This is a genomic window from Melioribacter sulfuriphilus (assembly GCF_052656625.1).
The window spans coordinates 57,672-115,342 of sequence record NZ_JBQXXK010000002.1; the positions used below are offsets into that span (position 1 = coordinate 57,672).

Consider the following 57,671-nt stretch of genomic DNA (forward strand, 5'->3'; position numbering starts at 1 on the left):
GATGGAAAAAGGTGGCTCGATGGCAATTGTATTTACTGCCATAAGCATTCTATTTATTACGTTTATTACATTTTTCATAGTCGCCGGAGTTTATTTCCTTGTGTGCAAATTACTTCTTAAAGGTGATGGTACCTTCAAGGATACAATGTCAGCATACGGACTTCCGTATTATATAATAGTGATTCAAATTATTGTGATGGTAATTATTGCACTGGTAACAAACAAATATATTACCTCCACAAGTGTTGCAGCAATTATGAATATTGATAAATCAAAATTTCTTTATTTCCTTTTATCGAGAGTGGACATCTTTTCGATCTGGTTTTATTCAGTAGTCAGCATAGCGCTGGCAAAGATGTTCAATTCGGAAAAGACCGGCAAATATTTTGCAACGATATTCGGTTTGTGGATCGGTGTAGGTTTTATATTCTGGTGGCTGGCAGCTAATATCCCATTCCTCGCATTCCTGCAGCAATAATTTTCATCGAGGCTGTATTAACAAGTACAGCCTCACTTTTTTACAATATACTCTGTGGATCGATATCTATAGATAAAATAACATTTTTATGGTGGGATAAGCGGTTAAATTCTGTAAGCGAATCGAATAAAGCAGTTCTAATTTTCTTGCCAGCCGGATCCTGACTTCTAAAACTTCTGACCAATATCTGATACCGGTAAAAACCCTTTATCTTAAAAATAATCGCTTCGTTCGGCGGAGAAATCTCGATAATATTTTTGTATCTCATCAGATATTTATGAAAGTCGTTTGCCGCCGCATGCGCTTTCTTTTCGTTTTCATCCTTAATCTCAACAAGGGCTATTCTTGTAAACGGAGGATATTCGCCTTTGCGCCGAAGTTTAAGTTCTTCATTATAAAATCCGAAATAATCATTTTCGATTACCTTCTGGAAAATAAAATTTTTCGAATTTTGTGTTTGAATTATAACTTCGCCTTTTTTATCGCTTCTACCGGCTCTGCCTGAAACCTGTGTCAAAAGTTGAAATGTCCTTTCGTCCGCACGAAAATCGGGTATCCATAAAGACGTTTCAGCCGATACAACTCCAACAAGTGTAACATTTGAAAAGTCGAGTCCCTTAGAAACCATTTGGGTTCCCACCAGAATATCGATTCTGCCATTGCGGAAATCATTCAAAATTTCGGAGAGGGCTCCTTTTTTCGAAATCGAATCGGAGTCGACCCTTTCGATTTTTGCATTCGGAAAATAAAAAGCCAGCTCGTCTTCAACACGCTGTGTGCCGGTACCAAAAAATTTCAACGCCACTGAACCACAAACCGGGCAAGATTTAGGCACGGGCATTGAATTGCCACAATAATGACACTGCAAAATATTCTTGCTAATATGGTGTACCATCGAAACCGAACAATCGGTACATGTAATAACATTTCCGCAATCGTCGCAATAAACCTGAGTGGCAAATCCCCTTCGGTTTTGAAGGATTATTACATTTTCCTTCTTTTCAAGTCGCCTTCCAATCTCATCCAGCAATATTTCTGAAAATATTCCTTCCAGTTTTTTCTTTTTCCTTTCAATAGTTACGTCTACTAACTTAATATCGGGCAATTTTGCATTGTCAATTCTTTCGGGTAGTTCAATTAATCGATATTTGCCGGTTTGAGCATTGTACATACTTTCGACTGAAGGGGTAGCCGAGCCGAGCACTACCGGAGAATCGATAAATTTACCATACATAACCGCAGCGTCCCGTGCATTATATTTAGGAATCATGTCTGATTGTTTGTAACTCTGGTCGTGTTCTTCGTCGACTACAATTAAACCGATATTTTTTAATGGAACAAAGAGAGCCGACCGTGGGCCGATAATTATATTATATTTCCCCGATAGAATTCCCCGCCATGTGTCATATCTTTCGCCAAGCGACATTCTGCTGTGAAAAACAGCAATTTTGTCTTTGAATTTATTGTAGAAACGTGTGGTTATTTGTGGCGTCAAGGAGATTTCCGGTACAAGAATAATTACATTTTTACCGCTTTTCACCACATCCTCCGCCGCTTCAATATAAACCTGAGTTTTGCCGCTGCCAGTAACTCCGTGAAGTAAAAAGACTTCGAATTTACCCTTAGAATTCTTAATCGTCTCTACTGCCTTCTGCTGATCAGCGCTCAATACTATTTGTTTCATCTCTTCGGCATAATTTTCTTTAAATGTTCTCTCAACTTCCTTTTCATAGATTTCTACAATTCCTTTGGAGGCAAGACTATTCAATGCTGATGAAGAAGAGCCTGTTTTTTTGAGAATTTCTGCAGCAGGTTTATCTTTTAGAGAAGAAAGAAGTTCGAGAAGAATTACCATTTGCTTTGGCGCTGTTCTTTCGATTTCTGGCATTAAATCGTAGATAGTATCTCTCGGTAGAGCAAGTTTTACATACCTCACTTTCTTTACTCTAACTTTTGCGTCCTCAATTTCATTTAAGATTGTAATTGCTCCTCTGTTTTCGAGTTCTCTCAAAACCGAATAGACGTTTTTATTCTTTATGATTTTTTGAAGATAAGAAATATTAATCAATTCCTTTTCTGAGAGAACTGCAAGAATTTTTGCGCGAAGAGAGTTCTTATTTTTTTCTTCGGATAGTAGAGAGCTGCAAATTTCCACGTCGGACACTATCTTTCGTTTCGATTCCACATCAGTGCCATAAGGCACAATTGTTTTTAAAGCTTCGCCGAGCGAGCAAAGATAGTAATCCGACATCCAGGCATAAAATTCGAGCATCCGGGAATCGAAAATTGGCTGACTGTCGAGTATATCTTTAACGACTTTTATCTTCGAGCTGTCGGTTATTCCCGCAGAATTTTCATCGAGTGAATCGTTCAATCCAATTACAAAACCGGTTAGTACTCGTCTGCCAAAAGGCACAACGACCCTCACCCCGACTTCTATATCTTTTTTCAAATTTGCAGGGACTGAATAAGTAAAACTATTTCTAAAAGGCAAAGGAAAAACTATTTGTACGTACATAGAACCAAAGTTTATTATGATAATACAAAATAAAAAAAAGACGGATTAAAAAGGATAAACCACTGCAGATAAAAAGCCACTTGTTGAATGTCGGCATCGGATAAAAATCATTTTCTCAATATTTATGTACGATCTGATAATTTTTATCAATAGTAATAAAATCAGGCAATAAAATGAATTGCAGGATTAAAAAACTAATGGCAAGATTTTTGATAATACTTAGTGTTTATTTTTCAATAAAGGAGAAATTATCATGGTAATTACAGACGAATGCATCAGTTGTGCAGCCTGTATTGATGAATGTGAAAACAATGCGATTTACAATGCAGGCGAAGAATATACAGTAAACGGAGAGACTAAAGCTCCCCTTTCCGAAGATCATACATTTATTGCTCCGGAATTGTGCAACAATTGTAAATCATGCGTTGAAGTTTGCGCAGTAGACGCTATTGTTGAAGGTTAATAGATATCAAATACTACCTCCTAAACAAAAAACCCGATTTTTCAATCGGGTTTTTTATTTATAAACGTGTAATTATGTGGATTAGTTAGCTGTTTCGAGATAAGGTTGGATTTTTGACATCAAATGGTATTTAGGGACGGCACCTATAACAGCATCGACCATTTTTCCATTTTTGAAAATTCCGAGTGTTGGAATACTCATAATTCCGTATTGAGAAGCCACACCATAATTTTCGTCGGTATTTACTTTAACAACCTTCAACTTACCGTTCAACTCATTTGCTATTTCCTCCACTACTGGCGCAACCATTCTGCAAGGTCCACACCACGGCGCCCAGAAATCAACCAGCACGGGCAAATCCGATTGCAATACTTCTGTATGAAAATTGAAGTCTGTGCCTTCAACAATATTTTTCATAGATATAACTCCATTTTTTATTTAGTTCGAAAAATTAGATGTTTGAATCACTCGAAGGATTCAGAATTTCGATAATTTTTTGGTGAAGTAATGGATTAGATGCTACAATGCTATTCCCTTTCATCGGGTCATTTCCATAGAAGTCGGATATTTTTCCGCCGGCACCCTTTATTACAGGAATTAACGCCGCAAGATCCCATTTACTCATCATCGGATCAATCATAATATCCGCATAGCCCTGGGCCAGCAGAGAATAACCGTAACAATCACCCCACGTACGGTATAGCTTAACCATCCTGGTTAATTTTTCAAATCCTGCTGCGTTCCTATATTTAGCAACATTATTGTGGTCGGTGGTCAATAAAATTGCTTCGGATATCGTATCGTTCAATTTCATTTTTATAGTTTTACCGTTGCATTCAGCGCTGAGATTATCACCAATAATTAATTCGTTCAGGATTGGATGATTGATAGCACCCAAAATTGGTTCCCCATTTTTCAATAGAGCTATCAATGTACCGAAAAGCGGAACTCCGCAAATAAAACTTTTAGTGCCGTCAATTGGATCTAATATCCATATATATTCAGCATTAGAATTAAATTCACCGAATTCTTCACCAAGGATGCCATGATCAGGAAATTCTTTCATAATAAGTTGTCGCATTTTTTCTTCACACTTTTTGTCTGCAATTGTTACGGGCGTTTCATCTTCTTTAGACTCAATTTTAATATCCGTTTTGTAATACTGTTTGATAATAGTAGCGGTTTCGTCGGCTAAAAGTTTCACAAATTTTTTTAGAAAAGAAAATCCTTCCATTTTATATCCTGTTTTTTTGTATCAAGAAAGTTATAAACTTGTTATTTTACGAGTTAAAATTTAATGAATTTATGCCCATCTACAAATACAACGATAAATCATTACATAAAGCGGCGGAACTGATTAAAAATGGTGAACTGGTCGCTTTCCCTACAGAAACAGTTTATGGACTTGGAGCCGATGGACTAAATCCAATAGCTGTTGCGAAAATTTTCGAAAAGAAAAACAGACCGTCATTTAATCCTCTCATACTCCATATAGCAGATAAAACCTCGTTAAAAAATTACGTTTACTATGACGAACCGATTATCGACAAATTAATTGATAAATTCTGGCCTGGACCACTAACGCTTGTTCTGCCTAAAAAAAAATCGGTGCCTGATATAGTCACTTCAGGAAACGATACAGTTGCAATCAGAATGCCTAATAATGAAATAGCGCTGAAACTGATACGACTGAGCCAGCGCCCAATAGCAGCTCCAAGTGCCAACAGGTTCGGGCATTTAAGTCCCACCGACGCCGAACACGTTAAAAAATCACTCGGAGATGACCTGTTCATACTCGACGGAGGGAAATGTGCCATCGGTCTTGAATCAACTATTATTGGTTACAAAAACGGAGCATTCTTACTTCTCAGACCCGGTGGAATACCAGTAGATGATATTGAAGAAATTACAGGACATCTTACCATCAACGATAAGAACGATTCGGCACCGGAATCGCCAGGTCAATTGCCTTTTCATTACTCACCCGAAATACCGCTTTTCATAATAAACAAATCTCTTTTATCCGATAAAGTTTTTCTTGATTCGCTTAAAAATAAAAAAGTCGGTTTGCTTCTGTTTAAAGACGATGAAATTGCAACTAAATTAATGTTATCAAATTACTCTAAAAAAATATTGAGTGCCTCTGGCAATATGGCAGAAGCTGCAGCAAATTTTTTTAAATTTCTCCATGACTTCGAAATAGAAAGAGTTGATCTTATACTGGCAGAGGCAGTCGAACCCGAAGGACTGGGACTGGCAATTATGGATAGACTAAAACGAGCAGCTAAACGTTATAAATCATAGATTTATTTTTACAACTTAATTTATTATATTTTATCAGACATTTGGCTATCCTAATGCATAAAAAAAAGTCATCGGAAGTGTCCATTCTTAATTACATCAGCGACGCAGATTTAATGCTGCATACAATCAATTCAGTTCAGGAGTCAATCACAATTACTGATTTAGAAGATCGTTTAGTTTTTGTGAACAAAGCTTTTACAAGGATTTACGGGTACGAGCCGGAAGAAGTTATAGGGAAGAGGACAGATTTCCTTCGTTCGAATAAAAATGACCCGGAACTGATTAATGCAATTCATCCCTACACACTTCAGGGAGGCTGGCGCGGAAGAATTGTCAATAAACGAAAAGATGGCTCTGAGTTTACGATTGAATTGAGTACCTCAATCGTCAAGGACGAAAATGGTAATCCTGTAGCTTATGTTGGTATTGCACGTGATTTGACTCAATTAATTGAGACTGAGGAGAAACTAAGAGACGCTGAAAGTAAATTCAGGGAACTCTTCCTGGAACTTCAAGATGTAGTTTACGAAAGCACAATCGACGGCAAATTCGTAGACTTAAATCCCGCAGGCTTTGAATTTTTCGGAATTAATTCATACGATATGCTCCATAAAATTGATATTCTTAAAGATATCTACATTGACCCTAATGAAAGATATGTATTCCAGAAAAAATTGGAAAAGTACGGATTTGTAAAAGATTTCAAACTACGAATTAGAAAACTTGATGGTAGAATTGCAACAGTTCTGGAGACATCAACTGCGGTCAAAGACAAAGAGGGAAAAATTATTGGTTATCGTGGAATACTTCGCGATATTACAGCATCTAAGGAGCAGGAAGCCAAACTAAAAGATATGGTATTACAACTTGAAGCCGTTAATAAACAATTAAAAAAATCAGAAGAAGAATTAAGAAATCAGATTACCACAAAAGATAAATTCTTTTCAATTATTGCTCACGATCTTCGAAGCCCATTTAGTGCGCTGCTCAGTTTCTCGGAATTTCTACGAGACGACATTAATGACTTAACGCGTGACGAGATTGTTATGTTTGCCGACAAAATAAACGAAGCGGCTCGAAACGTTTTTGCTCTTCTTGAAAATCTTTTACAATGGTCACGTATTCAAACCGGCAAAATCCAATTCGAACCACATGATTTTAAGCTACGGGAAAGAGCCGAACGGGTAATAACACTTTTATCAAATAATGCCGAGAATAAAGATCTCTTCATCATCAACGAAATTCCGAACGATGCAATTGTATTTGCCGACGAGGATATGATATCGTCGGTGCTTCAGAATCTTATATCAAACGCAATTAAATTCACTCGCCCTGGCGGAAAAATTACACTAAAAGCTGAAAAAGAAGATAGCTTCTATAAAGTTTCCGTAATCGATACAGGCGTTGGCATCAAAGAAGAAGACCTTCCAAAATTGTTCCGTGTTGATATTCAACACACCACATACGGTACAAACGAAGAAAAAGGGAGCGGGCTCGGTTTAGTTATATGCAAAGAGATGATCGAAAAAAACGGAGGTAAGATATCCGTCGAAAGCCGCGTGGGCGAAGGGACTACATTTACTTTCACATTACCCGCAACCAAGCAAGTTTAATTATGCAGAATAAATTTTGCCGACAATAACTCAATTCATAAATTTATATCGAACTATTTACAAAGAGAGAAACAAATGCAGAAAGAACTAATTTTAGAAAAGATTGATCAGGCGGCAAAAATTTTAAATGAAAAAAATATCGATATGTGGATGACTTACGTAAGAGAGACCGGCAACATGAAAGATCCAATGCTCGATATGATGGTCGGTACAAATGCCACCTGGCAGTCGGCATTTATCATTACAAAAAACGGCGACACCCATGCTATTATTGGTTCTCTTGAATTGGAAAATATGAAGAGCGTCGGTACGTATAAAAATATTCATCCCTATTTAAAAACCATTAAAGAAAAGTTCCTCGAAGTAATAGAATCGATAAAACCGAACAAGATAGCCTTAAATTATTCTGTTAATTCGAGTCTCGCTGACGGATTGACACACGGATTGTATCTTGATTTATTGGAACAATTCAAAGGGACGGACTATCCAGATAAATTCGTTTCTTCGGAAGATATTGTTGCAGCCTTACGCGGCAGGAAGTCGCCGTCGGAAATAAAATTGATTAAGCAAGCAATCTCCGAAACTCTTAAAATATTCGACGAAGTAACGAAATTTCTTAAACCCGGAATTACCGAAAAGCAAGTAGCAAAATTCGTACAGCAGCTTGTTAAAGAAAGAGGCTTCGATTTAGCATGGGACAGCGAATATTGCCCTTCTGTATTTACAGGTCCCGATACAGCTGGCGCTCACTCCGGTCCAACCGAAAGAGTTATTGAGCCCGGGCATATTATCAACATGGACTTCGGAATTAAAATTGACGGATTCTGTTCCGACCTTCAGCGTACGTGGTATGTTCTCAGACCTGGTGAAGATGCTCCACCAGACGAAGTAGTCAAAGGATTTAATGTAATTGTTGAGTCAATAACAAAAGCAGCTAAAGAATTAAAACCAGGGAAAGAAGGCTGGGAAATAGACCAGATTGCAAGAAATTATATCCAGATCAACGGATACGACGAATTCCCGCATGGACTTGGACATCAAGTAGGCAGAGCAGTTCACGACGGCGGTGCTTTACTTGGACCAAAATGGGAAAGATACGGAAACTTGCCAATGCTAAAAGTTGAAGAGGGTAATGTATTCACCATCGAGCCGAGATTAACCGTAGATAAATTTGGCATTGCCACTGTGGAAGAGATGGTATTAGTAAATTCTGAAGGATGTGAATTTTTGTCCGAACGCCAGAAAGAATTGTTGATAATAAGAAGCTAATAAGCTGCAAGGTACTCGTCTAATTTATTAAGACAGGAAATATATTTGATATCACTATATCCAGTTAAATTCTTAATATCTTTGCCGGCAAGTGCCTGCCCACCAACAATGATTTCCTGCTCGGGGAAATCGGCCTTAATCATTGAAATTAATTTTATCAGCCTCGGTATATTCATGTAAAAATTGACCGAAATACCGACAACGTCTGGCTTTTTGGTTTCAATTAGACCGATAATTTCGTTCAGTGGTGTTGACGAACCCAGGAATGTCGATTTCCATCCATTTATTTCGAAATACCCTGCAACCATTTTAGCTCCGAGTTCATGGTATTCTTTATCGATACACGCGATAATAACGCTCTTGTCTTTCTTGTTTTTACATTTCGACACTTCAATCGACCAATCGATCAGAGCTTCTGTAATTTTCGTAGCAATATGCTCGTCAGCTATTGAACATCTCTCTCTTTCCCACATCTGACCAATTCGATACATCGATCTTTGAAACAATCCAAGATAAATTTCTTTAATACTTTCACCTTCTGCAAGCAACTCTTCAACTATGCTTTTGCAAGTGTCTTTATCGCCCTCGAGTAAGGAGTTTAAATAATGAAAATAAATACCTTCAGTAATCATAGCACCATCATTGTTAGAATAACCATTAAACGACGTCGATGCTAAAAAAATTCAAAATGTGATTAACAATTTTTATCGCGGCTATTAATTAGAAATGCAAGTCTATAAGAAGTGTAAGCAAAAAAAGGTGCCGAAAAGACGTCCACTGTATAATGCACGTGCTGAATTAATACACAAACTGCTACAAGAATAGTAACCACAAAAAAGATTCTCTTTAATTTTTTATCTGTGGTAACCAGGAAAAAGAGGAACATCGTAGCTGTATGTCCCGAGAAAAAAAGATCTTTTAAGAATGTCCTCCCATCACCGAAGAATGCGACGAATGGATCCTTCAAGGGAATAATCGTATGAATTGCTTCCAGTGGCAGCAGATAAATGGAAATGAGGCGGAAAAGTGCCACAAAACTGTAGGATTGAATTGCAAGTAAAAAAATTTCTGGATGAAAACTCAGCCAGATAAGCATCACAAGCACTGAAATGTAGAGCAGGATGAATGTAATCCAGGTAACGTTTATCGGTGTAAATAATGTCAATATCGGATCGTAAATTTCAGCTCCGCGTCTCATTTCGTTATAAACGAGAAATTTTGCCAAACTTAAAAGAACAGTAATCAATATTGCCATCGAAAGAAAAAACCTGTTTCTAAAGCTTTTGTCGAGTAGCTTGGGTTGCCAGATGTTTTTTAATTCTCTCGATATCGACAATATTACCTCTCAAATATGCAGAGGCAAAAATAAGAAAAATTTCCCATATACCGATTACAATTTTCTCGCCGATACGAGCGGTTTCTTGAAAACAGTCTTATGTCCACCCTCGTCTATTATCTCGATTAATAAGATATATATTCCAGCTCGCAGTGGTTTTAAATTATCATCGAAACCGTCATAAACTATTATTGTTTCAGCACCGACGGGACGGCTTTCCTCGAGAGTTTTAACAGGTCTGCCTTTACTATCAAAAATGCGAATTCTTACCAATCCAATATTATTTTTCTGTTTGATCGTAATAGTAGTAAAATCTTCAAATCCGTCGTTATCCGGCGAGAATGGATTTGGATAAATTGTTATTGCTTCTTCGGTTGTGACTCCTGATGTATAAATTGAATTTCTACTACCGGGGGTTGCTCCACTGACATCCACCGAAGTGCTCCAATTTTTAGCATCGTTCGAAGAAATGGAAGGATTAATTCGTTCAATCGATTTATTTTTTGTGCTATTTATCAAAGGATTATGCCATCCAGGACTGTAAAACAGAGAGTCGATAGAATTACCATAGAAATCGACAATTTTGATTTCAGCGCCGCTGTTTGGCAAACTGAAAGATTTATCGACGAAAAGTTTTGCATCAGTATTATAGTAATCAGTTAAAGCAGAATCATTCCCTATCAGAAAATATTGGTGTGGTGAAATTAACGTAAGTTCATTAACGATGCGAAGATTATTATGCCCTCCGATTGATAAACCACCAACCTGAAGTGTATCATCTGAGTTATTATAAAGTTCAATGAACTCGGAATTAATTTCATCCGGCTCGTACATTATTTCGTTGATCACAATTTGTTGGTCACTTATATGTGGCAAATTAGATACTGAATTTTCACTAGAAGGCGTAGAACCCAATGGCGAAAGTGATAATGTCCAGTTAACAGAATCGCAAGCATTTAAATTCGGTGCTATCTTTTCGAGCGAAACACCCTTTTTATAGCCCCATCCAGACTTATAAAAAAGACTGTCTATTTGATTGTTGTATGAATCACAAATAACAATACCGTCTTCAGAATTATTTAACAACGGAAATTCCGACAGAAGAATTGCATCTCTGGAGTATTCATTTTTACCGGCTGCTCTGACAACTTTATATTGAAAAGGCGCAATGTATTGATCTTCATTAATTATAATCTTTTTGGCTGGTTCGGAAATTACATCCGATAAACTCCACCCTCTTAAATTAATTTCATCTTCAGTTGTGTTGAATATCTCGATCCATTCAGGTTCGTTCTCACTCGGATTATACATAATTTCGTTAACTACAATTGTGCCTTTTTTATATCCCAATTTTAATTTCGCACTTAGTTCATTATCAGTAGTGTCTTCGTCGTGTAAATAAATTATTTTTACAAGCAACTCAGAATTTTCTTTGGCGGGATATTTTTCATTTGTACAAACCGTCACAGTATCAAAAGGCGGCAATAAATTATAAACGAGCCTTTCAAGCAAATGTTGCACCCCGTTCTTCAGAGTAAATATTTCAATAATAAAATTGTTAGCACTCTCAGTTCCTTGATTAATTATATCGCAACAAATCCCCACAATATCATCAGACAATATATTGTCAGCTGCGAAGCTTATATCGGTAACAGCCAGGTCGTACCTGTGTAAAATGATGCTGTTTTTTCGACCTGGCGTAGAACCAGTTGAATCCTGCGAGTACTCCCAATTAAGCGTATCATTGCCAGATAAATAGATCGACATTCGTTCATACGAAACGCCCGCTTTTTTGCTGCTATATGGACGATAGTAGACTGAATCAATGGTGACATCTCTTTTATCTTTAATTACAACGGCGTCGCTATCGTTATTCAGTACTGGCAAGTTTGCAATTACAACTTGAATATCGGAATCATAATAATTGAAGAAGGTAGAGTCGGAAGCAATTACCAGATAGTCGTGCGCCTTAATTAATGAACTGTCTATTTTAGTTACTGTAGCATTAGTTAACCTGTCACTTATAGTAAATTCATTTAGATAAATTGGACCTTCTGAATTATTATATAATTCAATCCACTCGGGCATTTCATCGCGAGGATAAAACATAATTTCGTTGACCAGTAGAGAAGCCGGTAAATATCCTGGAATTATTTCCATGCATCGTTTATTGTTCGTTGTATCCTCGTCATTTTCCGACTTGAATAATATTTCCAGATTTACTGGACTCGAAATTCGAAATAAGGAATCGTAGCTCGCAATACTTTCCGATTCTATGGTCAGCGTTTCATTTTTTATTTCTTCTTTTAGACCATTCGACACCATATAAATTATCAGATTGCCGGTGAGTGGATGTATTCCTCTATTTTTAAAAGAAATGGACAAACTGATTTTTTCTCCTATGACAGGTTTGTCTGGAAAGTAATAAACACTGTCTATTATCACATCGTAGTTTTTCAGTGCATTAGAATTCTTTTTACCTGGGGTTGAACCACTTACCGAAAGCGATTCCAACCAATTCGACGAATCAGCACCGTTTCTATCAACATTTATTCTTTCAATCGATTTTCCGTTTTTACCTCCCCATTCAGAATGATAATAAACCGAATCAATTGTTCTTCCGAGTGAATCGTTAAGCACAAGCATTTCGCCGGTGTTCTTCAAGTTATAAAAGTCAATTAAAACTATTCTTAATTCTGGATAAATTTCCATTATCGATGAATCGTTACTGACGAGAAAATAATTTCCTGAATTGATAAAATAATCCTTCTCTGACAAGTTGAAATGCTTACTGCCTACAATCATTTTCATTTTTTTCAGATTAATTTTTTCTGATGAATTGTTATAAATCTCAATCCATTCAGGTACTGGCGGATCTGGGGCATACATAATTTCGTTAATTACAAGGTCGTTCCTGCCGATTAATTTATCAACGTAGTCGATGAAAAAGAAAAAAGTGTCATTATCGTTAAATTGATCTTTGTCGTTTGATGCAATGCAATAATATTTTTTCCTTCCGACTTTACTTTCTTCAATTCCAAAAGTGCAATATCTTGATTCATCGGTCTGTACAAATTCTTGAGTACAGAAATCAAGCATTTCATTTTCTTCGTCAAATATTTTTACGAAACACTTCTCTATCGTCGACAATCCGATGTTTTTAATTCGAACTTCTATTTCTGTAATTTCATTAATTAGCTGAAAAGGGTTTTTCAGAATAACAGTGTCGATTTCAACATCGTACATTTTAGTCGATAACGAATTAACCCTTCCCGGTGTACCGCGTGCCTTGCTCGTTGTTGCCCTCCAGTTGGTCAACTGATTTGTCGGTGTATCGACGCTTATTCTTTCAAGCGATTTTCCGTAAACTCCCCCAGATTCATTAGTATAAGTTACACTATCGATAACATTTTGATATTTGTCTCTGATAATGACATCATCGCCGCCATTATTCAAACTTGGGAGGTTTGTAGTCAAGAGATTGAATTCATGTTTATAATATCTTGTTAAAGACGAATCCCCTGTGATTACGATATACGACTCAGGATAAAGATAGCGATCGGCTTCGGTCAATAGTGCTGAAGATTTATTATCAGCAACATACCATCCCTTTATATTCAGGGTATCTTTGCTTCTATTAAAGATTTCTATCCATTCTGGCTCTTCGTCAGCAGGTGCATACATGATCTCATTGATTACAATATCGTTATAGTTTGCTTCCGGTTTGAATATTTTTATTTCGATATCAGCACTGTCATTTGAATTTATTTCATCTTTGTCACTTATAAGAAATGCAATTATTTTGTATATCCCCACTAAAGAAAACTCGTGGTAGAAATTAATATTTAATGTATCGCCCGGAAGAAGATTTGAGTAAGTATTGTCAAATATTTCAATTGTATCCGTGCCGTTTACTAATGAGAGTACTTTTACATTAAAATCATTCGACGCATTAATGCCATAATTGAAAATCTCTATTGAAAAACCAATACTTTTATTTATCAATTGTACTGTATCCGTTACAGAAAAGTGCACAATGGCAAGATCGTAATTCACAGGAGAGACAGAATTTTTTCTGCCAGGCGTGCCACCTGCCACCAATGAATTTTTCCATTCGAGATTTTCGTCGGCGTTTACCAATTCATCAGAATATCCGGCTTGATTATCTGCAGTATAAATATGACTGTCAATTACGTTTCCGTTTTTGTCTACAATAGAAACCTCTCTATCCGCAGAATTTGACATACCCGAACTACCAAAGGCATTGTCGTCGATTGTCATTACGATAACAGTATCCGGGATCAGATTCATGTACACGCCATTAACAAAATCATAATCACCTTCGAGAATGATGGCATAGCTACGTGGAGGAAGTAGACTTCCATTTTTTAACGGCAATAAATAATCCGCCGAGGATGTGTGATATTTTATTCCGAATTCGGTTAAATCAATTGAATCACTAAATGATTTATTGAACAACTCAATGAATTCTCCGTTGCTTTCTGAAGAACTGAACATTATTTCATTCAGTATCAGATTCTGAGCCATAATATTAGTAACAACGGGAAAAAGAAATGCGAATAAAATTTTCCATTGTTTCATTGCCCTGCTACTTGCTAATGCCCTGCCTGAAAAATAAACAATCCTCAATTTATTTTCATAACAAAACGATAAATAATTATATTGCAAGTAGTCATTATTTACAGGAACAAAAATATGAAAGGACTACTTCGGATTACCGTTTTATTTTATTTAATCTTTATTTCCACATTTAATAGTTTTTCACAAACCGACTCCACATTTTACAGAATCTACAAATTGGGCATCGAAGATAATCGTGTTATGGAGCATCAACATTATCTTTGCAATGTATTCGGAGGCAGAATAACAGGCTCCCACGCATACACAAACGCTGCATTGTGGGCACTGGATAAATTCAAAGAATGGGGACTCGAAGCCTATCTTGACGAAGTTGGAGAAGTATCTGTAGGATTCAACAGGGGTCCATGGTTCGGAAAAATGGTTGAACCCTTCAATAAAAATCTTACGTTTGGAACACCGTCGTATACAGCTTCAACACGAGGTGCTCAAGAAGGATATGCAATTTATTTATCCGATTCAATTATCATCAACAACTCAAATCTGAAAGAGATAGCCGAAGGGAAGTGGATATTGATTGACGGCGTGAATAATGGCTGGGCGCGCGATAAAGATTCTATTTCGATAATAACAAAAATTCTGACGAAGGCCGGCGCATTAGGAACAATACAAAAGTCGCCTTCACCACTGAGACTCCTTGAATCCCGCTGTGTCAATTCCTGGGAAAATCTACCTACTCTGCCCGACATCAAATTACTCGCCGAAGAATATGACGAAATATTTAATTTAATAAAAGAAAACAAATCTGTTAAACTTCAGTTCGACATAAGAAATCATTTTTATCGTGGGCCAATAAAATATCATAACGTTATTGGGATATTAAAAGGCACAGAAAAACCCGACGAATATGTAATCTTAGGAGCGCATCTCGATTCCTACGACGGTGCAACCGGTGCAATCGACAATGGCTCGGGTGTAGCAAGAATGATGGAAGCAATCAGATTATTGAGTGCTTCAGGTGCAAAGCCAAAACGTTCTATTATGATTCAATTATATGCAGCTGAGGAAAGAGGACTTGTTGGATCTCAGTCATGGATTAGCAGGAATAAATCCATTCACAATAAAATTTCTATAATGTTCAACAACGACGGCGGCACAAATCCTCTGGTTGCATTAGGATTGCCCGAATCGATAATAAAACAGGTAGAAGGTGTATTAAGTCCCATAAAACAACTTCAACTTGAATATCCATTTGAAATAGACACAATACCGAAATTCAGACGCGCTGGTAGAGGAGGCACAGACAGTCATTCATTTGTTATGAATAACATTCCTGCACCGTGGCTTATTCTCAAAGGACCTCACATTTACGGACGAACATGGCACTCAATTTTCGATACTTATAACGAAGTAATTCCATCGGCTCAAAAGCACTCGTCTTTAATTATTGCCCTCGCCGCCTATCAAATAGCAAATATGGATTCTTTAATTTCTCGCCAGGATGCATTTTTGCCTGACGGATTATACGCTGAATTAATTACCAACAAAGGAAGAATTTTAATAAACCTCGACTATAAACGAGTCCCTTTAACAGTTACTAATTTTGTGGGTCTGGCAGAAGGCACAATCAAAAATTCCGAATTGCCCGACGGTGTCCCATATTTTAATGGTTCTATATGGCATCGCGTTGTACCAGGTCATGTTATACAGGCAGGCAAACCTGTTACCGGAGCAGAAGGTCCCGGTTATGAATTCCCTAATGAAATTAGTTCTGAACTCCACCACAACAAAGCTGGTATGGTTGGTATGGCTAATGCCGGTCCTCATACAAACGGCAGCCAGTTTTATATAACACTCGCAGATAGATCATATCTCGACGGCAATTACACTTTATTCGGCGAAGTAGTTGAAGGTTTGAATGTTGTCTTCAAAATCACAGAAGGAGACACCATCAAACGCATCGAAATTATCAGAATTGGAGAAGAAGCCAAAAATTTCAGACCAACTACAGAATCCTTTCTCGAACTTGTCGATCAGGCACGAAAAAGAGTACAGGAGGAAAAGAAATTAAAAAAGAAACTTGAAGAAGAAAAAATCAATAAATTATTTCAGGGGATAGAAAGATATAAGGATGGTTCAGGACATTTGATAATTCAACAGGGAAGCAACGATAATATCAGTGCTCCGTCAAAAATAAAGGTAAAGTATTCAGGGTATCATCTTATTAACGAAACAAAATTTTTTTCTGATGCGCACGGACTTCCAGAAAATACTACTCGTGCAGAAGAATTTGATTTCGTACCAGGGAAAACGAACATTAATTCAGGACTTAAAAAATATATTCCGCAGATGAAAAAAGGAGAAAAGAGAATTATAATTTTACCTTCAGATCTGGCATACGGCATTTATGGATATTACGGGAAAAACATTGTTAATGGTAAAAAATTTGTAATTCCGCCTGAATCAACTTTGGTTTACGAAATTGAAGTCATCGAAAGGGAATAAAAAAAGCTGCCTCGATTGAGGCAGCCTGTAAATTTATTTCAAATAATTATCAACAGCTCGAGCAACTCTTCTACCTTGATTAAACGCTCGCACGACAAGTGAGGCACCCGAAACAGAATCTCCTGCTGCGAAAAATTTATTTTCGCTTGTCATTAAATTTTTATCTACAACCAGATTTCCGCGTTCGTCTGTTTTAATATTCAAATCATTTACCAGCTTACCGTGTTCAACGTGGAGGAATCCCATAGCAAGCAAAACAAGGTCGGCATCGAGTTCAAGAATTTCGCCCGGGATTTCCTCGAAAGAAGACCTGCCATACTTATCCGGCTCGCTCCATTTTAATTTGCTGAATTTGATTTTATTAACTCTTCCGTCTTTACCTAAAAATTCTTTTGCCGAAAGCGACCAGAGCCGTTCACAGCCTTCTTCGTGAGACGTGGAGGTATAAAGAATTCTTGGCCATGTTGGCCATGCATTATAGAGCGTCCTTTCTTTTGGAGGTTGAGGAAGAATTTCCACTTGTGTAATTGATTTTGCGCCCTGACGACGTGCCGTGCCAACACAATCAGAACCAGTATCGCCACCACCAATAACCACTACATTTTTATCTTTGGCAGTTATCAGTTTTTCCTCAGGTATATTATCACCTGCATTAATTTTATTCTGCAATGTCAAATATTCCATTGCAAAATGGATTCCTTTTAAATCTCTCCCGGGAATATTAAGGTCACGTGGTACTGTTGAACCCGCAGCAATAATTATTGCATCGAAAGTTCTCTTCAGATAATAAGCCGAAATATCAATCCCGACGTTTACTTCGGTTTCGAATACAACCCCTTCAGCTTTCATCTGCTCAATGCGTCTATCAATTACCCATTTCTCGAGCTTAAAGTCGGGAATTCCGTATCTCAGTAGTCCACCAATTCTATCGCTCTTTTCAAATACAATTACATTATGACCCGCGCGCACCAATTGCTGAGCCGCTGTAAGTCCTGCCGGTCCAGACCCGATGATGGCAACTTTTTTCCCAGTTTTATAAGGCGGTAGTTGAGGTTGTATCCAGCCTTCCTTCCAGCCCTTTTCGACTATTTCAAGCTCAATATGCTTTATGGTTACCGGTTCAATATTAATCGATAATGTACATGCCTTTTCGCAAGGAGCAGGACATACCCTGCCTGTAAATTCTGGGAAATTGATAGTCGAATGGAGTAAGTCCAATGCTTTTTTCCAGTGGCCTTTGTAAACCATGTCGTTCCAATCCGGAATACGATTATTTACCGGGCAACCGTAAGAGTGACAATATGGAATTCCGCAATCCATACAGCGTGCTGCCTGTTTAGTAATTTTATCATCAGGCAATAGGATTTCGAATTCTTTGAAATTTTTTATTCTCTCCTCAGGAGGTAATTTCTGAGGATTTTCTCTATCGTATTCCAGGAATCCTGTTGCTTTAGCCATCGTAGACCTCCTCGGTTGCTGCAACCGTTTCAACGTCTGCGTGTTCGCTCAATTTCATTCTTTCGAGTACTTTTCTATACTCAATTGGAATTACTTTAACAAAAAGTGGAAGACTCGATTCCCATCTTTCCAGTATCATTTTAGCCCTTGGACTGTTAGTAAAATAATAATGCTTTTCAATCAATGACCTCAGAAATACTATATCGTTTTTATCCCATACACTTTCCAGATCGACCATATCGAGATTACATTTGGTATCGAAGAGCTGGGTTTCGTCATAAACAAACGCAATACCTCCGCTCATACCGGCTGCAAAGTTTTTACCTGTCGAACCGATGCAAACAACTGTACCGCCTGTCATGTATTCACAACCGTGATCTCCAATACCTTCGACCACAGCAGTAGCGCCACTATTTCTAATTGCAAATCGTTCCCCGGCTTTACCGTTGATAAAGACTTCCCCGCCAGTTGCTCCATAGAGCGCAACATTTCCACAAATGACATTATCGTGAGGTGCAAATCCTGCATTCTCTGGTGGAACAACGATAATCCTTCCGCCTGCCATTCCTTTTCCTATATAATCGTTTACGTCGCCTTCGAGTCTGAATGTTATACCCGGAGATAAAAACGCACCGAAGCTCTGTCCTGCAGAACCTTTGAAATTAATTTTTATAGTATCTTCAGGTAATCCTTTTGCACCATGTTTTTTAACTACATAGCCGCTCAATCTGGCACCAACTGTTCGGTGTATATTTCTAATGGGCAGTTCCAATTCAACTGGTTTTTTATCTTCAATTGCCGATTTCAATTTATCAATAAACTCTTCGTCATAAACTTCAACTTGATTGGGCATATTCACCATACAGCACTTACCGCCTGTGTCAACCATCGAATTGAATAGAGGACTCAGGTCAAATTTTTGGGCTTTCCACAAATCTGGCGGAGGATTGAATTCGAGCAATTCTGAATGTCCTACCATTTCGTCGACGGTTCTGAATCCCAGTTCAGCCATGACTTCTCTGAAATCCTGAGCAAGGAATCTAAAGAATCGCTCGATATACTCGGGCTTACCTGAAAATCGAGCTCTTAGAACGGGATCCTGAGTAGCTACGCCAACCGAGCAGGTATTTAAATGGCACTTTCTCAGCATTACACAACCGATAGTAATCAACACAGAAGTTGCAAATCCGTATTCTTCTGCGCCCAGCAGTGTTGCAATAGCGAGATCTCTACCGGTTTTTAATTGACCGTCAACCTGAACTATTATTTTATCCCTGAGTTTATTATGAATTAGCGTCTGATGGGTTTCTGCCAGACCAATTTCCCACGGAATCCCTGTATGTTTAATTGAAGTCAAAGGTGAAGCGCCTGTGCCACCTTCGTAACCTGAAATTAGAACAATATCTGCCTTGGCTTTGGCAACGCCGGAAGCTACAGTTCCGACACCGGATTCCGAAACAAGTTTAACAGATACTTTTGCATCCGGATTGATACATTTTAAATCATATATCAATTGGGCTAAGTCCTCAATCGAATAGATATCGTGATGTGGGGGAGGAGAAATTAGAGTAACGCCAGGAGTTGTGTGGCGAACCCTGGCTATTTCTGGAGTAACTTTATGACCCGGCAATTGCCCTCCTTCGCCAGGTTTAGCACCCTGTGCGATTTTAATCTGTAATTCTTCGGCGCTTAGTAAATATTCGGGCGTAACGCCGAATCTTCCCGAAGCTACCTGTTTAACTTTTGAACGAGCCGTATCGCCGTTTGCATCGACTTTATTCCTGGCCATATCTTCGCCACCTTCACCCGAATTACTTCTGGCTCCTATACGATTAACCGCTATGGCAATTGTTTCGTGTGCTTCTTTACTGATAGAACCGAAGGACATTGCCGATACAACAAATCTTTTTATAATACTTTCGACAGGTTCAACTTCGTCTATCGGAATAGGATTTCTCTTTTTAAATCGCAACATTTTTCTAATTGCAACCGGGCTGTTTTCGCCTTCGTTGACAATTTTAGTAAACTCTTTGAACACTTCGTAGTCATTCGTTCTCGTTGCTAGCTGAAGTTTTGAAATTGTATCGTGATTCCAGAAATGTTTTTCGCCGTTAAGCCGAATCGAATATTCGCCTCCGGCCGAAAGGAGATTTTCAGGCATCCCTTTTTCTGGGAAGCCTGCGCTGTGTCTCATTAATGCTTCTTTTTGTATATCCTCAAGGTCTATACCACCAAGACGGTTGATAGTACCTGTAAAATATTTATCCACCAATTTTTGACTTAAGCCAATTGCCTCGAATGTCTGAGCCGCAAAGTAACTGTGGAGTGTAGATATTCCCAGACGACTCATTGTCTTAAGCAAACCTTTCTTAACAGCTATAATGTACGAGTCGATTGCCACTTCGGGCTTCAGTTTTTGTTCAAGGAAATTGTTCTCGGCAAGATACCGGACTGTATTTAATGCGAGATATGGACAGATGGCATCGACTCCGTAGCTAATCAAAAGTGCATAATTCATCACTTCTCTTACTTCGCCCGATTCGACAATAATACTGGTTTTAGTTCTTAAGCCGTTTTTAATCAAATAATGGTGTAAACCTGACGCAGCAAGAAGCGAGGGAATGGGGACTCTTTTTTCATCCACATTTTTATCGGTTAAAACAATAACCGTAGTGCCATTTTTAATATTTTCTGCAGCTGTTTCGAATATTTTGTTCAATGCATTCTCGAGAGCTTTATCGCCTCCGTCTTTATCGAAGAGGATGTCGAGATAACTTACTTTTATGCTTGGATGATTTGCATGCTCAATTTTCTTTAAATCATCTGGGGTCAGGACGGGATGAGAAAATTTAAATCCTCTGAAATTTTCCGGACTTTCCTCAAGGAGGTTGCCTTCTCCGCCGACGAAACTTTCGAGCGACATTACAAGCTCTTCCCTCAGCGGGTCGATAGCAGGATTTGTAACCTGAGCAAATCTTTGTTTGAAATAATAGAATAACAAGTTCGGTCTATTCGACAAAACAGCCAGAGGCGTATCGTTGCCCATTGAACCAACAGGTTCCTGGCTGCGTGAAGCCATTGGAGATATTATTAACTTCAATTCCTCTTCGGTGTAGCCGAATACGTGTTGCTTTCTTATAAGTGATTCTTCACTTTCAACTTCAGGAACGCTTGCTGGTGTAAAAAGTCCTCTTAAAGTAATTATATTGTCTTTAATCCATCTTCTGTACGGTTTTTGTCTCGAAATTTTTGCTTTAATTTCTTTATCGGGGACAACTCTGTTTTGCTTAAAGTCTGCCAGCAGCATTTTGCCGGGAGATAGCCTGCTTCTTTTAATTATTTTTTCGGGTGGAAATTCTATAACACCGCTTTCGGATGCCAGTACAACCATTCCATCATTTGTGACTGAATAACGCGCCGGCCGCAATCCATTTCTGTCCAGTATACCGCCAAGGAATCTCGAATCTGTAAATACAATTGCAGCAGGTCCGTCCCACGGTTCCATAATAGCCGAGTGAAAATCATAAAATGCTCTTTTATCCTCGCTCATCTGGATTTTTGGACCGTAGGCTTCGGGAACCATCATCATCATTGCGTGAGGTATCGATCGACCGCCCATTACGAGCAATTCAAGAACGTTATCGAAGATTGCCGAGTCACTTCCACTTTCAACTATGATCGGTTTTATTTTTTCAATATCGTCACCGAACAACTCGGACTTGAGAGTAAATTCTCTGGCTTTCATACGATTAATGTTGCCGCTCAATGTATTAATTTCGCCGTTATGAGCGATAAATCTAAACGGCTGAGCCAGATTCCAGGTCGGTTGTGTATTAGTACTGTATCTCTGATGAACTACCCCGAATTTCGACTTAAATCTTTCGTCCGACAAATCCGGGTAAAAGAGAGGCAATTGATTTGCAGTCAAAAGTCCTTTATAGACAATCCTGTTCGAAGAAAAACTTGCAACATAAAATTGAGACGTATCTTCGGGTAATGCTTCAATTTCTTTTTCTACCTGCCTTCTAATAACGTAAAGTTTCCTTTCGAATGCAAAGTGACTTATCTTTCCACGATGGACGAAAATCTGAGCAATACGTGGCTCTGTCGATTTTGCCAGTTCGCCAATAACTCCATCTTCAACCGGCACATCACGCCAGCCAAGAATATCGCATCCTTCCTCGAGAACATATTTCTCGAAAATCTTTTTGCATTTTTCAGCTAAAGCCTGATCTGTTGGTAAGAAGACCATACCGACAGCATAACTTTCATAGTTGGGCAGTTTAATTCCTATTGAAGAAGTTTCATCGCGGAAAAATTGATCGGGAATGTCAATCATAATACCTGCGCCGTCGCCAGTTGATTTATCGCCGCCAAGAGCACCGCGGTGTTCCAGATTAACCAGTATTTTAATCGCCTCTTCCACAACTTTATGCGTCGGAATTCCATCCAACTTCGCTAAAAAACCAACACCGCAACTGTCACTTTCGAATTTCGGATCGTATAAAGCGTTCTTTCTCAATCGTCCGTCTGCTCTATATAAATGATTATTCCCCATCTGTCTCTCCTTTATGTCTCTCTAACTTATTGGTAATTATTTTTTTAGAAAGGTTATATTTCTATTAAAAAATGTAGACTACGGCATTAACGCCGTAACATGCGTATGCTGCAAATAGCAGTAATAAAAAACAACGAGATGATTTCGTCTGCGTACCGGATTTTATCTCTGCCGTTTTGATTTAATTTGTTAAGTCTCTTTTTCATTTTAAATCTCTTTAAAAAAACTATAGTACACAGAACCGGGTAGGTTCTCTAAAGATTACGGCAGCTTTTGGCTTGCTTTTATAATTCTACGCAAATGTAATGAATGGAAATGGGAATTTCAATCCTTTTTTAAAAATTTCTGGTTCGATCCCTAAATTATTAAGTTCCATGTATATTTCTACATTATCTTAAGAAAGCTACATTGCAGTTTGAGCATAATAATAAAAAAAGAGAAGTAAAAAACATAAAATCGTGATTAATAAAAACATTGCTATATTTCAGAGTGAAAAATAAAGAAACTCTCTAATGACAGAGCCGGAAATAAATATCGGAATACTGACCGCAAAAGAAATTCGTTTCGACCTTTACGGAGAATTCAAAAGTAATTTTGACACAAGGAAATGCAGCGGAGATTATAGAGCCCTCATCGAAGGGGAAAAAATAGTGGTTTACAAAGGCAACAACAAAGTTGGCCAATCCAGAGAAATAATTTTCACTCCTAATGACATTGATATCGAATCGTTTGTTCTTTACGATGTAGTTATAGGAAAGAATTTCCACTGGCAAAAAAAAGAAAAGCAGCGCTTCCGTGGTACACTTCGATTGTTTATAGAAGATGGTAGTATCACTGCTGTCAATATTATTCCACTGGAGGAATATCTTACAAGTGTCATCGCCTCCGAAATGAACGCCAATAGCTCTCCCGAATTACTCAAGGCGCATGCGGTCATTTCGCGTAGCTGGATTTTATTCCAGTTAGAAAAGAAAAAAGATACCACTCACCACGTCAACGAATTGATTTCAGACGAAGAAATCATAAGATGGTACGACTCAACCAACCACAATAACTACGATTTTTGTTCAGACGACCATTGCCAGCGTTATCAGGGAATTACCAGAATTATCAACGAAAACGTCTATAGCGCCGTAGAAAGCACCAGAGGAATTGTATTGATGTACGACGACAAAGTGTGCGACACGCGTTATTCAAAATGTTGCGGTGGAATCACTGAGTCGTTCGAAAACGTGTGGGAACCGATAAGAGTTCGATATCTTGTATCAGTCACAGATTACAAATTCGAAATTGATGGGATCGAATACGATCTTACAAAAGAACAAAATGCGGAAAAGTGGATTAACATTTCGCCCCACGCTTTCTGCAATACGACTGATCCCAAAATACTTCAACAGATATTGAACGATTACGACAGGAAAACTGATTTTTTTAGATGGCGTGTTGAATATTCTCAGGACAAACTTTCTTCAATTATAAAAGAAAAAAGTGGAATCGACTTTGGCCATATAATTGATCTGGAACCAGTCAAGCGAGGATATTCCGGAAGAATTATTAAGTTGAAAATAAGAGGTACAAAAAAAACATTGACCGTCGGCAAAGAACTCGAAATAAGAAAATGGCTTTCACCGACTCATCTTTACAGTTCAGCATTTTCTGTCTATAAAGAAAACATTAAAGATAACATACCGGATAAATTTATTCTTAAAGGAGCAGGGTGGGGACATGGCGTGGGCTTATGCCAAATTGGCGCCGCCTCGATGTCGAATATCGGATACCAATTTGACGAAATCCTTTTGCATTATTTTAAGGGAGCTAAAATCAAAAAGATTTATTGATGAAAATACTTAAAACTTGCTTTTCAAATAGCTGGGGTGGACTCGAAATTTACTCATTGACTACAATTCTAAAACTTAATGAAAGAGGACTGAACACAACCCTTTTATCGCTCACCGAAGCACCAATCACCCAGGAAGCTAAGGCCTGTCATATTAATACTGAAACAATTGATAATGCAGCTTACTTAAATCCAGCTGGCATTAAAAAAATAGTCGCTTTACTCAAAAAAGAAAAGTTCGACCTAATTCACTGTGCAACTTCAAAAGATTTATGGTTGATTGTACCGGCACTGAAACTTGCGAAATTAAACACTCCCCTTTTAATGACAAAACATATGGGTTCGTATATAGTAAAAAAAGATATCCTCCATCGACTCATCTATAGACGAGTCAACATTGCTATTGCGATCAGCAATGTGATAGCAAAGAATCTGCTCGACACCACTCCATTAAGACCAGAAAAGATAAGATTACTCCACAACGGAATCGATACGAAATCTTTCGACCCCGCAAAGCACGACAGGAATAAAGTACGTTCTGAATTCGGAATAGATGACGATGAATTATTAATTGGCATGACAGCGCGTTTTAGCCCTGGCAAAGGGCATGAAGAATTTATTACAGCTGCAAAAATATTATGTAATGATTATAATAATCTCAAATTCATCATAGTTGGAAAAGCCAGTCGCGGCGAAGATGAATACGAAAATAAAATAAGAGAAGCAGCACATCAGGCGGGCATAATCGACAGAATAATTTTTACCGGATTCAGAAAAGATATTTCGGATATCCTCGCTGCAATGGATATTTTTGTATTTCCCTCTCATGCAGAGGCATTCGGTATTGCACTCATCGAAGCATTCAGTATGGCTAAACCAAATGTTTGTTCTGCTTCGGACGGCGTTCTCGATATTGCGATCGACTGTCAAACTTCATTACTCTTTAATAAACAGTCAGCCGAAGACCTTGCTACAAAATTGAAGAGATTAATTGACGACAGAGAATTGAGAGAAAAACTAGGCAAAAATGCACGGCTTAGAGCTGTGGAACATTTTGATATTGAAATTTTTACAGACAAGTTGATTTCAATTTATAAGGAAGCATTGAACGAAAAATGACTTTTCTTAATCCCGCAATATTGATTGGACTACTGGCTGCTGGAATACCAGTTATAATTCATTTTCTCAATTTAAAAAAACTGAAAAAAGTTGAATTCAGTACGCTAACTTTTTTGAAAGAACTTCAGAAAAGCAAAATTAGAAAAATCAAGTTCCGTCAATGGTTGCTGTTATTAATTAGAGTAATGATAATAATTTTTTTAGTCTTGGCATTTGCTCGTCCTACAATAAAGGGAACTGTAGCCGAATCGGGAACGACTTCGGCGATTTTTATATTCGACGATTCGTATAGTATGTCTCTTGTAACACCGCAGGGTTCACTCTTTAATATTTCCAAAAAATTCTCTAAGGAAATTTCTTCGTCATTTTCGTCGAAAGACCGAATTGCTGTAATGAAAGCTTCTGAGCATACCAATAGAATTAATTTCGTGCCGCCTTCCGAAGCGCTGAAATTAGTCGACGGACTGAATGTTTCTGTTAAATCAGTTAAACTCAACGACGCTCTGTCTGACGCTATTAATAAACTGAAAAGTGAAACTTCGGTAAATAAAGAAATATTCGTCTTTTCGGATTTTCAGAAGTCGGCCTTTAAACTTCCTGATAAATCACCCGACGAAAAAATTAAGATATATGCAATTACTCTCGGTGCAAAAAATTCAAATAATCTGTCAGTTGACACTATTTATACCGAAAATCAAATTTTCGAATTGAACAAATCCGTAAGTTTTCTTGCTGTAATTAAAAATCATTCAGAATCTCAAGCTGTTAACAGAATTGCTTCTTTATACATAAACGGAAGGAGAACAGCTCAAAAAGGTTTTTCAATTGCCCCGAAAGGAAGAACAATCCTTAATTTCGAGACGGTATTAATTGATACGGGAATAATAAACGTGCAGGTATCGCTTGAAGACGACGATATTCTTTTTGACAACTACAGATACCTCGCTATTTACGTTCCAGGTAAAATTAGAGTTCTGATTTTGTCCGAAAAAAAAGAAGACGGATATTACCTTAATGCCGCATTGTCGACATCTCTAACGAACAAAAATCAAACGGTAATTTTAGAGGAAATGCCGTACGCTGCTCTAACTTCCATCGACTTAAAGAAGTATAACACGATAATTTCAATCGGTGCACCCGAAGCGTCTCAATACGGATTATTCTCCGATTATGTTTATAAAGGCGGGAACCTTGTCCTTTTCCCTTCATCTTTTGAAAAGCTCGAGAACCACGAAAAGTTTTGTAATTCTCTGGGTATCAGAGGCAAAGGATTTCAAAAGATTTCTAATTCGATTCATTATACAGGTAATTTAAATTACGACCATCCGCTTATTACCGACTTGTTCGAAAACAAAAAAAATGTAGAGATCGAATCGCCAGAATTTTACAGGTATTTTAGATTGAACGGATTTTATGAAGGAGAGGTAATTATTGCAATGGATGACGGCTCGCCCTTCGTTGCTGAAATAAAAAAAGGCGCAGGGAAGATTTTTTTATTTAACATCGCACCAGTGACTAATTGGAGCAATTTCCCACTCAAATCGATTTTTGCACCGTTAATTAATAGAATCTCAAGATTTAAGTCTAACTTCAACACCGAGAAAGAATTTAGAACTGGCGAAAGAATCATCATCGATTTAGCAGGAATTGCCTCGCCCATCATAAAAGTAGATAAACCAGACAATACTGTAGCTTACTTGAATAGAAACGAAAGTCCCAATCAAAATATTATATCGTATACGGATACCGATCTGCCGGGTTTATATCAATTTTATGCTGATACTCGATTGATAAAATACGCAGTCGTCAATACCGATCCATTTGAATCGATACCTGATTACTATACCGACGAGGAATTAAAGGCTGGAGCAGGTTTTATTACAATAAACTCAACTTCATTCAAAAAGGAAAATATAATTCAACTAAGATACGGCAGCGAGCTATGGAAATATTTTGTTATTTTAGTAATATTACTGGCAACAATCGAAACATTTTTGTCGAAAAGTAATAAAAGAGAAGTAATTGATCTGGAGAAAGGAAGCTAAAAAGCATTTATGATTGAACTTAAGAATACGCCGCGTGAAAGAGCAATTCTAATCGCACTGCCAATTGGGGGTTATTCAAAAGATCAAGTTGAAGAGCATCTGGATGAACTGGAATTGCTTGCCTCGACGGCGGGAGCTGAAACGGTTTTTAAAATCCTCCAGGACAGAATTAAACCCGACCCGGCATATTTCATCGGTAGAGGGAAAGCAGAAGAGATCGCACAATTAATTGAGTTGAACGACATACAGGTAGTTATTTTCGACAACGACCTTAATCCCACACAGGTACGCAATCTTGAAAAACTATTCAATCGTAAGATACTCGATAGAAGCGGATTGATACTCGATATTTTTGCGCTTCATGCAAAAACTAGGGAAGCCAAAACGCAGGTTGAACTGGCTCAGCTCGAATATATGCTGCCGAGACTTACGAGAGCATGGACTCACCTATCGAAACAGTACGGTGGAATCGGGACAAAAGGACCGGGCGAAACACAGATCGAAACAGACCGGCGTTTAATTCGCAGACGGATATCAAAATTAAAAGAAAACCTTCGTAAAATCGAATCCCAACAAATTGTAAAAAGCTCAGCGCGCAAAAAATTAATTAATGCAACACTCGTGGGATATACAAACGCAGGGAAATCCACACTGCTAAATCTTTTGACAAATGCCAGCGTGCTGGCAGAAAACAAATTATTTGCCACGCTCGACTCAACAACGCGAATATTAAACTTAGACAAGAACAAACAAATCCTCTTAAGCGATACCGTTGGTTTTATAAGAAAACTTCCAGCACACCTTGTCGCTTCTTTCAAGAGTACTCTTAACGTTGTTAGTGAGGCCGACGTGATATTGCATGTAATCGACGCTTCTCACACTTTCTTTGAAGATCACATTAAAACTGTCGAAGATACTTTACGCCAGCTCAATTGCGATAAAAAACTACAGTTAAAAATATTCAATAAAATCGACGCTCTAAAAGAACGGGACATTATAAATTATATAATCGCAAATTATCCGGATAGTTATTTAATTTCAGCAGAACGCGGTATCGGTATACAAAAATTGAAATCGGCACTGATTAACATTTACGAACAAAACTTCGTCGAAGGTGAACTGAGAATTAGCCACAATCAATCGAAGAAAATATCGAAAGTTTACGAAATAGCAGAAGTACTCGACACACACTACGAAGACGAATTTGTTCTGATGAAATACAGAACTAATAAGATTAACGAAAGTCAAATTAAAAAACTAATCCAGCACAACTAATCATTTTTATGAAAATTATAATTGACGGCAAATCCCTCACTCTTAATCAAGTCGACTATTTTCTGCACAATAATTGTAATGTCGAACTATCAAAAGAAGCCATTGAAAGGATCACCCGCGGAAGCAAACTTGTTGACGAATGGGTTGAAAAAGGGGAAACGATTTATGGTGTTACAACAGGATTCGGTGGTTTTTCGAGTGTTAGAATTGATAAAAAAGACATCGGCAGACTTCAGGAAAATTTGATTCTGAGTCATACGGCGGGAGTGGGAAATTTATTGCCTTCATTTATCGTTAAACTGATGATGCTTTTAAGAATAAATGCTCTTGCTTCCGGTCATTCTGGAATCCGTTTGCAAACGTTACAGTTACTAATCGATATGTTGAATAACAACATTCTGCCTTTAATCCCTTCTCAGGGCTCTGTAGGCTCAAGTGGCGACCTGGCACCTCTGGCTCATATGGTTCTTGCTATGCTTGGCAAAGGAAAAGTTGAAATTAACGATTCACCGCTCGACGAAAATAAATACCATAAAAAAATTATGAGTGCTCGCTCCGCATTGAAAAAATTCGGATTAAACCCAGTTCAGCTTAATGCCAAAGAAGGGTTGGCTTTAATTAATGGTACTCAGATGATGACGGCATATGCTGCTTACATTTCAATCGAGGCAAACAAACTTGTTAAAATTGCCGATATTGCCGGGGCATTATCAAACGAGGCGTTGCGAGGTACGGATTCAGCGTACGATTTAAGGATACACAAACTCAGACCGTACAAAGGTCAAATAGATTCAGCAAGTAATCTGCAGAAATTGTTAAAAGGCAGTCAAATAAGAGCCTCACATAAATACAACGACCCACGTGTTCAGGACGCTTATTCACTAAGATGTATACCACAGGTACACGGTGCTTCGCGAGATGCAATTAATTTTATATCGCGTCAGGTCGAAACAGAATTAAATTCAGTTACGGATAATCCTTTGATTTTCCCTGATAAAAAAGATTACATAAGTGGCGGCAATTTTCATGGACAACCGATAGCACTTGCAATGGATTTTATGGCAATAGCTTTGTCTGAACTGGCAAGCATCTCCGAAAGACGCACTGACAGAATATTAAACGGATCGTCGGAAAAATTACCTAAATTTCTGGCGCATCATGGCGGGCTGAATTCCGGTTACATGCTCGTTCAATACACATCAGCAGCACTGGTTTCGGAAAATAAAGTTCTGGCTCATCCTGCAAGTGTCGATTCAATTCCTACTTCGGCTTTGAAGGAAGATCATAATTCGATGGGTTCAATTTCTTCTCGCAAATGTTACGATGTGCTTCAAAATACTATAACAGTGCTCGCATTAGAATTGCTTACTGCTGCCCAGGCAATTGAATACCATAGACCGTTAAAATGTGGTTTGGGCACTCAGGCAGCTTACGAAGCAATCAGAAAAGTAGTTCCACCACTCAAAAAAGACAGGCTTCTAAAAGATGATATCGACAGAGTAGTTAGACTTGTTAAAGAAGGAATAATTCTGAAGAGCGTAGAGAAAAAAATTAAACTCAATTAACTCATTTATTTTTCTGTTTTTCTTTATAAATACTTTCCCTGCCCAGCCGTTCCTTTTTGTCGATCCATTTGTCGAGTTTGACCACCAGAAGTCCGAAGATAGCAAGCCCACCAATAATTAAAATTGTTACAAGTATAAAAATAATCGTATAAAGACTCATCAATCCCTCGAAACAGTAAAACTTTTTTCGATGCTTGCCGATTTTTGCGTGTTGTTGTCCTGAACATTAAAAACAATTTTATATGTTCCTTCAGAAAAAGTTGAGTCGATTTGAAATTGAGACTCGACCTGTAAATATTCAATTTTTTCCTCGGAAGATTTATTAACAAGCCCTTCGTCAATATATTCTAATTTCTTATTATCAGGCGTTATCAAATCGACAGTATAAGAAAGTCGCGCAATGTAAGCGTTGCCTGAACTTTCCTGACCGAATCCTTTGGCTATGCATGTGGCATTTATTTCCCATCCATTATCGATTAAAAAAGCAAAAACTTCTGCATCAGTAAGCTTAAAATCTTCTGAGTTCTGGCAAGCAAATAAAGTAAGTGCGAGGGTAAGGATCGTCGATAACTTTTTCATAATCCATTATTAAATTTTAAGCAATCTAAATAATCGTTCGACTAAATTCAACTGCACAAAGATTTTGCTATGACTTATTGTATATTTCATTTCAAACAATCAGGACTGTGGATTATTGGACAGTAAAAGTAGATTCATTCCCGTCTTTGAAGCTCTATTCGTTACTTTTTTATGGTCTACTTCATACATTATAATTAAGTGGGGATTAGAAGAAATTTCACCGTTATTTTTTGCGGGACTAAGATATTCGCTGGCATTCATGATTTTTCTTCCGTTCATTTTAAGAAAAAATCATATCAGCGGCTTAAAGCAATTAACCATCAGAGACTTTACGAAGTTAATTCTTCTCGGATTTGTTTTCTACTTCGCAACACAGGGAACACAATTTATCGGGCTTTCTTTACTGCCGTCGGTTACTGTAAGTTTACTGTTGAACTTTACACCTCTGCTTGTCCTAGCTATGGGCATAATATTTTTGAACGAGAAACCGACTAAAAAGCAGATTGTGGGAATTGGGATATTTCTCGCAGGTACTTTGATTTATTTTCTTCCAGTGGATTTCACCAGCACACAGCTTGCAGGATTGGGAGTGATGACACTGGGAGTTGGTGCGAATGCTATGGCGGCAGTTCTCGGAAGGAACATAAATCGCGAACGTAAATTCGATCCATTGATAGTTACATTTGTTAGCCTGGGCTTTGGTTCGTTTCTACTTCTGATCACTGCAAATATATTCGAAAAATTTCCTGCAATGAGTCTCGAAAACTGGATTTATATTTTATGGCTTGCAGGAATCAATACAGCACTGGCATTTACACTCTGGAACAAAACATTACGCGAACTGACTGCTGTAGAATCGAGTATCATAAACAATACGATGTTAATTCAAATTGCCATACTGTCGTTTTTATTTCTGGATGAAAATTTGAGTGTAAAAGAAATTATCGGACTGATAATAGTTGTCTTGGGAGCCGTTTTGGTACAAAAGAGAGGTGGAATAAAGAAGGCTGCCCTTAAAAACCGCCAGGACAGCCATTGATAAAATTAATTTTTCTTCTTGAAATCATCCATGAACTGAACCAGTTCTTCAACGCCTTTTTTGGGAAATGCATTGTAGATGGATGCTCTAATACCACCAACACTACGATGCCCTTTCAATCCTTCAAAACCTTTTGTTTTTGCTTCTTCGATAAATTTCTTTTCGAGTTCTTCGCTTGGGAGACGGAAAGTTACGTTCATCAAAGATCTGTCTTCTTTAACAACCGTACCTTTGTAATATCCATCACTTGTGTCAATTGCGTCGTATAAAATTTGCGCTTTTTCTTTGTTGCGTTTATACATTTCGTCAAGTCCGCCCATATTCAATAACCATTTAAAGACAAGCCCGGCTACATAAATTCCGAAAGTAGGAGGTGTATTGTAGAGCGAATTGTTTTCTGCATGGATTCGGTAGTTCAGATAAGTGTGTAAATCGTCAGATGATCTTTCAAGGAGATCCTTCCGAATTATTACAACTACGACACCCGAAGGTCCGATATTTTTTTGTGCTCCTGCATAGATTAGGCCGTATTTATTTACGTCAATTTTTTTGTGAAGGATATCTGAGGAAGCGTCGCATACAAGCGGAACACCGTTAGTCTCAGGTTCTGTTTTCCATTGAGTACCGTAGATAGTATTATTAGAAGTAAAATGGACATAAGAAGCATCCGGGTCAAGTTTTAATTCGGACTGTTTCGGTATTCTGTTAAAGTTTTCGCTTTCAGTGCTAGCGGCAATATTTACTGAACCGACTCTTTTAGCTTCCTTCATAGCTTTCTTAGCCCACGAGCCAGTAATAATATAGTCAGCCTTGTTTTTCGGGGGCATCAAATTCAGCGGCACCATCGAAAATTGGAGTGTAGCTCCGCCCTGAAGAAACAAGACAGCATAGTTATCGTTAATATCAAGCAATTTTCTCAGATCGGCTTCTGCTTCTTTAATTACCTGATCAAAAATTTTACCACGATGGCTCATTTCCATTATACTCATACCGCTGCCTTTATAAGAATAGAGTTCCTTCTGAGCCTCGAGCAAAACTTCTTCCGGTAAGACGGCGGGACCAGCGCTGAAATTATAAATTCTCTTTTCCATACTTCACTCCTTTATATTAATGTCAGTTAGAATTAACGGCTAAATAAGGTGAACCAATAAACCGTCTCTTAGTTTTGGTTCGAACCAGGTCGATTTCGGGGGCATAATTTCGCCTGCGTCTGAAATATTGATCAAATCTTCTATTGATACTGGATATAACGAGAATGCGACTTCTGCAGTACCTGAATCAACCAGACGCACAAGTTCTTCCGTCCCTCTGATACCTCCAATAAAATCGATATTTGTATCAGTACGTGGGTCCTCAATACCCAGTACAGGATGCAATAAATAATTTTGAAGAATGCTTACGTCAAGATTATCACCTAATGTATTGCCTGGTTTAACATTTCCATTTGGTTTTAAGCTGTACCATTTTTTCTCTATATACATGCAATAACTTCTTTTTGTCTGCGGGACGGGATTGTCGATTTCTTCGATGTCAAAATAATTTTTCACTTTTTCTAAGAACTCGCTCTTGGGCATATTCAATTTGTGAACGACTCTATTATAAGGCAGTATTTTTAGTTGTTCTGCTGGAAATAAAACGGCAAGGAAAAAGTTGTATTCTTCATCACCTTTATGAGAAGGATTTCTTTCCATCAAATATTTACAAGCTCTCACAGCACTTGCAGCTCTGTGATGTCCATCAGCTATATAAAGCGAATCTACCTGTTTCATTGCATCTACAATAACATCAACCAGATTATCGGGTACAATCCAGACCGTATGCTGTACACCATCAACAGCTCTAAAGTCGTAAATTGGTTTTTCATTTTGTATTATTTGGTTTACTTTATCATTTATTACATCTACACCCTTATAGGTAAGAAATACAGGTCCTGTTTGAGCTCTTGTAGTAATTATATGATTCGTGCGGTCGTCTTCTTTAACTTTTCTCGTCTTTTCGTGTTTTTTTATTAAATTGTTTTCGTATTCTTCTACAGAGAAAGTGGCAGCCAGACCGATCTGTGAATTACCCTCCCTGATTAATCGATATACGTAAATATGAGGATTATTATCCAGCAAAAGAGGAGCTTCGTTTTTAAGACGTTCAAGGTTGTCTTTTGCTCTGGCATAAACTTCACTCGAATAAACATCAATATCAGCAGGCATTTCAATTTCTGCGCGTGTAACTCTTAAAAAACTCAACGGATTGCCTTTTGCAAGTTCGGCAGCTTCTTCCCTGCTTACAACGTCATACGGTAAACTTGCCACCAGATGCGCTACTTTTTCGTGCGGTCTTAGAGCTTTAAAAGGACGAATGAGAGCCATAGTCTCCTCTTCTTTATAAATCGAAAAAAATTACTAAAAGAAAAATAGTATATAATAGTATTATTTTAAAACTTAATGCCAACTAAACTTATTATTATTTAGCGCAGAACATGCCTGCATTTTTTAAGCAGTTAACCCGATTGTTTCTCTTTTCTCGATTCAGCAAGGAGGGCAATCAGTTAATATGTCCTGCTTGTAGATTGAATATTTTTGATTTCTTTATCGTTGTGAGATAAACATATAAAATTAGCTCTTCAGTTTTACTACCTGTCTCCCCATCTAACCAGCACCAACTTCAATTCAAAGCGACCTTCAAACTTCCGCCATGTGTAAGAATTTTTCACAAATATCAATCACCCTTTTCGATATTCTGTTAGGAAATGCTTCGATTTATGCATATTCAACTAAAGCAGATTCGTTCTTTTTTGAAATTTTTTTTATTAGAAAGATGAAATCAAGTATGAAACTGTAAGCTGTACTTATTGAAAAAATATGAGCTCGATTTTTCGATATATTTTTTATTGCTTCATTAAAGCCCTTAATAATGGACATGATTTAAAGTAATCTGCATAGTTTTTATTTTTTTTTATTCCAAATTTTCTTAACATTAAAGTGACGTTATTTGATAAAAGGCTACTTGAGAAAGGGATACCGAGTGGAAACACAAATTAAATATTTTACAGTAGCGGAAGCCAACAGGACATTGCCGCTTGTAAAAAGGATTGTACGGGATATCATCAACACAGCGTATGAAATTAGGTCAAAGTCGGACCTGTTAGGCGGTAACTATCATGGCAATCCAGATATTCTTAAAATGAGTTCTCAGATAAACGGATATATAAAAGAACTCGAAGAAATTGGTTGTTTATACAAAGATTGGAATTTTCAGATTGGACTGGTTGACTTTCCTGCAATTATAAACGACAGGGAAGTTTATCTCTGCTGGCGTAGTGACGAAGAGGAAATTAAATATTATCACGAATTAACAAACGGGTATTCGGACAGAAAGCCAATCCCGCCCGAATACCTTTGAGGTAATTATTTCTTTTCTTCTTCAATTCGATATGAATGCGTAATTTCAACTGACTTTTGCAACATTGCCGTTACACTACAATAAGTTTTTTGCGATAGTTCAATTGCTCTTTCGACCGCTTCTTTTGGTATCTCTTTCCCGTAAAAAACATATTCGAGATGAATTTTAGTAAAAACCTGAGGGTGAGTTTCCTGGACTTCTGCCTGTATATTAATTTCAAAAGCGTCGTATTTAACTTTTTTCTTGTTCAAAATTACAGCCACGTCGCTACCGGTACATCCACCGAGCGCTATTAAAACAAGTTCTTTTGGGCGTATTGCAGCATCGCTGCCCCCGAATTGCTCGGGTCCGTCCATTGCTACCCAGTGATTCGAGTCGGTTTTTCCTAAAAAAGTGACCCCTTTAACGTGTTTAACTAATGCTGTTTTGGTCGCCATTTATTCCTCTTTTCTATTGCAACAATTTTTTATTAGGTAAGATGAACACCACTCAGTTTGGTTTCATTTTCTGAAAAGATAAAGAATTAAGGAGATAATTATGCTCAGTATAATTGAAGTGGCTAAAGGAAAATAGACTACATAATTTTTTCCTTTGATTGTTATATCGCCTGGCAATTTGCCGAAATATGGAATTTTCCCGAAGAAAATTAAAAGAAGACCGACCGATAACAAAATGACACCGCCTATAACAAGGATTTTCCCGAGCGTATGAAACTCATTCATAAATTACCTCACTATTCAAATATTTCTTACACAAATTTAGCGTTAGCCGTTTTCACCGGCAAGTCGGGCAATCTGCAGAAGATAGAATTTAAGTTTATCCTGGTCTTTTGGGGAGAGAGCCTGTTCTTCAATTTTAATTATTCTTTCAACTTCTTTTAAGGCGCGAATAATATTGATCGGCACTTCGACCATTTCCTGCGAGATGGCGGCGAGGTATTCAACCGCAGCCGAAAGAAATTGCTGCATATTGTCGTCAAAGGACGACTTTGTAAATTGCGGTACCGCTCTTATTTTTTTGGGTGAAAAGAGATATTCTTTGTAAGAGGAACTCGACGATAGAGAGTAGAGTGCAATAGCAAGTTCGACAAAACTGGCAACGCGCTGATAAACCGGTTCTTCGAGTAAATCCCAGATTTTCTGACGCCACATTTTTATTTCTTCAGGAATTTTCAAAAGGTATTGTACTTCCTTCAACCACTTATCGTCAACATTTCCTTTGATGTCTTTCATTATTTCTTCGAGACTCGTATTGAACAGATTCTTTTGCAGTAGAACAGCGACATCGGGTCTGAGCGTGGGCAATAAATCCGGAATGAAATAATTGCCTTCAAAGAATTCCGAAACTTCCAGTCCGTGCCTTCTTAAGAGTTCTTTCTGGAAATAGCTTAAATAATTGTGCATCGAGTCGATGTCCTCACGCAATGCAATCAATGCCGAATTGCCAGCAGGAAAAGCCTTTTCCATTTTGCTCAAATACTTAAGGTCGACGTCGTGATAAATTCTGAGTGTTTGCAGCATTTCATAAACAGGAAGTTTGGGAAGAACCCGTTCCGTTATTAAATATATCGGTTCACCTTCAGTAAATTCGCGTTGAGAAAAATTGTTGAGCGCACGGAATAATCCTGTAGTCAATTGATTAATTCCAAGTATGACGCTTTGTGACTGATTATGAGAAATGGCACGTAATAGACTTCCGTATTTAGAGAATGGAATTGTGCCAGCAATTTTTTCAAGTATTTTTTGCCCTGCTCCTTCGCCAACTCCCTGTCCGGGACGCACAGTGGGACGGTCGCGCAACGGCGGTGTAGTTCTACCAATAAAATATGATATTAGATGAATACCAACAACGTCTTCATCCCGGCCGTATAAAATCTGACGAAAATTTTCACGGTGCAGATTCAGGAATTCATTGAAGATTTCGTCTTTCTTGCCGACTGTAAGTCTTTCAAGTTCCTGCAAGCCTCTTGTTTTAAATTGAAGTCTGGTTTCCGATAAAGGTTCGCCGGCTCTTTGAATTTCTTTTTCGTTGAATTCCTGAGCTTCTTTAACATGATAAAGTAGTTGCGCTCTCTGGAAAGTTGAAATATACCTGAGTTTTTCAGAAATATTGCTCTGAAAAGTTCTCAGGTCGCCTCCTGCAAAAACACCCAGTAAAGGAGTGATAGCATATTGGGTACTCTTTCGAGTCGATTCAGCCAGGTACTCATTAAATCGGCTCTGCGTTAAATATGAATCGATGAATAATTCCTTGCCAGCAACTTCCGAATAATACCCGCCCTGACGTTGCATTGGCTCACCGCTGCCCATTTTCATGCGCACTCGTCCAATTAAATTATTCGCTGCCAGCCAGGTCATTAATTCGTACTTCGCTTCCCTGTAAAGATTCATACCCATTGCCTGTCCAACCTGCTGACTTAAATCTGAGCCAGCGACAAATATTTCTGTAATAATTTCATTGAAACGTTCTGCAGTGTCCTGATTAATTCTTCTACTCTGGAAAGAATATTCCCAAATTTTGTCGAGATAATTCTTAATATTACTTACCGAGTCGAGATCTTCGAACAGAGGCACCAGCCATACTGCGGGCAGATCGAGGTTACTGTTTTCTCTTAAAATTTCTTCTCGCTTCGACCTCATTTTTCGATCAAGGGAGATTAAAGTCTCCGGCCTGGTGGTCATGCTCACCTGCAGCGCCAGAACCATTCCAGGATTTCCATACCTTGCGGCTATTTCATTAATTTCGTTTATGTTATGCACCGTCGTGTCGATGGCAAATTGATCCTGCGCAGTAATTAATTTTTGATGGATGCGAGGCGTTACAACAAACCTTCTTAGCAAGTCCCTGTACATCAGGATTTCAAGAAGCAACCGTTTATCCGAAAGGTTTTTCATTATCTCCGGAATGTGCCCGTGTAAAGTCTTCCGTAATCTCTTGTTCAAATCGAAATAATATTCTAAAGTATTTCTTCTTCTTATTCTAAGGTCGAGCATCTTCCTTTCAAGTCGATCGTTATGATGCCACAAACGTGTTACCGGGTCCTGAGCAATATGAAGTTTCATACCGAGTTTTCTCAATTTGCTCGGTTGTAAATTAAATGGAAGTGTGCCACGGTACCTTTTTTCGAGCTGATGCGTAAGTTGAGTAATCTGGTTTAAGAGGGCTGTAAATCTATCGTTCCGTTGAGGGAGTTTTTCCAATTCTTTTATAAGATATTCATCAAGCTCGAGTGAATGATTGTTTCCGATCAACATTTCTAATATTCTTGCCTGACGTACAATATTCTCAATCAATACAAAAGCCACCAAACTGTGTCCCTGTCCAGAAGGCCGATTGCTGCCGTCCCAATCGCCCCAAAAAGATAGAAAAGTTTCGAACTGATAGTCAGAATAAAGGGAAATAAAATTTTCGGCTGATATTATTGTTTTCAAATCGAGTATCAATTCCTGAGGTTCTTCGCTCGAGACGATGGCAACGTTCAGTCCTAAATATTCTTTGACAAGCTCCTCTTTCAATTTTTCCAGTTCATTTTTCGATGGTTGTATTCCTCTCAAAAGATTTTCGATTATCCGCTCGGCAATTATATCAGTTTTAATCGAATACATTTGAGTGGGATGAACAGTCCTGTCGAACATTCTGGTACGAAAAGCTTGCTTACGCCTTTCGAGTGAGTCTTTATAAAATTCGCGTTCTAAAATCAATTCGAGTTTTTTTTGATTGCCCGAAAGAATATATCCTGCATATTCGTTTATATACGATTGGAGCTCTTCAAATTTGTTTTGATAGACGGACAATTTATAAGGTATGAATTCACCGAGAAATTTCTTTTTATTAAACGAATAGTCTGCTCCACCGTTGACTTTATTGAAATAACCGGTAAATAGATGTTCAATGTTTTCGAGAATATGTTTTTCAAGGACTTTCCAGTAATTTGAATAATCTACAAGGATTATTTTTTTCTGCAAATTTAGTTTCTTAACTTTTAATTGATGCTTGTTATAATTTGCAGACTCTTCGGCAATCATTCTATTGAGATCGATCAGGACACGGCGTGTTTTCCTTCCAAGTACATCGGCGCCGTCCGAGCCACCGAGCGTTAGTCTGAAAGATTTTCTTCCTGTTTCAAAACCTTTTTCTGTACGAGCAAAAGTAGATAGCGGAATTAATCCGATTCCCTGTCGTGCCAGTCCCGAAGCAAGCCAATCGAGCGACAAACCAGTGGGTAGATTGTCAATAATCATTTGAGGGTACATGCTTCCGACAGGTGGTTTTATTTTTATATTGAATCTATTTCTTTCGGCAGGAAGACTTTCGGCGGCTTCCTCCAACGCTTTGCTTCTGTCGTAAAATATCCTGTTTCGTAATTTATGATATGCTCTGACGTCTTCAACTTTATTACGATAAAGTAGATACGAAATGTAAATTGCAGAAATGTTATCACGAAAAGTATCAACTACACTTTGAAATTTCTCTCGTAATTCGGGCAATCTTATTTCGACAACCGATAACCGCGCACCTGCAAAGGAATCGGTCTTCGACATCGAATGAATTGTAATTACATACTTTTCTTTTTCACTTGTAAGATAACCTTCTTCAACGAGTTCACTACATAACTGACGCAGTGTATCGATTTTTTCCAGACCCAAAGAAGGTTTAACATTTTGATACGACAAATCGTCGACGACCTTAATTTCCCTTTCGAGTAGCCACTTGAGCAATTCTTTCAAATCGTTTCGATCGAAAATTTGTCCTGTTGCGTTATGGGGATTGTTTAATACAACCGCTCCATATTTTTTCCAGCCAGCATCTTTCGACAACTTATTCTGTACAGCATCAATAATTGCTTTAATATCAATTTGAAAATCATCTTTTAATGGAACGGTAAAAACTTCGGGAAAACAATGTTCGTAAGTCCAGCTCAAATCGGGTATAATAGCTTCTCTGATACCACAGTGGAATCCGAGTATACTGAGCGCCGTTCTGGACGAGCCACTAACAACAAGAGTATCTTCAAGTTTATACTCCGGATGATGATTAATAAATGCGCTCAGATAAGAAGCCTTGAGATCATTTTTCCAATCGTCATTGTTGAAATTATCGATCATCTCGTCGTACAACTCGACAGCGTTGTACGAGGAAAATCTGTCGTAACTGATTTTTGAAGAAAACCTTTTCTGCTTGTCTGCATGCGAACTGAATTCTTCTATAATCCTGTTAATCTTATTTTCGATGTCTCGCCCTTTCGATTCGACAATATTACCGATAATTTTTTCGGCGGTTCTGGAAAAACGGGAAAGGGGCTCCAATCCAAGCTTTACAGACTCGCCTTCAATTTCTGCCTCGACATTTATGTCAAGCGGTTCCTTTTCTTCTTTGATACCGCTCTTCAGCAGATAATTCAACAATGTAATTTCCGTTGAAGAGGGAGTTCCCTTCAGCTGGAAATGTACATTTTCCAGAACTTTAATAAATTCATGGTTGCCCGCAATGAATACCAGAGAAAAACCTTTCAGCTTGTTTGAAAAAGCCGATGGAGTTATAAAACGAAGGACCCGGTTCATCATTTTGGCTTCGCGCGCCAGCGAAAGGTGATTCGGTGCATTATTTACTTCAACAAAAAAGAGAGGATATTCTAAACTAAGATTTCTTAAATGTCTTCTTGTCACTTCGTTAGTAACTTTGCCCAGTATAAGAAATTTTGGTACATTACTCTTATTCAACATATTGTTCAATTGAGGCAGTAATACTTCTTCTGCATTTCCAAGATTGTGAAATCGTATGCCTTCAAAATTTTTTAAATGTTCTGGAATTTCACAGTCAAACAAAAGAATATCTGCTGGTAGATTGACCATAAATTCGGAAACGGAATGAAAAAAAATGCGCAGAGTCTCGGAAATACCGTTTGAAGCCAGTATTATTTCCCTTTTACCCGATTTTGCGCCGGTATCGTAAGATAGAGGTTCCTGTTGTTTATGTGAGAGCCAATCATTAAAATATTCAATTATAAATTCAGGTTTCGATTTAATGTATCCGCCGCGTGGCGAGTATGGTGCTGCTCTTTTTATTAATTCGGCTATCAATTCAACTTTTGGGACGTCTTGAGTAGACAGGCCCAATTCATGGCAGAAAGCTTGAGGGTTATCTATCGAAAAATTTTCATCGAGCAGATCAATGCCCATTGCCAGGCGCATAAAAAGAGAGTAGAGCCTTTCATCCTGCACCGGATTTCCAATGTGGAAATTTACTCTTTCATGAGCAGGTACCGACGAAGCGGCTGTTGATTCACTAATTTCCGAAACTTTTGCCGCTTTTATTGGTTTGAGTTCAAAAAGTAACAGCGGATCTTTTGAAATCATTATAATAGCTATTCGGTTTTTCTTTCACTGTTTTTCTTTCTGCTTTCCGTTAAATTGTGGAGCAAATTCTGGAATAAAACGGCAAGCTCCGAGCCCTGTGGCAAATCGGTAGATGAAAGCGATACAACAGTACGTGCGTTTTTAAGAGTCTGGCTGGCTTCAGCAAGTCGCGCTGCCTGAGGTGTAAGCAACAAGAGTTCTGGATTGTTCTTGAGTAGTTCCAATTCTTTCGACTCGAATTCGAGCTGCATTTGTTTTCTTTTTAGTTCTTCTTTAACACGTTTTTCGGCTATTTCGGCTTCTTTCTCGATCTCCTTGTTTTTCAGTTCATATTTTTTCATTTCGAGTTGATTTTCCATCAATGCAATCTCTTCTTCTGCTTTGAACTTAGCCTTAGCAGCAGCAATACGAGCTTTCTGATTTAACTCTTCGGTTTGTTCCAAAATACGTGCGGATTCCTGCTGCTTGATGGCGTCGGCTATTTTAGAATCAAGGATTTCAATCAATTGAATAGATATTGATACGATCTCCAGACCAAATTTATCTTTGCTTATATCTGTATTTTTACTCAGATATTGATAAATCTTCTCTCCGCTTAATTCCTCTATCTCATACTTTTCGGTAAATTCTCGCACCCAGCTTTCAATCAGTATTTCGAGTTCTTCAGTGGCTTTCTCTACTGCTCTTGTATTCCAACCGCCAGATTTAATTAATTTATGAATATTCTCAAGCGATAGTGCTACGCTTAAGGTCATTCTAATTTTTATATTGAGATTTCCTTTTGCCGTCGAATCAATGTTTAATTGTACAGAATGAATCGTTCGAGGAAGCACCAGACAAAAATGGCGCGGATAGAACCTACCTTTTTTCAGTATGATTTTTCCATCCGACTCATACAAAACTAACTGGTCGGGTTTCCGCAATCGGTATTCGTAAAGCAGAAACAGGATTATCACTAATATTATTATTACTATTGCTGGCCACATATTTTACTCCCGATAATTCTAAATAGCTTTAGCTGTTTTGTTATTATCCTTTTCCGATTTTATAATACGTTATTTTATATACACAACTCAAAAATGGGATCAACAAGAAGGTAAACAGACATAAAATTGCTGCTTAATGTAATATTTTTTTTGAAATTATGTAAACTCTCTTGTAAAAAAATTTTGTATTAGCTGACTTTAAACTTAAAAATTAAGTTTAAATTCTCGTTTGACAATTTATTAGAAAATATTTTTTACAATTGACAAATAATTTATACTTTTCAATACCATAATTAATCGATGGAGACATGGAAGAGCACGAATTTCCAGATTTATTCGACGACGGGACTTACACTGAAAAACGACCTGCAAGGAAAAAATTGGAACGCTCGTCCTCAGATTATCTTATCACAGGTTTATGCGGTGGATTGGGCAGATATTTTAATATCGACCCGGCAAAAATACGAGTAGCTCTTATGTTTTCTCTATTGCTGGGAGGATGGATTATCCTTTTCTATTTTATTGCCTCAATTATGATTCCACTCGAGCGCTCCTCATCTTTAATCGTAGCAAATAAAAAAAACAATCTGGTATTCCTGAGCAGCATGATGATGACTGCCGGACTCTATCTTTATTTAACTGATTTCGACCTTACCCACAGAACTTATTTCCTCCTGGACAATCGCTCCACAATGATGGGAGGAATATTAATGATTACTGGAATTTATATCACTATTAAAAATATGCATATAGTTTCTGCACAGGAAAACAATCCAGCAAAATTTTACAGGTCACAAAAACACAAGATTGTCTCGGGTCTTTGCGGTGGTTTGGCCGAATATCTTTCTGCAGAAGTTACATTAATTAGGACCTTCTTTTTGATTAGTGTATTGTTGAGTGCCGGATTAATCTTAATTATTTATCTCCTGCTGTTATTCTTTATAGAAAAGAAAGCGGAGCCGTAAGTTATGAAATTAAATTTCAGAACAATCACGGGGATATTGTTATTAATATTAGGACTATTACAAATCATCGACATCTATTCAGGAGTAGATCATTACAAGCATGGATTCGTTCTTGTTCTTGCACTATATGGAATTTCAATAAATTATTTTTCTCTTAGAACAAGCAACAGAAGGATAATGCTTTTCTCCGTTTTCATATTTCTCACTTCAATTCTTATACTCTCCCTAAAGTTATATAATATTAGTCTGAGTTCAGAAGTAATAATTTTCTCGAGTATGTTTATGATCTCTGCATTCATGCTTACTCTTTATATCGACAATCCAGAAGAAAAGATATTTTTATTCGGATTCATCATCGGCATGTTGGTAACAATCGGATCGTTTTACCTTTTACAAATCCCCTACGTTCAAAGGCAGGCAGGAAAAGTAATCGGTTATTCAATGAAAATATTACCCGCGGTATTAATTGCTGGGGGCTTGAGTTTGTTTTTAAAGAGGAAACAATTCGATTAACGAACTCTCCCTTCCTGTGGAAAGGACGCCGACATATACTCGTTAACTGAAGGAGTAGGCGATCCCGTGTTTGATTCTATTGTGATTTTCAGAGATTCAATATTTTCCTTCGGAATAATCGGAAACGAAGTTATATGTATGAACTCATTTCCCGTCGGTTGATAAACTCCCATCGAATATGATATTCCCCTGCTAACAAGCCATAATTGATACCCTTGATTGGCAAGCAACGGTTTGACATTTCTGAATTGAATTAGTCCTTCTTTGGCATCGAATGATAAGAGCACTTTGGCTGAGGCATTTTCAGAAGGCACGGTAGATTTTAAATTAACGATTGTAATATCGCCGTAATTGAAAAATTCGATCAGTCCGATATAATTATTAACAAAATTATTTGTTCGGGCAAGTTCACTGCGATATATGTTTACATCCTGTTCTAAGTCCACTAATTTTTGATTTAATTCTTCAATAGATGTAAATGAATAGTAGCCAACCAAAGAAAACAGAACAAGCGACATAACAATAGCAAACCAACCGACAATGCTGCCGGATTTGCCTGCAGGACGCTGAGCCGTTTTGATTTGCGATTGCTGGCCGGTAAAATATCTGCCCGCATCTTCGGGTAATACCGAACGGTCAATTGTTCCAGATTTTTTAACTGTGGTAGTCTTTGAGGACTCTTCGGTTTTTTCTTTTTGTTCTGTCTTTTTAAGATTAGTAAGTTGAAAACTTGCTTTCGTTCCCACTTTGGTAATACGACTTGAAGACTTCAGGGCAGTTGCTTTTTTTTCTTCCCTGATGCGAGTTTTAATTTCGTCTTTCATGCTGATTAGCCGTCGCGCCACTTCGTCTTTTAAGGAAGGATCGGGTTTTTCAAGATCGAGTATGATGGGAATTAACGATACTATATTTTGCATCTCCTGCAGTTCTCCTTCGGGCAATTCACCACCAGCATCGATATAATCTTTGAACTGGATAAAATTATCCCGGTCCATACAACCAACCGCAAAGGCAGCTATCATCTCGTGAACAGCATTCTTTGCCATGTTATTCCTTTGCCAGGTTATCTCTGAAATTATAGAGAGATGTCATCACTTTATTCCGTACCGTCTCTATGGGAACGTTTAATTTATTTGCAATTTCGTCGATAGTATAACCCTCGTAATAAGCAAGATGTAAAACGTACTTCTGTGTATCGGTCAATTGCGAGAGAGCTTCTTCAACTTTGAGTTTAAGGCTACTTGCAGTTTCGAGATCGAGGCTATCCATTCCAGGTAAAAATGTGGGAAGTATAAAGTAATCTTCATACTCGTCGTCGTAAATTTGAGAAATCGATTCCGATTTGCGACTACGCCTTAGAAAATCGACGGCTTTATTTCTGGTTAATGTTACGAGCCAGGCATAAACATTACCATTTGTGAAATCGAATTTGTTGCTTTTCTTCCAGATGATCGAAAATATTTCTACCAGGAGTTCTCTAGCAGATTCTTCATCGGGTGCAATTTTTTTTACAATAGTGTATAGCAGCGGTGAATACCTGTCGTATAATTCTTCCAGGGCGCGAGATTCAAACTTCGCAATCTCCTGCATTAATTCAATATCGCTATAATTCTTGAATTGATTCAACTTAATCCGCTTCGATTGCCTCTTCAAAACTATGATATGCGGTACAAATTTACAACTTATTTAAATAAAATGCAGTTACACAGCTTCGACGATATAACAAACAACAGCCCATTAATAAGTAGACACGTAATGTTTTTATTATATTTACAACTAAAAAATCGGAATAATATGACATCAAATCAGATCAGGCAACAGTTTCTCGATTTCTTCGCGGAAAGAGGACATAAAATAGTTCCCAGTGCGCCGGTTATTCCACACGGCGACCCTACTCTATTATTTACAAACGCGGGAATGAATCAATTCAAGGATGTTTTTATCGGCACCGGCAGCAGAGAATATAAAAGAGCAGCCGATACACAAAAATGTATCCGGGTTTCAGGAAAACACAACGACCTTGAAGAAGTCGGACACGACACCTATCATCATACCTTTTTCGAAATGCTCGGCAACTGGTCATTTGGCGATTATTATAAAAAGGAAGCCATCGCCTGGGCATGGGAATTATTAACTGAGGTATGGAAGCTTCCAAAAGAAAGATTATGGGCTACAGTCTTTCGAACAGACGACGAAGCCTATCAATACTGGAAAACAGAGACAGACATTAATCCGAGCCATATCCTGAGATTCGACGAAAAAGACAATTTCTGGGAGATGGGTGAAACCGGTCCTTGCGGTCCCTGTTCAGAAATTCATATCAACTTAAGCGACGATTACGACAATCCTAAATTGGTTAATGCAGGCAGTCCTCTGTGCATCGAAATCTGGAATCTCGTTTTTATTCAGTATAACAGAGATGAGACAGGTAGATTAATCGAACTGCCTGCAAAGCATGTCGATACAGGAATGGGTTTCGAACGGATCACAGCAGTACTTCAAGGTAAAAAGTCAAATTATGATACAGATATTTTTACACCGATTATTTCTACAGTTGAAAATTTAAGTGGACACAAATACGACTACACACTACCAGCCGAAGATAAATCGGAGCAGGGGATAGCCAATGTAGCAATGCGCGTTATTGCAGACCACATACGCACACTTACTTTTGCAATTGCTGACGGAGCCATACCCGGTAACGACGGACGCGGCTATGTACTGAGAAGAATTTTGAGAAGAGCTTCTCGATATGGTAGAAAAATTAATTTAAAAGAACCCTTCCTCTTCAAAATTGTGGATACTGTCGTCAGAAACTTCTCTCATGTATTTCCAGAAATAAAAGAAAATCAAAATAACATCGAAAAAATAATTAAAGCTGAAGAAGAGAGCTTCAACACCACTTTAGACCGTGGACTGGAACTTTTCGATTCGCTTATCGAAAAACTTAAAGTCGAGAAACAAACTGTTATTCCCGGTAGCGAAGTCTTCAAGCTATATGATACTTACGGATTTCCGGTTGATCTAACAAATGTAATGGCACGCGAGCACGGTTTTACGATAGACGAGAATGGTTTCAATAAGCTGATGGCAGAACAAAAAGAACGAGCCAGAAAATCTGCACGTGAAAAATTGACAGCTAATAATTTTGTAAATAAGTCGAAAGACAATTTTCAATTTGTCAGGGAAACCGCCACTCAATTTACCGGTTATGACGAATTGATTACAGATGCTCAAATTATCGGATTGAAATACGACAACGACAATATTTTTATAATTTTCGATAAGTCTCCTTTTTATGTAGAATCCGGCGGACAGGTAAGTGATACGGGATTTATTATTATCGAGGACAAAAAATTGCCCGTTTTAAATGTAGCTAAACTCGATGACATGATAGTACATGTTGTTAGTAAATCGGAAGGAGTTAAACTCGAACCTGGAATAAATGCAACACTCCAGGTGGACGAAAAGAGACGATGGCACATAATGAGGAATCACTCGGCAACTCACTTTCTGCACAAAGCCCTCCGCGAAATTCTGGGTACTCATGTGCAGCAGTCCGGTTCGTATGTTGGTCCCGATCGACTCCGTTTTGATTTCAGTCACTTCGAAAAACCGAGCCCTCAACAACTGGAGCAGATTGAATCGCTCATAAATGAAAAGCTAAGAGAAAATTTGCCTCTTATTCATCATAGAGATATTCCATTCGAACAGGCAAAAGAGATGGGAGCTTTGATGTTCTTCGGTGACAAGTATGGTGAAAAAGTGAATGTGGTTCAATTCGGCAACTACACTATGGAATTTTGTGGTGGAACGCACGTAAAAAATAGCTCGCAAATTGGTTTATTCAAAATCATAAGCGAATCCTCTATCGCCAGTGGTATAAGAAGAATAGAAGCAGTTACAGGCGCAGGCGTCGAACAATTCATAAGAGAGCAAGAATTAAAATTAGCACGTCAGGAAGAGCTTTACAATTCTCTCCTCGAAGAGAAAAAGAAACTCGAAAAAGAGTTATCCGAACTAAAATTAAAAGATAAACTTGCAGCGCTTGATAGCATTATCGACAATCCCATTGAAGTTAACGGCATAAAACTTTTCAAAGGTAGAGTAAGCGTTGACAATATGGAACATTTGAAATCAATGGGCGATGAATTACGATTAAAAATGAAAAGTGGCGTCGGTCTATTGATATCTGAAATTGACGGTAAAGTTGGTATTGTATGCGTAGTTTCTGATGATTTGATTAAAGAGAGAAAATTGTCTGCCGGACAGCTGGTAGGTAGTGTTGCTAAAGTAGTAGGAGGGGGAGGCGGAGGAAGGTCTCACCTTGCTACAGCTGGAGGAAAGGATATTACCCGTATAGATGAAGCTCTTAAATCTGTCGACGATTTATTAAGAGAGATGCTCTAATGTTACAAATCAAACTTAATAATGCCGGCGCCATTTGAGCGCCGGTTTTATTTTATCCATATCGTTTTAATATTCACAAATTCTTTCATTCCATAGTGAGATAATTCTCTTCCATAACCCGATTTTTTTACGCCCCCGAATGGTAGACGAGGGTCGCTTTTAACCATTCCGTTTATAAAAACAGAACCGGATTCAATTTTATGTGCGAGATACTTGCCTCTGTTAATATCCTTTGTCCAGATGGCAGCACCGAGTCCAAAGGAAGTATCATTTGCAATTTCTACAGCTTCTTCTTCATTTTTAAACTTAATTACCGAAGCAACCGGCCCAAAAATCTCCTCTTCGTATGCGGGCATTCCCTTTTTGATGTCAGTAAGTATTGTCGGTTCCATAAAAAATCCTTCAACATTTGAACGCTTCCCGCCCGTAATTATTGTTGCTCCTTTTTCAACAGATTTTTTAATTTGCGCTTCGAGTTCCACAAGTAAATCTTCTCTTGCTATTGGTCCCAGGTCACAATCCCTTTCCATTGGATTGCATACTCTTAAACGATTCATATTATCGACAAATTTTTCCATAAATTCATCGTATACCTCGTCTGCTACAATAAACCTTTTAGCTGCGATACAACTCTGACCGTTATTAATTATCCTAGCTTTTACTGCTACCCGGGCGGCTTCTTCTACATCGGCATCTTTCAAGACGATAAAAGGGTCGCTGCCACCAAGTTCCAGTACAGTTTTCTTTAATTTACTCCCGCATTCCGAAGCAACCACACTGCCGGCGAATTCGCTACCTGTCAATGTTGCCGCTTTAATCAAGTTGTTGTCAATTACATTTTTAACTGAATTGGAAGTAATGAGCAAGGTTCTGAACAAATTTTCGGGAAACCCGGCTTTAAGAAAAACCTCTTCGATTGAAAGGGCACACATTGATACATTCGATGCATGTTTAAGAACTGCTCCATTACCCGCGGTCAATGCTGGCGCTGCGAACCTGAATACCTGCCAGAAAGGGAAATTCCACGGCATTACGGCAAGTATTACTCCGAGAGGTTCAAAAGAAACAAAACTTTCGGAAGCATCTGTTTCTATAATTTCGTTTGCTAAAATATTTTTTGCATTCTCTGCATAGTATTGACAAACCCATGCACATTTTTCGACTTCGGCTATCGATTGCGTAATTGGTTTTCCCATTTCGCTTGTTATTATTCTGGCATAATCTTCTTTTTCTTTTAACAACTGGTCGCCAGCATTTTTTATCAGTTCACAACGTTTTTCTAAACTGTATTCTCTCCATTGACGATACGCTTCGTTGGCAGCGATAATAATTTTTTCTACTTCTTCCGGGCTCATTTCCGGAAATTCTTTAATTAAATCTCCAGTTGCTGGATTTATCGACTTCAACGGCATATTCGCCTCCGGCAAATTATTTTTTCCTTTTGCATTAAAATTTTGTATGTTCGAAAAGAAATTACGCATAATATCGAAAACAAAAAATAATTTTGTTCTATTATGAAAAAGAAAAATCCCAAGACGTTTGTTCTCGACACAAACGTTATCTTACACGATCCCACCTGTATCAATCATTTTGAAGAAAATGACATAATTATTCCGCTGGTTGTAATCGAAGAGCTCGATCACTTCAAGCGGGGTAATCAGGTAATAAACCTCAATGCTCGTGAGTTCGCACGCACACTCGATTCAATAACGGGCAACGACATTTTCAACGGCGGAATTTCGCTGGGCAAAGGGAAAGGTAAAATTAGAATAGTAATTACGAAAGGGCTCGCAAAAGAAATTCAAGAAGTCTTCAAAGAAGACAATGTAGATCATCGCGTATTGAGTACTGCCTACGAAGCAAGACAAAAGTTTGACGGCAGACGCAAAGTAATTCTCGTCAGCAAAGATGTAAATTTAAGAATGAAAGCCAAGGCGCTTGGAATTCCCGCAGAAGATTACACAACCGACCGCATTCCAAACGTGGAAGAACTTTACAGCGGCAAGGAAACAATTGAAAACTTCGACGACGATATACTTCAAAAACTTTATCAGCCACCTTATGAAGTAGAAGCAAATAAAATCACAAAAAAATATAATATCGAAGTCGTACCTAACAAGTATTTTATTTTGAGAAACGCGAACCGTTCGATACTGGCGTACCTCGACGCAGAAATGGAAGCGTTTCACAGAATCGACAAGGAAACAGTTTACGGAATAAAACCGAGGAATGCTGAACAAACTTTTGCCGTTAATGCTCTAATCAATAAAAATATTCCGCTTGTGACTTTAACGGGCAAAGCTGGCACTGGTAAAACATTGCTTGCACTCGCCAGTGCTTTGCAGGTAAGAAAAGATTACAGACAAATTTATGTGGCGCGCCCTGTTGTACCTCTGAGTAATAAAGATATTGGATTTTTACCAGGAGACGTTGAAAGCAAACTTGCGCCATATATGCAGCCGCTGTGGGACAACTTAAAAGTTGTACAGGACCAGTTCAACGAAACCGACAAGAACTATCAAATGATTAACAACATGCTCAAAGATGAAAAGCTGGTTATAGAACCCTTGAGTTATATACGAGGTCGCAGTCTACAACGCATTTATTTTATAGTTGACGAAGCTCAAAACCTTACTCCCCATGAAGTCAAAACAATTATTACTCGAGCGGGCGAAGGCGCTAAGATTGTTCTGACCGGCGATATATATCAAATTGATCATCCATATCTCGACTCACAATCAAACGGACTTTCCTATTTGATAGAACATTTCAAAGGTCAAAAATTATACGCTCACGTTAATCTGGAAAAAGGAGAGCGTTCTTTACTTGCCGAATTAGCAAGCAATCTGCTCTAATAAATTTCTTGCGGAGGATCTATGAAAAGAATAATCTTTCTGTTTATTCTCTCTTACTCTTTTTTAAATGCCCAGAACAAACTTATACGCTTTCCATCTTTAAATCACGACGGTTCGTTAATAGCATTTTCTTATCAGGGTGATATCTGGACTGTTCCATCACACGGTGGACAGGCAATACGACTGACTGTACACGAAGGTTACGAGAGTAATCCGATTTTCAGTCCAGACGGTAACCAGATTTCATTTTCAGGAGAGCGATTCGGTAATTATGATATTTTTATAATACCAGCAAACGGAGGCGTACCAAAACGTTTAACTTATCATTCTGCAAATGATAATATTTCATCATTTACGAAAGATGGAAATATTTTGTTCAATACATATCGTGAATTTAGAAAAATTGAGCGTCCTCCTGAAATTTATGTTATATCGGAAGAAGGTGGCACAGAGAAAAGATTATTGGGTACACAGGGTTACGAACCCTCGTTATCCCCGAACGGAAAATTTCTTGCGTTTGTAAGAGCAGACATTAATCCTGTCGAAAGACTTGAATATGACGGACCATCTAACCGTGAAATCTGGATTTACAATTTCGAAAGCGGCAAATATACCAAACTGGATCTCTTCCGAACTAACGACATTCAACCCAGATGGAAAGACGACAACACTCTCTATTTCTTAAGTTCAGAATCGGGACAATATAACATCTACAGGCTCCAGCTTGACGTAAACGGCAATCAAGCATCCCGACCGGAGAAGATAACAAACTTCAAGGATCATTCTGTAAGACACTTCAATATTTCCGGAGATGGCAATTTAATTGTATTTGAGCAGCATCAGTCGATTTATTTACTTGATACTCGAACAAATGATTACCGTACAGTAGACATAAATATAGGTACCGACTACCGCTATGATCCTGTTGAGTACAAAACTTTTTCCAAATCTGCAACCGAATACGCTGTGTCACCAAACGGTAAATTAATGGCCTATGTTGTACGGGGAGAAATCTTTTTAAAAGAGAACAACAAAGAGGAGAGCAAATCGATCAATTTATCGGATTCTCCCTTTAACGACAGAGGAATTGCATGGCTAAGCGATACAACATTAATATTTACCTCTGACAGAACGGACAATAATTTCGAAATCTATTTAATAAGGTCATCTGACGTTAAAGAACCCGACCTATTCAAAACCCTTAAGCGGGAAATCATCCGTTTAACAAACTCAAAAGAAGACGAAGTTGCACCGGTAATTTCTAACAAAATGGATAAGATAGCTTACCTCCTGGAAGGTGAAAAGAAAAAATTAATTACAGCTTCAATTGCTAGCAATGGGAAAATGAGCAATGCTATTATCTTACAAGAAAGTTGGGCTGAACCGCACGGCGTATGCTGGAGTCCCGACGATAAATGGCTGGCTTATTCGATGGACGATTTGTATTTCAATGAAGAAGTATTTATTCAAGCTGCCGACAATTCTTCTCCGGCTATAAATGTAAGTATGCATCCCCGCTCCGATTTTAGTCCACACTGGAGTAAAGACGGTACAAAACTGGCATTCATATCGGAACGCCACAACAGGAACAACGATGTTTGGTTCGTATGGCTTAAAAAATCGGATTGGGAAAAAACGGAAGAAGATTGGAAAGAAACCGAAGACACGAGTAAGAACAAAAAGAATAACCTTGAAATTAAAATCGACTTCGAAAATATACATGAACGTTTGGTACATGTAACCGACTTCTCAGGAAATGAAAACGACGTGGTTATTTCAGCCGACGGCAAAACATTTTTTTACACGGCTGAGAATACTTCTGCCAAAGGCAGGGATATCTTTTCAATTAAATGGAACGGAAAAGATCTAAAGGCATTAACCAACTCGGGTATTAATCCCTCTAACCTTTACATTACTAAAGACGATCAACTTTATTACATGAAAGAAGGGGGGAATATTGCCCGTATCGACACAAAGAAAGATAAAAGCGAGGACCTTAAGTTTATTGCAGAAATGTTTCTCGACCATTTACGTGAAAGAGAACAGATTTTTGAAGAAGCATGGCGTGCTTTGAGAGATAATTTTTATGACCCAAACTTTCACGGAAAAAATTGGCACGCTCTAAAAGATAAATACAAAGAACTCTGTCTTGCCGCTTCAACCAATTACGATTTCAGGGATATGTTCAACTTGATGCTCGGAGAACTAAATTCGAGCCACATGGGATTCCGCAATCAGGATCTTATTGAAACCCAGAAAGACGAGACAGGTTTACTCGGAGTTGAATTATTTCCAGTTGACGAAGGAATGCTTGTAAATCACGTGGTGACTGGTTCGCCTGCCGATAAAAATGAAAGTAAACTTTATAAAGGCGATATAATTACTTCGGTTAATGGAATTGCTCTAAATGGTAATTCCAACTTTTATCAATTCCTCAATAAAACGGCCGACGAAAAAATATTACTCACCGTAAAAGGTACTGACGGAAGGAAGAGAGAAGTAGCAATTCGCCCTGTTAAATCATTGGGAGATTTGTTATACAAAGAATGGGTCGACAGCAGAAAAAAATTAACAGAGGAATATTCAAAGGGTCGATTAGGATATATTCATATTCAAGGAATGAACATTCCAAGTCTGGAAGAATTTGAAAGAGAACTGACTGCAGCAGGATATGGGAAGGAAGGTTTAGTAATCGACGTACGCTATAACGGAGGTGGTTTTACTACAGATTTACTTATGACGATACTGAATTACAAACAACACGCATACACAATTCCACGCGGTGCCGCAGAAAATCTGGAAAAAGAAAAGAAAAAATTCAGAGATTATTACCCGACCGGAGAACGCCTTGTATTTGCTGCCTGGCTCAAGCCTTCGATTGCTCTATGTAACGAAGGAAGTTACTCGAACGCTGAAATATTTTCACATGCTTATAAAAATTTAGGAATCGGTACCCTCGTCGGCTATCCAACGAATGGTTCGGTCATCTCTACAGACGCAAGGACTTTAATTGATGGTTCTTACGTCAGACTACCTATTAGAGGCTGGTTCGTGAAGGCAACCGATAAAAACCAGGAATTGGGTCCAGCTATCCCCGATATAATTGTCGATAATCCACCCGACTGGCTTGAAAAAGGAATTGACCCTCAGCTCAAAAAAGCAGTAGAAATTTTACTTGAACAAATTGACAATAAGAAGTAAATACGATTAATTCAGATTGAAGGGGCTGTCAAAAAATTAAAAGGCTCAACTAATTATTCGTCAAATTAGTGAACGTTATTCTAAAAAAATATTAGACAGCCCCTCATTTTTTATCAATCGAGAACCTTCACATATAAGTCTTTTATCATTTCTAAATATTTTAGCTGAACATCGACCGGTGGCAAAATCTCTTTGCTTTCTATTGCTGGCTTTATTCCATAGAATTCAAACAACTTATCTACCGCCTGAAAAAGATTAATATTCGGGAAATAATTATCCCTGAGAAAATGAATTAGTTTCATAATTCTAAAAGCATCCATCCAGAGAAATTTTTGTTTTTTTATCTGTTCAGGAATTACAGAATTTTTTACGATTCTCTTCCATGCTTGCGGAAAATTTTGTTCAATAAGAAATTTTTCAATACCTTCATGAACAGAAGCTGCCGACCTTAACATCTCGTCGATGTTTATTATATCATCACGATAGTACGCATCATTCCAATCTTTTAGCAATTCAAATATCATGGGATTATAGACGGACAAAATCGTGTCAACTTTACCTTGTTCCTTTACGCTTCTGCAAAATTCATTAATACTTCTACCGGTGCCGAATGGAACACGCCACGATATTCTTCCTGCAGGCCTAACCTTCGTATCGGAAATTAATTTTATTTCAGTCAGTTTTCTTAATTTTTCCAAAAAGTAAAAATCTTCACCTGCTTTCTTTTTATTCATTCCCCCCGCCTTACAATAATATTCAGCTGTGCAGGCAATTGTCGAGCCGATCGTCTGATATGCATACGGCGAACCCGAATATTTTAGCATCAGGACGTAATACCTGAGAAATATTTCGTATGTTATTGTCGCACTCTTCTCTATTTCGTCTTCGGGCAGGTTGTGCTCGTAGTCGATATAAGCTGCATTAAGATCTCTTTTCTCAAAGTTTTCCACTACAGCCGTCAGATAATTTTTATCAACTGTGCAATCGGCATCTAGACAAATGATTAATTTCTTTTTGTCATTTGAATAGTCAAATTTTGTGAGTGCCAGATCCATTCCTATTTTACGTGCATAGCCAACACCAGCAAATTTATCCGGCAATTCATTACCAGGAGAGCATGCATCAACGATTCCTAAGTTCAAACCGGCTTCAATAATTGATTGATTTAAATGCAAATCGGGGACTTTATTATCAATAATGCCCTTCAGAATTTCAATACTGCGACGATTATTTTCTTTAATTCCTTCGTTTGCTGATCTGGAATTGTTTATAACAAAGAGGAATAACGTTTCGGCTAAATATTTTTTTTCGAGTGCGGCAAGTGAGTTCAAAAGAGTTATAAGATTTTCGTATTCGTCGATTGCTGGAATTACAACTATGTTATTGTACAATTTTTTGTTATCTGGAAATATAGACCTCTCTAATTCCAGATATTTATATTTTTTAATGAAGTTAGGTAAATTATCCATTGAAGTAATATTTCATTATAATGTCTGTTGCCTTTTCGATGTCGGCTCCTTCGAGCCAGTGGATGTTAATTCCCTCTCTTTCCATTTTACGGTACCAGGTCATTTGTCTCTTTGCGAAGGAATGGATGGCGCTGTTGAGTTTTTGAAACATGTCGTTATAATTCAATTCTCCTTTTAGATAAAGAGCGAGGTATTTGTATTCAAGACCAAAGAATTCGAGTTTTTTATACGTCAATCCGGATTTAACCAAACTCTCTGCTTCTTCGATCATCCCTTCTTTTAGCCTTCTTTTCAGGCGTTCTGTAATACGTTTTTTAATTTCACTTCTTTCATATCTTATTCCGAGCACGAGGGAATTAATTTTAACTTTAGCAGGTTCTTCACGACTGCTTTTGACAATTATAGCTTTTATCATTCTATCGCGGTCAGACAGATCCGTTGTGTTATGAAGTTTAGGGCTAATTTCCAGCAGCATCTTTTTCAATTCATCGTCTGTAAGCTTTTGCAGCTCGTCGTATCTTGAAAAATCAGCCCTGCCAAGTTTATAACCTTTTAATATCGAATGGATATAGAGTGGAGTTCCACCGACGAGAAAAGGAGTTTTATTGCATCGAACAATTTCTTCGTACTCTCGATAAAACAATTGATTGAAAGTGTAGAGATTAAATTCTTCGGTCGCTTCAGCCACATCAATAAGATGATACTTGATTTGTCTTCCATTTACGATATAATCATCAAGGTCTTTGCCTGTACCGATATTCAATCTACGGTAGACCTGTCGGGAATCTGCAGAAATAATTTCACCATTGAATCGATCTGCCAAATGCGCCGCCAGTTTTGTTTTGCCGGCGGCTGTAGGCCCAAGAATGGTTATTAAATTATATTTCATACCGGCTACATACCGGAAACATACGGTATGGTTATAATAACTGTAGTGCCTTCGCCAAGCGAACTTTCTAC

The 57,671-nt window shown here is 38.0% G+C and carries 40 protein-coding genes (2 of these 40 cut by a window edge); 18 read left to right on the forward strand and 22 right to left on the reverse strand.

Annotation, left to right across the window (positions count from 1 at the left end):
- A protein-coding gene (locus ACUN8G_RS02260; RefSeq protein ID WP_437345492.1) for a Yip1 family protein crosses the window boundary here: on the forward strand, positions 1–478 show its 3' portion. It extends 350 nt beyond the left edge of the window; only the last 478 of its 828 coding nucleotides appear in the window; its start codon lies beyond the left edge, outside the window; it ends in the stop codon at positions 476–478.
- Between the two features lie 40 nt (positions 479–518).
- Here the strand turns inward: ACUN8G_RS02260 and priA are convergent, their stop codons facing one another.
- The gene (gene priA, locus ACUN8G_RS02265) at positions 519–2,996 is read right to left on the reverse strand and encodes a primosomal protein N' (RefSeq protein ID WP_437345493.1); all 2,478 of its coding nucleotides are present in this window, start codon (positions 2,994–2,996) and stop codon (positions 519–521) included.
- A 253-nt stretch (positions 2,997–3,249) separates the two neighbouring features.
- On the opposite strand from priA, the gene ACUN8G_RS02270 reads away from it, so the two are divergent.
- Positions 3,250–3,459 (forward strand): 4Fe-4S binding protein, encoded by a 210-nt coding sequence (locus ACUN8G_RS02270; protein ID WP_437345494.1) that lies wholly within the window; start codon positions 3,250–3,252, stop codon positions 3,457–3,459.
- Between the two features lie 81 nt (positions 3,460–3,540).
- Here the strand turns inward: ACUN8G_RS02270 and trxA are convergent, their stop codons facing one another.
- Both trxA and hisN read right to left on the reverse strand, forming a co-directional pair.
- Positions 3,541–3,876 carry a thioredoxin gene (gene trxA / locus ACUN8G_RS02275; protein ID WP_437345495.1) on the reverse strand — a complete coding sequence of 112 codons (336 nt, stop codon included), beginning with the start codon at positions 3,874–3,876 and terminating at the stop codon, positions 3,541–3,543.
- Positions 3,877–3,910: 34 nt separating this feature from the next.
- Positions 3,911–4,693: a histidinol-phosphatase gene (hisN, locus tag ACUN8G_RS02280; RefSeq protein ID WP_437345496.1), complete on the reverse strand. Its 783-nt coding sequence runs from the start codon at positions 4,691–4,693 to the stop codon at positions 3,911–3,913.
- 71 nt (positions 4,694–4,764) lie between these two features.
- Here hisN and ACUN8G_RS02285 point away from each other — a divergent pair, with 71 nt between their 5' ends.
- From ACUN8G_RS02285 to ACUN8G_RS02295, 3 genes are all read left to right on the forward strand, one after another.
- Positions 4,765–5,763 (forward strand): L-threonylcarbamoyladenylate synthase, encoded by a 999-nt coding sequence (locus tag ACUN8G_RS02285; RefSeq protein WP_437345497.1) that lies wholly within the window; start codon positions 4,765–4,767, stop codon positions 5,761–5,763.
- A gap of 53 nt (positions 5,764–5,816) precedes the next feature.
- Positions 5,817–7,376 carry a sensor histidine kinase gene (locus tag ACUN8G_RS02290; protein ID WP_437345498.1) on the forward strand — a complete coding sequence of 520 codons (1,560 nt, stop codon included), beginning with the start codon at positions 5,817–5,819 and terminating at the stop codon, positions 7,374–7,376.
- Positions 7,377–7,451: 75 nt separating this feature from the next.
- Complete coding sequence (locus ACUN8G_RS02295; protein WP_437345499.1) at positions 7,452–8,645, forward strand: M24 family metallopeptidase; 1,194 nt, start codon at positions 7,452–7,454, stop codon at positions 8,643–8,645.
- Here the strand turns inward: ACUN8G_RS02295 and ACUN8G_RS02300 are convergent.
- From ACUN8G_RS02300 to ACUN8G_RS02310, 3 genes are all read right to left on the reverse strand, one after another.
- The gene (locus tag ACUN8G_RS02300) at positions 8,642–9,277 is read right to left on the reverse strand and encodes a cobalamin B12-binding domain-containing protein (protein WP_437345500.1); all 636 of its coding nucleotides are present in this window, start codon (positions 9,275–9,277) and stop codon (positions 8,642–8,644) included. The two genes, ACUN8G_RS02295 and ACUN8G_RS02300, sit on opposite strands and share 4 nt — an antisense overlap.
- A 62-nt stretch (positions 9,278–9,339) precedes the next feature.
- A complete protein-coding gene (locus ACUN8G_RS02305; protein WP_437345501.1) occupies positions 9,340–9,981 on the reverse strand; it encodes a phosphatase PAP2-related protein in 642 nt (213 codons plus the stop codon).
- Between the two features lie 54 nt (positions 9,982–10,035).
- A complete protein-coding gene (locus tag ACUN8G_RS02310; RefSeq protein WP_437345502.1) occupies positions 10,036–14,583 on the reverse strand; it encodes a lamin tail domain-containing protein in 4,548 nt (1,515 codons plus the stop codon).
- Between the two features lie 114 nt (positions 14,584–14,697).
- Here ACUN8G_RS02310 and ACUN8G_RS02315 point away from each other — a divergent pair, with 114 nt between their 5' ends.
- A complete protein-coding gene (locus tag ACUN8G_RS02315) occupies positions 14,698–17,085 on the forward strand; it encodes a peptidylprolyl isomerase (protein ID WP_437345503.1) in 2,388 nt (795 codons plus the stop codon).
- A 33-nt stretch (positions 17,086–17,118) separates the two neighbouring features.
- Here the strand turns inward: ACUN8G_RS02315 and ACUN8G_RS02320 are convergent, their stop codons facing one another.
- Positions 17,119–18,543 carry a glutamate synthase subunit beta gene (locus ACUN8G_RS02320; protein ID WP_437345504.1) on the reverse strand — a complete coding sequence of 475 codons (1,425 nt, stop codon included), beginning with the start codon at positions 18,541–18,543 and terminating at the stop codon, positions 17,119–17,121.
- Positions 18,536–23,101, reverse strand: a complete 4,566-nt coding sequence (gltB, locus tag ACUN8G_RS02325; RefSeq protein WP_437345505.1) for a glutamate synthase large subunit — start codon at positions 23,099–23,101, stop codon at positions 18,536–18,538. Before gltB ends, ACUN8G_RS02320 begins: the two co-directional genes overlap by 8 nt.
- A 512-nt stretch (positions 23,102–23,613) precedes the next feature.
- On the opposite strand from gltB, the gene ACUN8G_RS02330 reads away from it, so the two are divergent.
- Genes ACUN8G_RS02330 through hutH form a run of 5 tightly spaced genes read left to right on the forward strand, consistent with a single transcriptional unit; the run spans position 23,614 to position 30,942 of the window.
- Positions 23,614–24,939, forward strand: coding sequence for a SpoIID/LytB domain-containing protein (locus ACUN8G_RS02330; RefSeq protein WP_437345506.1), 1,326 nt, complete (start codon positions 23,614–23,616; stop codon positions 24,937–24,939).
- On the forward strand, positions 24,939–26,057 hold the full coding sequence (locus ACUN8G_RS02335; protein WP_437345507.1) for a glycosyltransferase family 4 protein: 1,119 nt from the start codon (positions 24,939–24,941) through the stop codon (positions 26,055–26,057). The genes ACUN8G_RS02330 and ACUN8G_RS02335 overlap by 1 nt, the downstream gene beginning before the upstream one ends.
- Entirely contained in the window at positions 26,054–28,102 is a 2,049-nt protein-coding gene (locus tag ACUN8G_RS02340) for a BatA domain-containing protein (RefSeq protein WP_437345508.1), read from the forward strand. The genes ACUN8G_RS02335 and ACUN8G_RS02340 overlap by 4 nt, the downstream gene beginning before the upstream one ends.
- Positions 28,103–28,111: 9 nt before the next feature.
- The gene (hflX, locus tag ACUN8G_RS02345; protein ID WP_437345509.1) at positions 28,112–29,377 is read left to right on the forward strand and encodes a GTPase HflX; all 1,266 of its coding nucleotides are present in this window, start codon (positions 28,112–28,114) and stop codon (positions 29,375–29,377) included.
- A gap of 8 nt (positions 29,378–29,385) precedes the next feature.
- Positions 29,386–30,942, forward strand: coding sequence for a histidine ammonia-lyase (gene hutH / locus ACUN8G_RS02350; protein WP_437345510.1), 1,557 nt, complete (start codon positions 29,386–29,388; stop codon positions 30,940–30,942).
- A gap of 1 nt (position 30,943) precedes the next feature.
- Here the strand turns inward: hutH and ACUN8G_RS02355 are convergent, their stop codons facing one another.
- Entirely contained in the window at positions 30,944–31,102 is a 159-nt protein-coding gene (locus ACUN8G_RS02355; protein ID WP_437345511.1) for a hypothetical protein, read from the reverse strand.
- Positions 31,102–31,521: a hypothetical protein gene (locus ACUN8G_RS02360; RefSeq protein WP_437345512.1), complete on the reverse strand. Its 420-nt coding sequence runs from the start codon at positions 31,519–31,521 to the stop codon at positions 31,102–31,104. The genes ACUN8G_RS02355 and ACUN8G_RS02360 overlap by 1 nt, the downstream gene beginning before the upstream one ends.
- Before the next feature lie 115 nt (positions 31,522–31,636).
- On the opposite strand from ACUN8G_RS02360, the gene ACUN8G_RS02365 reads away from it, so the two are divergent.
- On the forward strand, positions 31,637–32,560 hold the full coding sequence (locus ACUN8G_RS02365) for a DMT family transporter (RefSeq protein ID WP_437345513.1): 924 nt from the start codon (positions 31,637–31,639) through the stop codon (positions 32,558–32,560).
- 5 nt (positions 32,561–32,565) lie between these two features.
- Here the strand turns inward: ACUN8G_RS02365 and serC are convergent, their stop codons facing one another.
- Together serC and ACUN8G_RS02375 are read right to left on the reverse strand one after the other, a co-directional pair.
- Positions 32,566–33,651: a 3-phosphoserine/phosphohydroxythreonine transaminase gene (serC, locus tag ACUN8G_RS02370; RefSeq protein WP_437345514.1), complete on the reverse strand. Its 1,086-nt coding sequence runs from the start codon at positions 33,649–33,651 to the stop codon at positions 32,566–32,568.
- 39 nt (positions 33,652–33,690) lie between these two features.
- A complete protein-coding gene (locus tag ACUN8G_RS02375) occupies positions 33,691–34,923 on the reverse strand; it encodes a DUF1015 domain-containing protein (protein ID WP_437345515.1) in 1,233 nt (410 codons plus the stop codon).
- Between the two features lie 655 nt (positions 34,924–35,578).
- On the opposite strand from ACUN8G_RS02375, the gene ACUN8G_RS02380 reads away from it, so the two are divergent.
- Positions 35,579–35,956, forward strand: a complete 378-nt coding sequence (locus ACUN8G_RS02380) for a DUF2203 domain-containing protein (protein ID WP_437345516.1) — start codon at positions 35,579–35,581, stop codon at positions 35,954–35,956.
- A gap of 5 nt (positions 35,957–35,961) precedes the next feature.
- Here the strand turns inward: ACUN8G_RS02380 and ACUN8G_RS02385 are convergent, their stop codons facing one another.
- From ACUN8G_RS02385 to ACUN8G_RS02400, 4 genes are all read right to left on the reverse strand, one after another.
- Positions 35,962–36,393: an OsmC family protein gene (locus ACUN8G_RS02385; protein WP_437345517.1), complete on the reverse strand. Its 432-nt coding sequence runs from the start codon at positions 36,391–36,393 to the stop codon at positions 35,962–35,964.
- Positions 36,394–36,456: 63 nt separating this feature from the next.
- A complete protein-coding gene (locus ACUN8G_RS02390; protein WP_437345518.1) occupies positions 36,457–36,678 on the reverse strand; it encodes a DUF2905 domain-containing protein in 222 nt (73 codons plus the stop codon).
- Between the two features lie 42 nt (positions 36,679–36,720).
- Positions 36,721–42,312, reverse strand: a complete 5,592-nt coding sequence (locus ACUN8G_RS02395) for an aminotransferase class I/II-fold pyridoxal phosphate-dependent enzyme (protein ID WP_437345519.1) — start codon at positions 42,310–42,312, stop codon at positions 36,721–36,723.
- An 8-nt stretch (positions 42,313–42,320) separates the two neighbouring features.
- Complete coding sequence (locus ACUN8G_RS02400) at positions 42,321–43,298, reverse strand: SPFH domain-containing protein (protein WP_437345520.1); 978 nt, start codon at positions 43,296–43,298, stop codon at positions 42,321–42,323.
- 308 nt (positions 43,299–43,606) lie between these two features.
- On the opposite strand from ACUN8G_RS02400, the gene ACUN8G_RS02405 reads away from it, so the two are divergent.
- Positions 43,607–44,263, forward strand: a complete 657-nt coding sequence (locus ACUN8G_RS02405; protein WP_437345521.1) for a PspC domain-containing protein — start codon at positions 43,607–43,609, stop codon at positions 44,261–44,263.
- A gap of 3 nt (positions 44,264–44,266) precedes the next feature.
- The gene (locus tag ACUN8G_RS02410) at positions 44,267–44,776 is read left to right on the forward strand and encodes a hypothetical protein (protein ID WP_437345522.1); all 510 of its coding nucleotides are present in this window, start codon (positions 44,267–44,269) and stop codon (positions 44,774–44,776) included.
- Here the strand turns inward: ACUN8G_RS02410 and ACUN8G_RS02415 are convergent.
- The gene (locus ACUN8G_RS02415) at positions 44,773–45,822 is read right to left on the reverse strand and encodes an anti-sigma factor (RefSeq protein WP_437345523.1); all 1,050 of its coding nucleotides are present in this window, start codon (positions 45,820–45,822) and stop codon (positions 44,773–44,775) included. The two genes, ACUN8G_RS02410 and ACUN8G_RS02415, sit on opposite strands and share 4 nt — an antisense overlap.
- Before the next feature lies 1 nt (position 45,823).
- On the reverse strand, positions 45,824–46,402 hold the full coding sequence (locus ACUN8G_RS02420; protein WP_437345524.1) for an RNA polymerase sigma factor: 579 nt from the start codon (positions 46,400–46,402) through the stop codon (positions 45,824–45,826).
- Between the two features lie 168 nt (positions 46,403–46,570).
- Here ACUN8G_RS02420 and alaS point away from each other — a divergent pair, with 168 nt between their 5' ends.
- Positions 46,571–49,186, forward strand: coding sequence for an alanine--tRNA ligase (gene alaS / locus ACUN8G_RS02425; RefSeq protein ID WP_437345525.1), 2,616 nt, complete (start codon positions 46,571–46,573; stop codon positions 49,184–49,186).
- Between the two features lie 47 nt (positions 49,187–49,233).
- On the opposite strand, the gene ACUN8G_RS02430 is transcribed toward alaS, so the two are convergent.
- Positions 49,234–50,598 carry an NAD-dependent succinate-semialdehyde dehydrogenase gene (locus ACUN8G_RS02430; protein WP_437345526.1) on the reverse strand — a complete coding sequence of 455 codons (1,365 nt, stop codon included), beginning with the start codon at positions 50,596–50,598 and terminating at the stop codon, positions 49,234–49,236.
- Between the two features lie 102 nt (positions 50,599–50,700).
- Here ACUN8G_RS02430 and ACUN8G_RS02435 point away from each other — a divergent pair, with 102 nt between their 5' ends.
- Together ACUN8G_RS02435 and ACUN8G_RS02440 are read left to right on the forward strand one after the other, a co-directional pair.
- Positions 50,701–52,041, forward strand: coding sequence for a PhoH family protein (locus ACUN8G_RS02435; protein ID WP_437345527.1), 1,341 nt, complete (start codon positions 50,701–50,703; stop codon positions 52,039–52,041).
- A gap of 21 nt (positions 52,042–52,062) precedes the next feature.
- Positions 52,063–55,242 (forward strand): S41 family peptidase, encoded by a 3,180-nt coding sequence (locus ACUN8G_RS02440; RefSeq protein ID WP_437345528.1) that lies wholly within the window; start codon positions 52,063–52,065, stop codon positions 55,240–55,242.
- A gap of 113 nt (positions 55,243–55,355) precedes the next feature.
- Here ACUN8G_RS02440 and ACUN8G_RS02445 read toward each other — a convergent pair whose 3' ends face one another.
- The 3 genes in view from ACUN8G_RS02445 to ACUN8G_RS02455 are tightly spaced (at most 5 nt apart) and all read right to left on the reverse strand, a layout consistent with a single transcriptional unit that may run on beyond the window.
- Positions 55,356–56,711: a glycosyltransferase family 2 protein gene (locus tag ACUN8G_RS02445; protein WP_437345529.1), complete on the reverse strand. Its 1,356-nt coding sequence runs from the start codon at positions 56,709–56,711 to the stop codon at positions 55,356–55,358.
- Positions 56,704–57,600, reverse strand: a complete 897-nt coding sequence (gene miaA, locus ACUN8G_RS02450) for a tRNA (adenosine(37)-N6)-dimethylallyltransferase MiaA (protein WP_437345530.1) — start codon at positions 57,598–57,600, stop codon at positions 56,704–56,706. The genes ACUN8G_RS02445 and miaA overlap by 8 nt, the downstream gene beginning before the upstream one ends.
- 5 nt (positions 57,601–57,605) lie before the next feature.
- Positions 57,606–57,671 carry the final stretch of an ATP-binding protein gene (locus ACUN8G_RS02455; RefSeq protein WP_437345531.1) on the reverse strand. It continues 2,079 nt past the right edge of the window, so only the last 66 of its 2,145 coding nucleotides appear in the window; the start codon falls outside the window, past its right edge — the gene reads right to left on this strand; the stop codon is at positions 57,606–57,608.

What these genes read in the sequence shown, in the direction of transcription:
- ACUN8G_RS02300 (WP_437345500.1), bottom strand. Translation starts at nt 9,277, where the DNA reads ATGATTACTGAAGGTATTTATTTTCATTATTTAAACTCCTTACTCGAG.
- ACUN8G_RS02360 (WP_437345512.1), bottom strand. Translation starts at nt 31,521, where the DNA reads ATGAAAAAGTTATCGACGATCCTTACCCTCGCACTTACTTTATTTGCT.
- ACUN8G_RS02375 (WP_437345515.1), bottom strand. Translation starts at nt 34,923, where the DNA reads ATGGCTCTCATTCGTCCTTTTAAAGCTCTAAGACCGCACGAAAAAGTA.
- ACUN8G_RS02355 (WP_437345511.1), bottom strand. Translation starts at nt 31,102, where the DNA reads ATGAGTCTTTATACGATTATTTTTATACTTGTAACAATTTTAATTATT.
- hutH (WP_437345510.1), top strand. Translation starts at nt 29,386, where the DNA reads ATGAAAATTATAATTGACGGCAAATCCCTCACTCTTAATCAAGTCGAC.
- hisN (WP_437345496.1), bottom strand. Translation starts at nt 4,693, where the DNA reads ATGGAAGGATTTTCTTTTCTAAAAAAATTTGTGAAACTTTTAGCCGAC.
- ACUN8G_RS02335 (WP_437345507.1), top strand. Translation starts at nt 24,939, where the DNA reads ATGAAAATACTTAAAACTTGCTTTTCAAATAGCTGGGGTGGACTCGAA.
- hflX (WP_437345509.1), top strand. Translation starts at nt 28,112, where the DNA reads ATGATTGAACTTAAGAATACGCCGCGTGAAAGAGCAATTCTAATCGCA.
- ACUN8G_RS02270 (WP_437345494.1), top strand. Translation starts at nt 3,250, where the DNA reads ATGGTAATTACAGACGAATGCATCAGTTGTGCAGCCTGTATTGATGAA.
- ACUN8G_RS02445 (WP_437345529.1), bottom strand. Translation starts at nt 56,711, where the DNA reads ATGGATAATTTACCTAACTTCATTAAAAAATATAAATATCTGGAATTA.
- serC (WP_437345514.1), bottom strand. Translation starts at nt 33,651, where the DNA reads ATGGAAAAGAGAATTTATAATTTCAGCGCTGGTCCCGCCGTCTTACCG.
- ACUN8G_RS02390 (WP_437345518.1), bottom strand. Translation starts at nt 36,678, where the DNA reads ATGAATGAGTTTCATACGCTCGGGAAAATCCTTGTTATAGGCGGTGTC.
- ACUN8G_RS02315 (WP_437345503.1), top strand. Translation starts at nt 14,698, where the DNA reads ATGAAAGGACTACTTCGGATTACCGTTTTATTTTATTTAATCTTTATT.
- ACUN8G_RS02290 (WP_437345498.1), top strand. Translation starts at nt 5,817, where the DNA reads ATGCATAAAAAAAAGTCATCGGAAGTGTCCATTCTTAATTACATCAGC.
- ACUN8G_RS02395 (WP_437345519.1), bottom strand. Translation starts at nt 42,312, where the DNA reads ATGATTTCAAAAGATCCGCTGTTACTTTTTGAACTCAAACCAATAAAA.
- ACUN8G_RS02295 (WP_437345499.1), top strand. Translation starts at nt 7,452, where the DNA reads ATGCAGAAAGAACTAATTTTAGAAAAGATTGATCAGGCGGCAAAAATT.
- ACUN8G_RS02330 (WP_437345506.1), top strand. Translation starts at nt 23,614, where the DNA reads ATGACAGAGCCGGAAATAAATATCGGAATACTGACCGCAAAAGAAATT.
- miaA (WP_437345530.1), bottom strand. Translation starts at nt 57,600, where the DNA reads ATGAAATATAATTTAATAACCATTCTTGGGCCTACAGCCGCCGGCAAA.
- ACUN8G_RS02340 (WP_437345508.1), top strand. Translation starts at nt 26,054, where the DNA reads ATGACTTTTCTTAATCCCGCAATATTGATTGGACTACTGGCTGCTGGA.
- alaS (WP_437345525.1), top strand. Translation starts at nt 46,571, where the DNA reads ATGACATCAAATCAGATCAGGCAACAGTTTCTCGATTTCTTCGCGGAA.
- ACUN8G_RS02285 (WP_437345497.1), top strand. Translation starts at nt 4,765, where the DNA reads ATGCCCATCTACAAATACAACGATAAATCATTACATAAAGCGGCGGAA.
- gltB (WP_437345505.1), bottom strand. Translation starts at nt 23,101, where the DNA reads ATGGGGAATAATCATTTATATAGAGCAGACGGACGATTGAGAAAGAAC.
- ACUN8G_RS02400 (WP_437345520.1), bottom strand. Translation starts at nt 43,298, where the DNA reads ATGTGGCCAGCAATAGTAATAATAATATTAGTGATAATCCTGTTTCTG.
- ACUN8G_RS02320 (WP_437345504.1), bottom strand. Translation starts at nt 18,543, where the DNA reads ATGGCTAAAGCAACAGGATTCCTGGAATACGATAGAGAAAATCCTCAG.
- priA (WP_437345493.1), bottom strand. Translation starts at nt 2,996, where the DNA reads ATGTACGTACAAATAGTTTTTCCTTTGCCTTTTAGAAATAGTTTTACT.
- ACUN8G_RS02385 (WP_437345517.1), bottom strand. Translation starts at nt 36,393, where the DNA reads ATGGCGACCAAAACAGCATTAGTTAAACACGTTAAAGGGGTCACTTTT.
- trxA (WP_437345495.1), bottom strand. Translation starts at nt 3,876, where the DNA reads ATGAAAAATATTGTTGAAGGCACAGACTTCAATTTTCATACAGAAGTA.
- ACUN8G_RS02415 (WP_437345523.1), bottom strand. Translation starts at nt 45,822, where the DNA reads ATGGCAAAGAATGCTGTTCACGAGATGATAGCTGCCTTTGCGGTTGGT.
- ACUN8G_RS02435 (WP_437345527.1), top strand. Translation starts at nt 50,701, where the DNA reads ATGAAAAAGAAAAATCCCAAGACGTTTGTTCTCGACACAAACGTTATC.
- ACUN8G_RS02430 (WP_437345526.1), bottom strand. Translation starts at nt 50,598, where the DNA reads ATGCCGTTGAAGTCGATAAATCCAGCAACTGGAGATTTAATTAAAGAA.
- ACUN8G_RS02440 (WP_437345528.1), top strand. Translation starts at nt 52,063, where the DNA reads ATGAAAAGAATAATCTTTCTGTTTATTCTCTCTTACTCTTTTTTAAAT.
- ACUN8G_RS02405 (WP_437345521.1), top strand. Translation starts at nt 43,607, where the DNA reads ATGGAAGAGCACGAATTTCCAGATTTATTCGACGACGGGACTTACACT.
- ACUN8G_RS02410 (WP_437345522.1), top strand. Translation starts at nt 44,267, where the DNA reads ATGAAATTAAATTTCAGAACAATCACGGGGATATTGTTATTAATATTA.
- ACUN8G_RS02310 (WP_437345502.1), bottom strand. Translation starts at nt 14,583, where the DNA reads ATGAAACAATGGAAAATTTTATTCGCATTTCTTTTTCCCGTTGTTACT.